This is a genomic window from Pseudonocardia phyllosphaerae (genome assembly GCF_046546475.1).
GTDB classification, from domain to species: domain Bacteria; phylum Actinomycetota; class Actinomycetes; order Mycobacteriales; family Pseudonocardiaceae; genus Pseudonocardia; species Pseudonocardia phyllosphaerae.
In genome coordinates this window covers 57,672-114,248 of the sequence record NZ_JBKGXS010000007.1, presented here as the reverse complement: position 1 = coordinate 114,248, position 56,577 = coordinate 57,672, and the positions used below count along the sequence as shown (strand labels likewise).

The 56,577-nt window shown below is 73.2% G+C and carries 53 protein-coding genes (2 of these 53 running past the window's edge); 19 read left to right on the top strand and 34 right to left on the bottom strand.

The window, feature by feature from the left end; translation table 11 throughout:
- Nucleotides 1–861 carry the 3' portion of an acyl-CoA dehydrogenase family protein gene (locus ACLE50_RS15565; protein ID WP_410944265.1) on the top strand. It extends 312 nt beyond the left edge of the window, so the window shows 861 of its 1,173 coding nt (coding positions 313–1,173); the start codon falls outside the window, past its left edge; the stop codon is at nt 859–861.
- 22 nt (nt 862–883) lie between these two features.
- Here ACLE50_RS15565 and ACLE50_RS15560 read toward each other — a convergent pair whose 3' ends face one another.
- Together ACLE50_RS15560 and ACLE50_RS15555 are read right to left on the bottom strand one after the other, a co-directional pair.
- On the bottom strand, nt 884–2,077 hold the full coding sequence (locus ACLE50_RS15560; RefSeq protein ID WP_410944264.1) for a fatty acid desaturase family protein: 1,194 nt from the start codon (nt 2,075–2,077) through the stop codon (nt 884–886).
- Between the two features lie 39 nt (nt 2,078–2,116).
- Nucleotides 2,117–3,184 (bottom strand): ferredoxin reductase, encoded by a 1,068-nt coding sequence (locus tag ACLE50_RS15555; RefSeq protein ID WP_410944263.1) that lies wholly within the window; start codon nt 3,182–3,184, stop codon nt 2,117–2,119.
- Nucleotides 3,185–3,271: 87 nt separating this feature from the next.
- Between ACLE50_RS15555 and ACLE50_RS15550 the strand changes: the two genes are divergently transcribed.
- On the top strand, nt 3,272–4,090 hold the full coding sequence (locus ACLE50_RS15550) for a MerR family transcriptional regulator (RefSeq protein ID WP_410944262.1): 819 nt from the start codon (nt 3,272–3,274) through the stop codon (nt 4,088–4,090).
- Between the two features lie 265 nt (nt 4,091–4,355).
- Here ACLE50_RS15550 and dapA read toward each other — a convergent pair whose 3' ends face one another.
- The 8 genes from dapA to ACLE50_RS15510 form a co-directional block, all read right to left on the bottom strand.
- A complete protein-coding gene (gene dapA / locus ACLE50_RS15545; RefSeq protein ID WP_410944261.1) occupies nt 4,356–5,234 on the bottom strand; it encodes a 4-hydroxy-tetrahydrodipicolinate synthase in 879 nt (292 codons plus the stop codon).
- 57 nt (nt 5,235–5,291) lie between these two features.
- Nucleotides 5,292–6,071, bottom strand: a complete 780-nt coding sequence (locus ACLE50_RS15540) for a hypothetical protein (protein WP_410944260.1) — start codon at nt 6,069–6,071, stop codon at nt 5,292–5,294.
- A 111-nt stretch (nt 6,072–6,182) separates the two neighbouring features.
- Nucleotides 6,183–6,704, bottom strand: a complete 522-nt coding sequence (locus ACLE50_RS15535; RefSeq protein WP_410944259.1) for a GNAT family N-acetyltransferase — start codon at nt 6,702–6,704, stop codon at nt 6,183–6,185.
- Nucleotides 6,701–7,111 (bottom strand): nucleoside-diphosphate kinase, encoded by a 411-nt coding sequence (gene ndk, locus ACLE50_RS15530; protein ID WP_410944258.1) that lies wholly within the window; start codon nt 7,109–7,111, stop codon nt 6,701–6,703. The genes ACLE50_RS15535 and ndk overlap by 4 nt, the downstream gene beginning before the upstream one ends.
- Before the next feature lie 44 nt (nt 7,112–7,155).
- The gene (locus tag ACLE50_RS15525) at nt 7,156–7,560 is read right to left on the bottom strand and encodes a DUF4233 domain-containing protein (protein WP_410944257.1); all 405 of its coding nucleotides are present in this window, start codon (nt 7,558–7,560) and stop codon (nt 7,156–7,158) included.
- Nucleotides 7,557–9,233, bottom strand: coding sequence for a bifunctional folylpolyglutamate synthase/dihydrofolate synthase (locus ACLE50_RS15520; RefSeq protein WP_410944256.1), 1,677 nt, complete (start codon nt 9,231–9,233; stop codon nt 7,557–7,559). The genes ACLE50_RS15525 and ACLE50_RS15520 overlap by 4 nt, the downstream gene beginning before the upstream one ends.
- Before the next feature lie 3 nt (nt 9,234–9,236).
- Nucleotides 9,237–11,873: a valine--tRNA ligase gene (locus tag ACLE50_RS15515; RefSeq protein WP_410944255.1), complete on the bottom strand. Its 2,637-nt coding sequence runs from the start codon at nt 11,871–11,873 to the stop codon at nt 9,237–9,239.
- Between the two features lie 49 nt (nt 11,874–11,922).
- Complete coding sequence (locus ACLE50_RS15510; RefSeq protein WP_410944254.1) at nt 11,923–13,272, bottom strand: acetamidase/formamidase family protein; 1,350 nt, start codon at nt 13,270–13,272, stop codon at nt 11,923–11,925.
- Between the two features lie 156 nt (nt 13,273–13,428).
- Between ACLE50_RS15510 and ACLE50_RS15505 the strand changes: the two genes are divergently transcribed.
- Nucleotides 13,429–14,196, top strand: a complete 768-nt coding sequence (locus ACLE50_RS15505; RefSeq protein ID WP_410944253.1) for an alpha/beta fold hydrolase — start codon at nt 13,429–13,431, stop codon at nt 14,194–14,196.
- Nucleotides 14,197–14,199: 3 nt separating this feature from the next.
- Here ACLE50_RS15505 and ACLE50_RS15500 read toward each other — a convergent pair whose 3' ends face one another.
- A complete protein-coding gene (locus tag ACLE50_RS15500; protein ID WP_410944252.1) occupies nt 14,200–14,685 on the bottom strand; it encodes a hypothetical protein in 486 nt (161 codons plus the stop codon).
- The gene (locus ACLE50_RS15495; RefSeq protein ID WP_410944251.1) at nt 14,682–15,887 is read right to left on the bottom strand and encodes an MFS transporter; all 1,206 of its coding nucleotides are present in this window, start codon (nt 15,885–15,887) and stop codon (nt 14,682–14,684) included. The genes ACLE50_RS15500 and ACLE50_RS15495 overlap by 4 nt, the downstream gene beginning before the upstream one ends.
- 119 nt (nt 15,888–16,006) lie before the next feature.
- Here ACLE50_RS15495 and ACLE50_RS15490 point away from each other — a divergent pair, with 119 nt between their 5' ends.
- Together ACLE50_RS15490 and ACLE50_RS15485 are read left to right on the top strand one after the other, a co-directional pair.
- Nucleotides 16,007–16,435, top strand: coding sequence for a PPOX class F420-dependent oxidoreductase (locus ACLE50_RS15490; protein ID WP_410944250.1), 429 nt, complete (start codon nt 16,007–16,009; stop codon nt 16,433–16,435).
- Nucleotides 16,436–16,517: 82 nt separating this feature from the next.
- Nucleotides 16,518–17,516 carry a family 43 glycosylhydrolase gene (locus ACLE50_RS15485; RefSeq protein ID WP_410944249.1) on the top strand — a complete coding sequence of 333 codons (999 nt, stop codon included), beginning with the start codon at nt 16,518–16,520 and terminating at the stop codon, nt 17,514–17,516.
- Between the two features lie 4 nt (nt 17,517–17,520).
- Here the strand turns inward: ACLE50_RS15485 and ACLE50_RS15480 are convergent, their stop codons facing one another.
- The 10 genes from ACLE50_RS15480 to ACLE50_RS15435 all read right to left on the bottom strand — a co-directional run bounded on the left by ACLE50_RS15480 (nt 17,521) and on the right by ACLE50_RS15435 (nt 26,891).
- Nucleotides 17,521–19,065, bottom strand: coding sequence for an alkaline phosphatase D family protein (locus ACLE50_RS15480; RefSeq protein ID WP_410944248.1), 1,545 nt, complete (start codon nt 19,063–19,065; stop codon nt 17,521–17,523).
- Nucleotides 19,066–19,257: 192 nt separating this feature from the next.
- Nucleotides 19,258–19,521 carry a DUF6457 domain-containing protein gene (locus ACLE50_RS15475; protein WP_410944247.1) on the bottom strand — a complete coding sequence of 88 codons (264 nt, stop codon included), beginning with the start codon at nt 19,519–19,521 and terminating at the stop codon, nt 19,258–19,260.
- The gene (locus tag ACLE50_RS15470; RefSeq protein WP_410944246.1) at nt 19,521–19,667 is read right to left on the bottom strand and encodes an MFS transporter small subunit; all 147 of its coding nucleotides are present in this window, start codon (nt 19,665–19,667) and stop codon (nt 19,521–19,523) included. Before ACLE50_RS15470 ends, ACLE50_RS15475 begins: the two co-directional genes overlap by 1 nt.
- The gene (locus ACLE50_RS15465) at nt 19,664–21,058 is read right to left on the bottom strand and encodes an OFA family MFS transporter (RefSeq protein ID WP_410944245.1); all 1,395 of its coding nucleotides are present in this window, start codon (nt 21,056–21,058) and stop codon (nt 19,664–19,666) included. Before ACLE50_RS15465 ends, ACLE50_RS15470 begins: the two co-directional genes overlap by 4 nt.
- A gap of 214 nt (nt 21,059–21,272) precedes the next feature.
- Nucleotides 21,273–22,565: an ATP-dependent Clp protease ATP-binding subunit ClpX gene (clpX, locus tag ACLE50_RS15460; protein WP_410944244.1), complete on the bottom strand. Its 1,293-nt coding sequence runs from the start codon at nt 22,563–22,565 to the stop codon at nt 21,273–21,275.
- Nucleotides 22,566–22,772: 207 nt separating this feature from the next.
- On the bottom strand, nt 22,773–23,432 hold the full coding sequence (locus ACLE50_RS15455; RefSeq protein ID WP_410944464.1) for an ATP-dependent Clp protease proteolytic subunit: 660 nt from the start codon (nt 23,430–23,432) through the stop codon (nt 22,773–22,775).
- A 32-nt stretch (nt 23,433–23,464) separates the two neighbouring features.
- On the bottom strand, nt 23,465–24,067 hold the full coding sequence (locus ACLE50_RS15450; protein ID WP_410944463.1) for an ATP-dependent Clp protease proteolytic subunit: 603 nt from the start codon (nt 24,065–24,067) through the stop codon (nt 23,465–23,467).
- Between the two features lie 299 nt (nt 24,068–24,366).
- Nucleotides 24,367–25,845, bottom strand: a complete 1,479-nt coding sequence (tig, locus tag ACLE50_RS15445) for a trigger factor (RefSeq protein WP_410944243.1) — start codon at nt 25,843–25,845, stop codon at nt 24,367–24,369.
- Between the two features lie 272 nt (nt 25,846–26,117).
- The gene (locus ACLE50_RS15440) at nt 26,118–26,543 is read right to left on the bottom strand and encodes a hypothetical protein (protein WP_410944242.1); all 426 of its coding nucleotides are present in this window, start codon (nt 26,541–26,543) and stop codon (nt 26,118–26,120) included.
- Between the two features lie 162 nt (nt 26,544–26,705).
- Nucleotides 26,706–26,891 (bottom strand): CsbD family protein, encoded by a 186-nt coding sequence (locus ACLE50_RS15435; protein WP_410944241.1) that lies wholly within the window; start codon nt 26,889–26,891, stop codon nt 26,706–26,708.
- Nucleotides 26,892–27,052: 161 nt separating this feature from the next.
- On the opposite strand from ACLE50_RS15435, the gene ACLE50_RS15430 reads away from it, so the two are divergent.
- The 3 genes from ACLE50_RS15430 to ACLE50_RS15420 are packed head-to-tail and all read left to right on the top strand — an operon-like array spanning nt 27,053 to nt 28,742.
- Nucleotides 27,053–27,772, top strand: a complete 720-nt coding sequence (locus ACLE50_RS15430) for an RNA polymerase sigma factor (RefSeq protein ID WP_410944240.1) — start codon at nt 27,053–27,055, stop codon at nt 27,770–27,772.
- Nucleotides 27,763–28,359: an Asp23/Gls24 family envelope stress response protein gene (locus ACLE50_RS15425; protein WP_410944239.1), complete on the top strand. Its 597-nt coding sequence runs from the start codon at nt 27,763–27,765 to the stop codon at nt 28,357–28,359. Before ACLE50_RS15430 ends, ACLE50_RS15425 begins: the two co-directional genes overlap by 10 nt.
- Entirely contained in the window at nt 28,356–28,742 is a 387-nt protein-coding gene (locus ACLE50_RS15420; RefSeq protein ID WP_410944238.1) for an Asp23/Gls24 family envelope stress response protein, read from the top strand. The genes ACLE50_RS15425 and ACLE50_RS15420 overlap by 4 nt, the downstream gene beginning before the upstream one ends.
- A gap of 69 nt (nt 28,743–28,811) precedes the next feature.
- Here the strand turns inward: ACLE50_RS15420 and ACLE50_RS15415 are convergent, their stop codons facing one another.
- Nucleotides 28,812–29,642 carry a (2Fe-2S)-binding protein gene (locus ACLE50_RS15415; RefSeq protein ID WP_410944237.1) on the bottom strand — a complete coding sequence of 277 codons (831 nt, stop codon included), beginning with the start codon at nt 29,640–29,642 and terminating at the stop codon, nt 28,812–28,814.
- A gap of 532 nt (nt 29,643–30,174) precedes the next feature.
- Here ACLE50_RS15415 and gltB point away from each other — a divergent pair.
- Nucleotides 30,175–34,719, top strand: coding sequence for a glutamate synthase large subunit (gene gltB / locus ACLE50_RS15410; protein ID WP_410944462.1), 4,545 nt, complete (start codon nt 30,175–30,177; stop codon nt 34,717–34,719).
- Nucleotides 34,712–36,163, top strand: a complete 1,452-nt coding sequence (locus tag ACLE50_RS15405; RefSeq protein WP_410944236.1) for a glutamate synthase subunit beta — start codon at nt 34,712–34,714, stop codon at nt 36,161–36,163. Before gltB ends, ACLE50_RS15405 begins: the two co-directional genes overlap by 8 nt.
- Nucleotides 36,164–36,541: 378 nt before the next feature.
- On the opposite strand, the gene ACLE50_RS15400 is transcribed toward ACLE50_RS15405, so the two are convergent.
- Complete coding sequence (locus ACLE50_RS15400) at nt 36,542–37,213, bottom strand: VTT domain-containing protein (protein WP_410944235.1); 672 nt, start codon at nt 37,211–37,213, stop codon at nt 36,542–36,544.
- A gap of 250 nt (nt 37,214–37,463) precedes the next feature.
- On the opposite strand from ACLE50_RS15400, the gene ACLE50_RS15395 reads away from it, so the two are divergent.
- On the top strand, nt 37,464–38,357 hold the full coding sequence (locus ACLE50_RS15395) for a DUF2188 domain-containing protein (RefSeq protein WP_410944234.1): 894 nt from the start codon (nt 37,464–37,466) through the stop codon (nt 38,355–38,357).
- A 78-nt stretch (nt 38,358–38,435) separates the two neighbouring features.
- Here ACLE50_RS15395 and ACLE50_RS15390 read toward each other — a convergent pair whose 3' ends face one another.
- Nucleotides 38,436–39,611, bottom strand: coding sequence for an NYN domain-containing protein (locus ACLE50_RS15390; protein WP_410944233.1), 1,176 nt, complete (start codon nt 39,609–39,611; stop codon nt 38,436–38,438).
- Between the two features lie 56 nt (nt 39,612–39,667).
- Here ACLE50_RS15390 and ACLE50_RS15385 point away from each other — a divergent pair, with 56 nt between their 5' ends.
- Both ACLE50_RS15385 and ACLE50_RS15380 read left to right on the top strand, forming a co-directional pair.
- Nucleotides 39,668–40,273, top strand: a complete 606-nt coding sequence (locus ACLE50_RS15385; RefSeq protein ID WP_410944232.1) for a maleylpyruvate isomerase N-terminal domain-containing protein — start codon at nt 39,668–39,670, stop codon at nt 40,271–40,273.
- Nucleotides 40,274–40,283: 10 nt separating this feature from the next.
- Entirely contained in the window at nt 40,284–40,952 is a 669-nt protein-coding gene (locus ACLE50_RS15380; protein ID WP_410944231.1) for a response regulator, read from the top strand.
- A 2-nt stretch (nt 40,953–40,954) separates the two neighbouring features.
- On the opposite strand, the gene ACLE50_RS15375 is transcribed toward ACLE50_RS15380, so the two are convergent.
- Entirely contained in the window at nt 40,955–42,598 is a 1,644-nt protein-coding gene (locus ACLE50_RS15375) for a sensor histidine kinase (RefSeq protein WP_410944230.1), read from the bottom strand.
- A 158-nt stretch (nt 42,599–42,756) separates the two neighbouring features.
- Here ACLE50_RS15375 and ACLE50_RS15370 point away from each other — a divergent pair, with 158 nt between their 5' ends.
- Both ACLE50_RS15370 and ACLE50_RS15365 read left to right on the top strand, forming a co-directional pair.
- Complete coding sequence (locus tag ACLE50_RS15370) at nt 42,757–42,954, top strand: hypothetical protein (protein ID WP_410944229.1); 198 nt, start codon at nt 42,757–42,759, stop codon at nt 42,952–42,954.
- 86 nt (nt 42,955–43,040) lie between these two features.
- Complete coding sequence (locus ACLE50_RS15365; protein WP_410944228.1) at nt 43,041–44,096, top strand: hypothetical protein; 1,056 nt, start codon at nt 43,041–43,043, stop codon at nt 44,094–44,096.
- Nucleotides 44,097–44,106: 10 nt separating this feature from the next.
- On the opposite strand, the gene ACLE50_RS15360 is transcribed toward ACLE50_RS15365, so the two are convergent.
- On the bottom strand, nt 44,107–44,547 hold the full coding sequence (locus ACLE50_RS15360; RefSeq protein WP_410944227.1) for an STAS domain-containing protein: 441 nt from the start codon (nt 44,545–44,547) through the stop codon (nt 44,107–44,109).
- A 213-nt stretch (nt 44,548–44,760) separates the two neighbouring features.
- On the opposite strand from ACLE50_RS15360, the gene ACLE50_RS15355 reads away from it, so the two are divergent.
- Genes ACLE50_RS15355 through ACLE50_RS15345 form a run of 3 tightly spaced genes read left to right on the top strand, consistent with a single transcriptional unit; the run spans nt 44,761 to nt 47,371 of the window.
- Nucleotides 44,761–45,723: a pirin family protein gene (locus ACLE50_RS15355; RefSeq protein WP_410944226.1), complete on the top strand. Its 963-nt coding sequence runs from the start codon at nt 44,761–44,763 to the stop codon at nt 45,721–45,723.
- Between the two features lie 45 nt (nt 45,724–45,768).
- Entirely contained in the window at nt 45,769–46,545 is a 777-nt protein-coding gene (locus ACLE50_RS15350; protein ID WP_410944225.1) for an SGNH/GDSL hydrolase family protein, read from the top strand.
- Between the two features lie 31 nt (nt 46,546–46,576).
- Nucleotides 46,577–47,371 carry an alpha/beta fold hydrolase gene (locus ACLE50_RS15345; protein WP_410944224.1) on the top strand — a complete coding sequence of 265 codons (795 nt, stop codon included), beginning with the start codon at nt 46,577–46,579 and terminating at the stop codon, nt 47,369–47,371.
- A gap of 68 nt (nt 47,372–47,439) precedes the next feature.
- On the opposite strand, the gene ACLE50_RS15340 is transcribed toward ACLE50_RS15345, so the two are convergent.
- Nucleotides 47,440–49,524, bottom strand: a complete 2,085-nt coding sequence (locus ACLE50_RS15340) for a glycosyltransferase family 39 protein (protein WP_410944223.1) — start codon at nt 49,522–49,524, stop codon at nt 47,440–47,442.
- A gap of 114 nt (nt 49,525–49,638) precedes the next feature.
- Here ACLE50_RS15340 and ACLE50_RS15335 point away from each other — a divergent pair, with 114 nt between their 5' ends.
- A complete protein-coding gene (locus ACLE50_RS15335) occupies nt 49,639–50,247 on the top strand; it encodes a phosphoribosylanthranilate isomerase (protein ID WP_410944222.1) in 609 nt (202 codons plus the stop codon).
- Between the two features lie 266 nt (nt 50,248–50,513).
- On the opposite strand, the gene ACLE50_RS15330 is transcribed toward ACLE50_RS15335, so the two are convergent.
- The 6 genes from ACLE50_RS15330 to clpB all read right to left on the bottom strand — a co-directional run.
- Nucleotides 50,514–50,777: a type II toxin-antitoxin system Phd/YefM family antitoxin gene (locus ACLE50_RS15330; protein WP_410944221.1), complete on the bottom strand. Its 264-nt coding sequence runs from the start codon at nt 50,775–50,777 to the stop codon at nt 50,514–50,516.
- 109 nt (nt 50,778–50,886) lie between these two features.
- Nucleotides 50,887–51,081, bottom strand: coding sequence for a hypothetical protein (locus ACLE50_RS15325; protein WP_410944220.1), 195 nt, complete (start codon nt 51,079–51,081; stop codon nt 50,887–50,889).
- Entirely contained in the window at nt 51,078–52,496 is a 1,419-nt protein-coding gene (locus tag ACLE50_RS15320; protein ID WP_410944219.1) for a glucose-6-phosphate dehydrogenase, read from the bottom strand. Before ACLE50_RS15320 ends, ACLE50_RS15325 begins: the two co-directional genes overlap by 4 nt.
- Before the next feature lie 38 nt (nt 52,497–52,534).
- On the bottom strand, nt 52,535–52,873 hold the full coding sequence (locus ACLE50_RS15315; RefSeq protein WP_410944218.1) for a hypothetical protein: 339 nt from the start codon (nt 52,871–52,873) through the stop codon (nt 52,535–52,537).
- 16 nt (nt 52,874–52,889) lie between these two features.
- Nucleotides 52,890–54,128, bottom strand: a complete 1,239-nt coding sequence (locus ACLE50_RS15310; RefSeq protein ID WP_410944217.1) for a PucR family transcriptional regulator — start codon at nt 54,126–54,128, stop codon at nt 52,890–52,892.
- 25 nt (nt 54,129–54,153) lie between these two features.
- Nucleotides 54,154–56,577, bottom strand: the 3' portion of a protein-coding gene (gene clpB / locus ACLE50_RS15305) for an ATP-dependent chaperone ClpB (RefSeq protein ID WP_410944216.1). It continues 210 nt past the right edge of the window; the window shows 2,424 of its 2,634 coding nt (coding positions 211–2,634); its start codon lies beyond the right edge, outside the window; its stop codon occupies nt 54,154–54,156.

The following is a 56,577-nucleotide window of genomic DNA, read 5'->3' as shown; positions in this document are numbered from 1 at the left end:
CTCGGGCTGATCGCCGACCGCAAGCTCGTCGGCAACGCGATCTCCGAGCGCGGCGGCGTCGTGCGCAACTCCTCGACCACCGTGCTGCGCCGCGACGGCGGGAGGCTCCTGCTCGACGGCGAGAAGTTCTACTGCACCGGCACCCTCTACGCCGACCTGGTCGACGTCGTCGCACTCGACCCGGACGGCAACCGGGTCACCGTGCTGGTGGAGACCACCGCCCCTGGCGTCGAGCGAGTCGACGACTGGCGCGGGTTCGGCCAGAAGCTCACCGCCAGCGGCACCACCCGGTTCACCGGCGTCGAGGTCGACCCGGCGCAGGTGCTCCCGGCCCCGACCGACGTGCACGTACCGGTCCGGCAGGCGTTCCTGCAGCTCGTGCAGCTGGCCTGCATGGCGGGCATCGCCCGGCGCGCCGCCGACGACGTCGCAGGCTACGTCCGCGACCGCACCCGCAACTGGCCCTACGGCAACGCCGACCTCCCCAAGGACGACCCGCTGGTCCAGCAGGTCGTCGGGAAGGTCGACGCGCTCGCCTTCACCGCCGCGGCCACCGTCGACGCCGCGGCCGCGTCGCTGGAACGGGCGCTGAGCGAGCCGGAGCACGCCGACACCGCCGAGCTGGACGTGTACCGCGCCCAGTCGACGGTGCCGAAGCTCGTGCTCGACGCGACCTCGGAGCTGTTCGAGGTCGGCGGTGCCTCCACCGTGGACACCGGCCGGGCCCTGGACCGGCACTGGCGCAACGCCCGCACGCTCGCCGTGCACAACCCGATCGTCTACAAGGAGCAGGTGATCGGGAACTACGTGCTCAACGGCGTCGTGCCGGTGCTGTCGCTGTCCTCGGGTGTGTCCGGCTGAGGGTGTGTCCGGCTGAGCCGGTTCAGCGCTTCCCGTTGGGCAGCGCCAGCCGGTTGATCGTGCCCAGGACCTGCATGTACTGCTTCCACAGCGGTCCGGAGGTGTACTCCAGCCCGTACTCGGCGCACAGCGCGCGCACCTCGGGGGCGACCTCGGCGTAGCGGTTGCTGGGCAGGTCCGGGAACAGGTGGTGCTCGATCTGGAAGCTCAGCTGTCCGGTCATCAGGTGGAAGAACCGGCCGCCGTCGAGGTTGGCCGAGCCCAGCAGCTGGCGGACGTACCACTCGCCGCGGCTCTCGTCCTCCAGCTGCTCCTCGGTGAACTGCACCGCGCCGGTCGGGAAGTGCCCGCAGAAGATCACCGCGTGCGACCAGACGTTGCGGACCAGGTTCGCCGTCAGGTTCCCGGCCAGCACCGGCAGGAAGAACGGCCCGGCCAGCGCCGGGAACGCGACGTAGTCCTTGAGCGCCTGCCGGCCGGTCTTGCGGGCGATCGACTTGAGCTGCTGCCAGGCCCGCTTCCAGGACTTCCGCCCGGTGACCAGCCGCTCGACCTCCAGGTCGTGCAGCGCGACGCCGTACTCGAAGAACAGGCTCAGCAGCAGGTTGTAGAGCGGGTTGCCCAGGTAGTACGGGTTCCACCGCTGCTCCTCGGACAGGCGCAGGATGCCGTAGCCGACGTCGCGGTCCTTGCCGACGACGTTGGTGTAGGTGTGGTGCATGTAGTTGTGCGAGTGCTTCCACTCCGCGGAGGAGGAGACGTTGTCCCACTCCCACGTCGAGGAGTGGATCTTCGGGTCACGCATCCAGTCCCACTGGCCGTGCATGACGTTGTGCCCGATCTCCATGTTCTCCAGGATCTTGGCGATCGAGAGCATGGCGGTGCCGGCGATCCAGGCCGGGGGAAGCGCACCGGCGAACAGCAGCGCGCGGCCGCCGATCTCCAGGTAGCGCTGCTTGCGCACGACGTCGCGGATGTAGGCGGCGTCGGACTCGCCGCGCTCGGCGAGCACCCGGTCGCGGATGACGTCGAGCCGGCGGCCCAGCTCCTCGATCTGCTCGGCGGTGAGGTTCGTCGTCGCGGCGACGTCCTCACGACGGCTCGAGGGCACCAGCTCCAGTGCGGGGCGCTGCGGGTGCTGCTCGCGGCCGGTCTCCTCCGGGCCGGGCTCGTCGGCCGGGCCGGTGGTGGTGCGGGTGTCCAGAGTTGCGGTCATGGTGACCTCCTCGGATCAGTGGTTCGCGGGAAGGACGGTTCAGGGGGTGTCGATGCGCGCCGGGCCGCAGGCGGAGTTGATGCAGGTCTGCACCATGTCGCCGGGCTCGCCGTGCAGCTCGCCGGTGCGCAGGTCACGGACCTGGCCCTCGCGCAGCGGCAGGACGCAGCCGAAGCAGATGCCCATCCGGCAGCCGCTCGGCAGCAGCTTCCCGGCGGCCTCGCCGGCGTCGAGCAGGCTCTGACCGGGCTCGACCTCGACGGTGTCCTCGCCCAGCTCGACGGTGCCGCCGGTCCCCTCGACCGCGCCGAAGCCGGGCGGGGCGAACCGCTCGGCGACGACGTCGTCGCCCCAGCACCCGGTCAGCGCGTCGAGCAGGCCCTCGGGGCCGCAGGCGTAGACGGCGCGGTCAGCGCGGTCGGGCACCGTCTCGTCGAGGGTGCCCGGGTCGAGGCGGCCGGTGACCGCGCTGTGCCGGAACACCACCCGCAGCGACGGGTGCCGCGCGGCCAGGGCGGCCAGCTCGGCGCCGAAGATCGTGTCCTCCGGTGTGCGGGCGCTGTGCACGAGCACGGCGTCGGGCATCGTCCCGGCGCGGTCGAGGGTGCGCAGCATGCTCATCACCGGGGTGATGCCGCTGCCCGCGGTGACGAACAGCAGCTTCTCCGGCAGCGGGTCGGGGAGCGTGAACTCCCCCGCCGCCCGGTCCAGCTCGACGATCGTGCCGATCGGCAGGTCGCGGACCAGCTTGGTGGAGACGACGCCGTCCGGGACCTCCTGGACGGTGATCGTCAGGTGGCCGGAGTCCTCGGGCGAGGAGAGCGAGTAGGAGCGGCGGTAGCGGACGCCGTCGACCTCGATGCCGACGCCGACGTACTGGCCGGCGCGGTGCCCGGCCCACTGGCGGCCGGGCTCGATGGTGACCGAGACGGCGCGCGGGGTCTCGCGGCGGCGGGCGACGACGCGGCCGCGCAGCGAGGTGGTCGACCACAGCGGGTCGAACAGGGTGAGGAAGTCCTCGGGCAGCAGCGGCGTGGTCAGGGCGCCGGCCGCGGCCAGGAGCCGCCGGCGCCGCGAGGGGTGCGCCGTGGAAGCGGATCGGAACATGACATCGACTCTGGCGAACTTGATGTCACATTGCAAGTCCGACTTACAGGTGGACCGTGTCACATGCTCGTTTGTTAGGGTCGTGTCATGGACGACGAGGCCGACCTCGAGGGCTGGCAGACCATCGACGAGCTGGCTCGCGCCAGTGGCGTGACGGTGCGCAACATCCGTGCGTACCAGTCCCGCGGTCTGCTGCCTCCGCCGCAGGTCAGAGCACGTACCGGCTACTACGGCCCGGGCCATGCGGCCCGCCTGGAGCTGATCAAGGACCTGCAGGACGAGGGCGTCAAGCTCGACACCGTCAAGAAGCTGCTGGACACCACCGGCGGATCGACGGAGCAGGTCGTGCAGTTCATCCGGACGGTGCGCGAGCTGTTCGCGCCGGAGGACCGGCAGATCGTCACGCTCGCCGAGCTGGCCCAGCGTTACGAGGCGACCGACCCGGGGCTGGCCAAGCGCGGCGTGAAGATGGGGCTGCTGCGCGAGCTGGGCGAGGACACCTACGAGGAGATCAGCCCGCGCCTGATGTCGGCCGCGGCCGAGCTGACCGGCCTGGGCATCCCGATCTCGCGGTCGCTGGACGTCGTCGAGCAGCTTCGCAAGCACGCCGACGCCGTCGCCAAGCTCTACGTCGACCTGTTCCTCGGCGAGATCTGGCAGCCGTTCGACGCCGAGGGCCGTCCCGAGGAGGACTGGCCGCGGGTCTACGACACGATCGACCGCATGCGCCGGATCTCCGGCGAGGTCATGATCGCGACGCTGGAGCTGGCGGTGTCCGAACGCGTGGACGTCACCTTCGGCCGCGACATCGTCCGCAACGTGCGCACGAGCAGCGCGGTCGACGCCGGGGACACCGCCACAGCTCGGGAGCCCGGCGACACGACCCCGTCCGACGCCGGGAGCTGACTGAGCGCTCCCGGCCGTCTCCCTGTGCGGTGCTGCTACAGCGCGCGGTGCGACTGCGGCGGGGAAGGCGGCGGTGGGCCATCTGCGACCCGGCGGTGGGGCACCTGCGAACCACGTCAACAGGTGACGTAGTTCCGGAACGCCTCACCCGCTGAGGCGTTCCGCAGGAGTGTTCGCCCGGAGGCGGCTCCGAGCCGGGCACCGGTGACCGGAAGCGCGCAGCCGGAACCGGGCCCGGGCAGGGACGGCCCAGGCGCGCCCGCTCTCAGCCCAGCAGCCCCGCGGCCCGCAGCGCGGCGCGGACGTCCTCGTGGTGCCACTCGTCCAGCGGCACCAGCGGCAGCCGGATCCCACCGGGCATCAGGCCCAGCTCGGCCAGCGCCCACTTCACCGGGATCGGGTTGGGCTCGGAGAACAGCGCGGCGTGCAGACCGGCGAGGTCGGCGTCGAGCGCGGCGGCGGTCTCGGCGTCGCCGGCGACCGCGGCCTTGCACATCCGCGACATCATCTCGGGCGCGACGTTCGCGGTGACCGAGATGTCGCCGTGGAAGCCGGCCAGCATGGAGGCGCGGGCGGTGCCGTCGTCGCCGGAGTAGAGCGCGAAGTCCTCCAGGCCGAGCGCGACGAGCTCGCGCACCCGGTCCAGGTCGCCCTTGGCCTCCTTGAGCCCGACGATGTTCGGGAGCTCGGCCAGCCGCGCGACCGTCGACGGCAGCATGTCGCAGGCCGTCCGGCCGGGGACGTTGTACAGGTACTGCGGGATGTCGACGGTCTCGGCGATCCGCTTGAAGTGCTGGTACAGGCCCTCCTGCGGGGGCTTGTTGTAGTACGGCGTCACCAGCAGCGCACCGTCGGCGCCTGCCGCGCGGGCGGCGCGGGTGAGGTGGATGGCCTCGTCGGTGGAGTTGGCGCCGGTACCGGCGATGACCGGGACGCGCCCGTTCGCCACCTGGATCGTCCGGCGCATGACCTCGGTGTGCTCGAGCACCGACAGCGTCGCCGACTCGCCGGTCGTCCCGACGGACACGATCGCCGACGTCCCGCCGTCGATCTGCCGCTCGACGAGCTCGCCGAGAGCCGAGTGGTCGACCTCGCCGTTCTCGTGCATCGGGGTCACGATCGCGACGATGCTTCCAGTGATCACGCTTGGCCTCCCAGGTCCTGCCGACGTCCGGCAGGGACGGTAGCAAGCCGGTCGTGCTCAGCCGACCGCGATACGGGCGGGCTCCACCGAGCGCCGGATCCGCCGCGCCGCCTGCACCACCACCACCGCCGCGATCAGCACCGCGACGACGGTGACGGTGACCGGGCGCCCGTTCGCGGCCACCCCCACCAGCGCCCAGACGACGGCCGCGGCGAACCCGCCGATCCCCCCGGACGACGAGCCGACCACCGACAGCACGACGGCGGCCAGGATCACCAGCAGCAGGACGGCCGCGGTCTGCGGGAGGACGCCCTCGTCGGGCAGGCCGACCGCGTCCCCGGCGGCCATGAGACCGAGTACGAGCGCGACCGACGACCAGCCGAGGTAGATCGAGACCGGCAGCCGGAACGCGATCCGTTCGGCCCATCCGTCGGCGGGGACGCGGGCCTGCCGGGAGAACGCGACGGCGAGCACGACGACGAGCGCGACCAGCACCAGCTCGGCGAGCAGCACGTGCCGTGCGGAGAACGCGGCGATCCACAGCGAGTTCAGCACCGCCGACGCGGCCAGCCACCAGCCGACGCGGCGCTGCACCTCCCGCGCCCGCTGGGCCGGGAGCAGCCCGAACCCGGCGAGCCCGAGGAACCCCAGGTAGATGAGCCCCCAGATGCCGAACGCCCAGCTCGCGGCGAGCAGCGGGGTGTCGTAGTCGCGCGCCACGTCACCGATCGAGGATCCGCCGAGGGCGGCGACGAGCACCTGCACGAGCGCGAGCACCGCGACGACCACCCCGCGGACGAGGTCCGCGGAGGTCGGGCGCGGGGTCAGGACGGTCATGCCGCTCATGGTGACCCCGCGCCGCGCCCCGTGCCATCGGGACGAGCGTCACGGTCGGGTCCCGATCCCGTGACGGCGCACCCTCGGCGGTGTCGGTGCCACCTACCAGGTTCAGAGGTACCGGACGAACAGGTGGACGTCGCGGTCGTCGTCGGCGGAGAGCCGGACACCACCACCGAGGCGGCCGTACTCGGTGAAGCCGCGGTCGGCGTAGAAGTGCGGCAGCGGGGTGCCGCCGCGGGCGCCGAGCGTGAGCATCGTGAAGCCGAGCTCACGAGCATCGGCGACGGCCGCCTCGAGCAGCGCGCCACCGAGGCCGTTGCCCTGCAGCTCCGGGCGCACCATGAGCCGCTGGACGTCGGCCCGGTGCGCGGCGATCCCGCTGCCCGGGGCCAGGAACACGGTGCCGTCCGGTGCCGCCGGGTCCCCGGCGACGATCATGCGGGTGGTTCCGGCGGCCACGGCGGCGATGGTGGCCGCGGCCAGGTCCCGGATCTCACCGGGGTCCCAGCCGGGCACGAAGTCCACGGCCCCGCCGGCCTCGGTGACCGTGATCCACAGGTCACCGAGGGCCTCGGCGGCGCCGGGTGGCGGATCGACGACCCGGCGCAGGGCCGGACCGCCTGCGGTCACAGGCCCGGGAACCAGAGCTTGATCTCCCGGTCGGCCGACTCCGGGGAGTCCGAGCCGTGCACCAGGTTCGAGCCGGTCTCGAGGGCGAGGTCGCCGCGGACGCTGCCCGGGGCGGCCTTCTCGACCGGGTCGGTCCCACCGGCGACCTGGCGCCACGCGGCGATGGCCCGCGGGCCCTCGACGACGGCGGCCAGCACCGGCCCGGAGGTGATGAACTCGAGCAGGGACTCGAAGAACGGCTTGCCGTCGTGCTCGGCGTAGTGCTGGGCCGCGAGGTCGCGGTCGACGGTGCGGAGGTCGAGGGCGACGAGGTCGAGGCCCTTGCGCTCGATCCGGGCGATGATCTCGCCGACGAGCTTGCGCTGGACCCCGTCGGGCTTGACGAGGACGAGAGTGCGTTCAGTCACGATCGCCAGGGTATCGGGGGTGCGCGCGGCGGTCGCGGCGCCCCTCACCCGTCCTGCTGCGACGGCAGCGTGCCCGCCGCCATCCGCCGGGCCACCTCGCGCCGCATCCACAGCAACACGCCCCAGACCACGACGAACACGATCCCGAGGATGCCCAGTGCGGGTACGAACACGAAGCCGGCGACGACGAGCAGCACCTGCAGCACCACGGCGGCGGTCAGACCCCACGGGCGCCGCTGCAGACCGGACAGCACGATCATCGCCAGGGCGAGTGCGAGGACGACGCCGAAGCCCACCGGCGAGCCGTCGACGACGAGCAGCGCGAGCAGTACCGCGATCGCCTCGATGATCAGCGTCGCGGCGAAGATCCCGCGGGCGCCCTTCATCGGGTCGGTCGGCGGCGGCCGGACGCCCTCGGGGACGCCCGGGATGCTCGGCGGTTCGCTCACGCCGGCTCCAGGCCGAACAGTGCGCGCGCCTCGCCCGCGGTGACGACGGAGCCGGTGACGACGACGCCGACGCCGGACTCCCCGCCCTCCTCGGCGATCTCGGTGCCCTCGTCGATCGCGGCCTGCAGGCTCGGCGAGACGCTGACCCGGTCGGCGCCGAAGACCTCGGTGGCCAGCGCACCCAGCTCGTCGGCGTCCATCGCGCGGCCCGAGGAGTTGGTGGTGACCACGACCTCGTGCAGCACCGGCTCGAGCGCCTGCAGGATCCCGCGGGCGTCCTTGCCGCGCAGCACACCGAGCACGCCGACGAGCCGGGTGAACCGGAACTCCCCGCTCAGCGCGGTGGCCAGCGCCTTCGCCCCGGCCGGGTTGTGTGCGGCGTCGAGCAGGACGGTCGGCACGTCCGAGCCGCCCTTGACCGGCTCGAGCCGGCCCGGCGAGCGGACGGAGGCGAACGCGGCGCGCACGGCGTCGGCGTCGAGCGGCTGGGCGGTGCCGGCCCCGATCAGCGCCTCGGCCGCGGCCAGCGCGACCGCCGCGTTCGACGCCTGGTGCTCGCCGTGCAGGGGCAGGAAGACGTCGTCGTAGCGGCCGGACAGGCCCTGCAGCTCCAGGCGCTGCCCGCCGACGGCCATCTCGCGCTCGACGACGCCGAACTCGGCGCCCTCCCGGGCGACCTGCGCGTCGACCTCGGCACAGCGGTCGACGAGGATCTCGGCGACCTTCTTGTCCTGCGCGGCGAGGACGGCGACCGAGCCCTCCTTGATGATCCCGGCCTTCTCCCGCGCGATCGCCTCGATGTCCTCGCCGAGGTACTCGGCGTGGTCCATCCCGATCGGCAGGACGACGGCGACGTGCGCGTCGGCGACGTTGGTCGCGTCCCAGCTGCCGCCGAGCCCGACCTCGATCACCGCGGCCTCGACCGGGGCGTCGGCGAAGGTGGAGAACGCCATCGCGGTCAGCACCTCGAACTTGCTCAGCGCCGGGCCCTCGCCCCGCTTGGCGTCGACCAGGTCGACGACCGGCTCCACCTCGCGGTAGGCCTCGACGTAGCGCTCCGGGGTGATCGGGCGGTTGTCGAGATTGATCCGCTCGGTGGCCCGCTGCAGGTGCGGGCTGGTGTAGCGGCCGGTGCGCAGACCGACCTCGGTGAGCAGCGCGTCGATCATCCGCGACGTGGAGGTCTTGCCGTTCGTGCCGGTCAGGTGGGCGATCGGGTAGCCACGCTGCGGCTCGCCGAGCGCGTCGCAGAGCGCCTCCATGCGCTCCAGCGACGGCTCCATCACCGACTCCGGCCAACGCCGGTCCAGCGCCGCGTCGACGGCGAGGAACTCGGCGTAGCCGGCGACGCTGGACTGCGCCGGGACGACGTCCGGGGTGTCGCCACCGCGGATCTCGTCCAGCACGGCCGCGATCACGGCCTCCTGGGCGTCCTTCTCCGGGCTGTCGGCGTCGCCTGCGTCCTCGCGGGCGGCGGCGTCGGAACGGTCCTCCTCGTCGTCGCCGGGCTCGTCACCGCCCTCACCGCCCTCGGCGGCACCGGACTCGGTGTCGGTGTCGGTGTCGGACTCGATGTCGGACTCGGAGTCCCGGCCGAAGCCGCCCTCGGCCCAGCGGTCCCCGCCGTAGGTCGGCGAGTCCTCCTCGTCGAACTGGTCGTACTCGCGTGCCACGGGTCAGGCCTCCGGAAGCGCGGCCAGCCGCGCCGTGATGCGGTCGATGTCGGCCAGCGCGGTCGCGTGCCGGGAGCGGATCCCGTCGACGACGTCGGCCGGCGCCTTCTCGGTGAACTTCGGGTTGGTCAGCTTCTTGTCCGCCTGGTCGCGCTCCTTCTCCGCGGCGGCCAGGTCCTTGCCGAGCCGCGCCCGCTCGGCGGCGACGTCGATCGCCCCGGAGGTGTCCAGCTCGACGGTGACCGGGCCGCCCGAGGTCACGACCTCGAACGTCGCGGTGGCGGAGAACTCCTCCCCCGGCTCGTCGAGCCGGTTGAGGAACCGCAGCGCGGTCTCGTGCGCGGACAGGCCGGCGTCGGCGAGGCCGGTCAGCCGCGCGGCGACGGACTTGCGGTCCGGCAGTCCCTGCTCGGTGCGGAACCGGCGGACCTCGGTGATCACCTTCTGCGCGTCGGCGACCCGGGCGGCCGCGGCCGGGTCGGCCGGGGCACCGGCGGTCTCCGCGGTCGGCCAGGCCGCGGTCACGACCGTCTCGCCGCCGGTCAGCGCGGTCCACAGGACCTCGGTGACGAACGGGGTGATCGGGTGCAGCAGCCGCAGCAGCGCGTCCAGGACGTGCCCGAGGACCGCCTTGGTGCCCGGCGCGGTCGCGGGGTCGTCCAGCTGGGTCTTGGCCAGCTCGACGTACCAGTCGGCCAGCTCGTCCCACGCGAAGTGGTAGAGCCCCTCGGTCGCCTTCGCGAACTGGTAGGCCTCGAGCAGCTCGTCGGTCTCCGCGCGGACCTCGGCGAGGCGGCCCAGGATCCAGCGGTCGGCGTCGGTCCGGTCGGCCTCGGCGGGCAGCGGCGCGCTCGCATCGGCCCCCTTGGACAGTGCGAAGCGGGTGATGTTCCAGAGCTTCGTGGTGAAGTTCCGCGACGCCGCGACCCAGTCCTCGGACAGCGACATGTCGGTGCCCGGGTTGGAGCCGCGGGCGATGGTGAACCGCAGCGCGTCGGCGCCGTAGGCGTCCATCAGCTCGAGCGGGTCGATGACGTTGCCCTTGGACTTCGACATCTTCTTGCCGTGCTCGTCGCGGATGAGCCCGTGCAGGTAGACGTCGCGGAACGGGGTCTCGCCCATCGCGTACGTCCCGAACATCATCATCCGGACGACCCAGAAGAACAGGATGTCGTAGCCGGTGACCAGCACCGAGTTCGGGTAGTACTTCGCCAGGTCCGGGGTCTCGTCCGGCCAGCCGAGGGTGGAGAACGGCCACAGGCCCGAGGAGAACCAGGTGTCGAGGACGTCGGTGTCCTGCTGCCAGCCCTCGCCGGTGGGCGCCTCGTCGTCCGGACCGACGCAGACGACCTCGCCCGCCGGGCCGTACCAGACCGGGATGCGGTGGCCCCACCACAGCTGCCGGCTGATCGTCCAGTCGTGCATGTTGTCGACCCAGTCGAAGAACCGCTTCTCCTGCTCGGCCGGGTGCAGCACGGTCGCGCCGGAGCGGACGGCCTCCCCCGCGGCGCGGGCCAGCGGTTCGGTCTTCACGAACCACTGCAGGCTCAGCCGCGGCTCGATCGGGACGCCGGTACGCGAGCAGTGCCCGACCGAGTGCAGGTAGGGGCGCTTCTCGGCGACGATCCGGCCCTCGGCGGCGAGCTCCTCCCGGATCGCGCGGCGCGCCTCGAACCGGTCCATGCCGTCGAACCGGGTGCCCGAGCCGGCGATCGTGCCGGTCTCGTCCATGATCGTCGGCATCGGCAGGTCGTGGCGACGGCCGAGCTCGAAGTCGTTCGGGTCGTGCGCCGGGGTGATCTTGACGGCGCCGGAGCCGAACTCCGGGTCGACGTAGTCGTCGGCGACGACCGGGATCATCCGGCCGGTGATCGGCATCCGGATCTCGGTGCCGACCAGATTCGCGTAGCGCTCGTCGCCGGGGTGGACGGCGATCGCGGTGTCGCCCAGCATCGTCTCGACCCGGGTGGTCGCGACGACGACCGAGGCGTCGCCGTCTCCGTAGCGCATGGAGACGAGCTCGCCCTCGACCTCGGCGTGGTCGACCTCGATGTCCGAGATCGCCGACCGCAGCGCCGGGGACCAGTTGACCAGGCGCTCGGCCCGGTAGATCAGCCCGTCGTCGAACATGCGCTTGAAGACCGTCGAGACGGCGCGGGACAGCCCGTCGTCGAGTGTGAAGCGCTCACGCGACCAGTCGACGCCGTCGCCGAGGCGCTGCATCTGCCCGAGGATCGAGCCGCCGGACTCGGCCTTCCACTCCCAGACCTTCTCGACGAAGGCCTCACGGCCGATCGCGTGCCGGTCCGGCTCGCCTGCGGCGGCCATCCGCCGCTCGACGACCGACTGGGTCGCGATCCCGGCGTGGTCCATGCCGGGCAGCCACAGCGCGTCGTAGCCCTGCATCCGGCGGCGCCGGGTCAGGACGTCGATCAGCGTGTGGTCCATCGCGTGGCCCAGGTGCAGGCTGCCGGTGACGTTCGGCGGCGGGATGACGATGCTGAACGCCGGGGCGTCGGACGCCGGGTCGGCCTGGAAGTAGCCACGGTCGACCCAGCGGCGGTACAGCTCGCCCTCTACCTCGCCCGGGTTCCACTTGGCGGGCAGGTCTGCGGTACGCGCTGGCAGGGTCTCGGTCACATGTCAAGTCTACGAGTCGGCACCGACAGGTTTCCGGGCCCCCGCGGGGTCATCGGGCTCCGAAATGCGCCTTGCTGATCACTCCGTGGACGCCGACGGTCTTGTCGACGACCTGCGACACGACGAAGTCCGCGGTGGCCGAGAGGTATGCGTAGGCGGTGGGCCGGTCCATCCCGCGGTCGGCCTCCAGGAAGTCCAGCGCGTTCACCACCGCGCGGCGCATCGCGACGTCCAGGTCGGTGTTCTGGCCGTGCGCCGCACCGTCCGGATCCGACAGCCCGATCGGGATCCACGACGACGGCGTCTCCCCGAACGGGTAGGAGAACGCCGGTGACGGCGCGGTTCCCTCGCCCTTCCGGCACACGGTCAGCCGGAACGTGCCGCGCAGCGAGCCCTCCAGCGCGGTCAGCGCGACCTCGCCGTCGCCCATCGCCAGGTGCGGGTCGCCGACGTAGAACAGCGCCCCCTCCGAACGGACCGGCAGGTAGAACGCCGAGTCCGGGCCGAGCAGCCGGATGTCGATGTTGCCGCCGCCCAGCGTCGGCGGCACCGAGTTCAGCTCCGGCGCGTTCTCCGCACCGGCCCGCGCGTGCGCGACGCCCATCGTGCCCATGAAGGGACGCAGCGGGAACGCGGCCTGCTGCCCGTTCCCGAACGGCATGACCGCCTGCGGGGCGCCGTCCTGGCCCGGGCGGACCTCGGTGAACACCGAGACGTTGCCGTAGCGCTGCGGGTCCTTCGTCGCGCGGCCGTCGGTGCCGACCGGGGGCATGATCTCGTCGATGGTGATCCCGGCGGGCGGCCCGCCGTTCGCGGCGCGGGCCAGCGCACCCTTGCCGTGCCGGGAGGAGACGACGCCGTAGGGCACCCGCGGGACGACCGAGAGCGTCTCGACCTTGAGCACGTCACCCGGGCGGGCGCCCTCGACGAACACCGGTCCGGTGATCACGTGCGGGCCGTCGGTGTCGAAGTCGCGCGGGGTGCGCCGGTAGTCGCGGGCGATCGCGACGGCGTCGGCGAGGACCTCGTCGCGGGCGACGCCGTGCCGGCCGAAGTAGGCGACCGGGTCGCGGCCCTGGTCCTCGAGGATCCCCTCGTGGGAGACCGCGTCGATCGTGACGGTCTGCCCGGACCGGATCGTCAGCACCGGCTCCGCACCGATCGCGGGCACATAGCCCCAGCGCACGGCCTCGGGCGTCGACTCCAGGTAGTGGTCGCCGGGGATGTCGCCGGCGCGGGGCTGCAGCGGGCCGTCCGGCAGCGGCGTCACGTCCGCCACCGGTGCCACCGTGGTGCCGCAGCCGCTCGCGCCGGTCGCTGCGGACGCCGCGGCGGCGGCCAGCAGGAACTGGCGCCGGCCGAGCCCGTCGCGCAGCCGGGACATGATCGGGTCGCTCATGGGTGCGAACACTCGTCGCCGCCCGTTGCCCGCGGATTGCCGGGACGCTGCGCCGGGTTACGACGACCGTCCCGCCGGATCCCCGCCCGACCGCTCAGTTCCGCGCATGCGGGCGGTCATCCCTCCTGTCGCATCCGTCCGGCCCCGGGAGACCCGATGACCTCCGCCTCGACCACCGTCGCGCTGCACCACGAGATCCACGGCGAGCCCGGGACGTCGCCTCCGCTGCTGCTCGTGCACGGCGGTGCGGGCACGATCGGCACCAACTGGAGCGCGACGATCCCGGAGTTCGCGCGGGACCGCACCGTCGTCGCCGTCGAGCTGCAGGGGCACGGGCACACCCCGCACGCCGACCGCGCGTACACGTTCGCCAACTCCGCCGCCGACCTCGCCCGGCTGGTCGACGAGCTGGGCGTCGGGCCGGTCGACGTCCTGGGGTTCAGCAACGGCGGCCCGACCGTCCTGACGTTCGCGCTGCACCGCCCCGACCTGGTCCGCCGGATCGTGGTGGCCTCCGGTTTCGTGCACCGCGACGGCATGGTCGACGGCTTCTGGGACGGCTTCGACGGCGCCGGCGTCGGCGCGATGCCCGCACCGCTGGCCGCGGCGTACCGGGCGATCAACCCCGACCCCGCGGACCTGCAGCGCATGTTCGATCTCGACGTCACGCTGATGCGGGAGTTCCGGGACTGGGACGACGAGACCCTGGCCGCGCTGCGCGCGCCCGCCCTGTTCGTCGGCGGGGACCACGACATCGTCCGGCCCGGGCACACCGTGCGGATGGCGGAGCTCGTCGGTGACGGGCGGGCGCTCGTGCTGCCCGCCGGGCACGGTGACTACCTGGGCGTGGCCGACGCCGGCCCGCCCGATCCGGCGCTCACGGCCGCCTGCCTGGCCCTGGTCCGCCGCTTCCTCGACGGCTGACGATCACCCCAGCAGCGCACAGAACGCCCTCGGCCACCCGACCACGCCCGCCGCGTCGCCGCGCAGCAGTACGGCCGGATCGAGCCGCCGCACCTGTCCCGACGACGGCTCGAACACCAGCCACGCGCCACCGTCGAGCCCGAGGACCAGCACCCAGTGCCGCGGGATCCGCGCCCCGACCAGCAGCGGAACCGGGTTCCCCGCGGCCACGGCGGCGGTGACCGCCCGGGCGGTGCGAGCCGACCAGCGCCGGATCCGGAACCGTCCGGCGGCCGGGGCGTGCCGGCGCAGCCAGGCCCGCATGCCCCACGGGGTCGTGCCGAGGAACCGCGGCCAGACCCGGTTGGCCTGCCGGTGCGCGGCCCGCTGCGCCGCGGCCGGCACGTCGACCGGCGTCGCACCCTCGGCGAGCGCGGCGGTCACCAGCAGCACCGTCGGGCCGCAGGAGACACCGTCGGCCTGGCGGGCGAGTACCTCTCCGGCCTTCACCGCGCCAGGGTCTCCCGCCGGTCCACCCCTCGCGCGACGAGCGCCAGTCCGATCGCCCCGACGGTGAGTACCGCGCCGATCAGCGGGGGCGACGTCAGCCCCCACCCGGCGGCGATCGCCAGCCCACCGAGTGCGGGCCCGAGCGAGTTGCCGACGTTGAACGCCGAGGTGTTCGTCGCGCTCGCCAGCGTCGGCGCCGCCCCGGCCAGGGAGAACACCCGCGCGTTGAGCGGAGCGGCCGCGACGAACGCGACGAACCCGAGAGCGACGGCGACGACCGGCGCGAACCCGGGAACCGCAGCGGTGAGCCCGAGCAGGGCCAGCAGCAGCGTCGCCCCGATCAGCGCAGCGAACAACGTCCGCCAGAGGTGCCGGTCGGCGAATCGGCCGCCGAGGGTGATCCCCGCCAGCGACCCCAGCCCGAGCGCGACCTGCACGACGGGCACCGCGGCCGCGGGCAGCCCGGCCACCGTGATCAGCAACGGCGTCAGGTAGGCCAGCATCGCGATCATCCCGGCCTGGTAGAGCGCGGTCGTGCCGAGGGCGAGCCACAGCCGTCCGCGCCGGAACACCGCGGTCTCCGACGCCAGGCTCGGTGCCTCCCCGCGACCGCGGCCGCGGGGCACCATCGCGAGCACGCCGACCAGACCGGCCAACCCGAGCAGCGCAATCATCCAGAACGTGGCCCGCCAGCCGAACGACTGCCCGACCAGCGTCCCGAGCGGGATACCGACGACGTTCGAGACGGTCAGCCCGGCCAGCAGCCGGGCGAGCGCACGGGCCCGGTCGGCGGGCCCGACCGAGGACACCGTCACCACAGCGGCGACCGCCCAGAACCCGCCGGTGCCGAACGCGGTCACGACCCGCACCACGAGCAGCAGCGCGTAGCTACCGGCCAGCGCGCCCGCTACGTGCGCAGCGACGACCACCACGAGCATCGTCACCAGCGTCGTGCGGCGGGGCAGACGCAGCGTCAGCACCGCCATCAACGGCGCGCCGACGATCATTCCGACGGCGAAGGCGGAGATCAGGTAGCCGATGTCGGAGACCGAGACCCGCAGGTCGGTGGCCATCTCCGGCAGGATCCCGGTGATCACGAACTCGCTGGTGCCCAGCACGAAGATGCTCAGCGCCAGAACGGTGACGACCCGCGGCACCCGCGTCCGGACGACCGTCGTGACCGGCTCGGTGCCGCACGCCATGGCTGCTCCCGTCTCGCGACGCCCCTTCGCCGGAGCCAACACCACCCCACCCGTCCGATCATCCCGTTTTCTCTCCGATTTCCCGACAGCGTCCTCGGCCCGGCCCTACGCTCGCGGCCATGACCGAACCGAAGCTCTCCCCCGAGGTCGTCGAGTTCCTCAACGCGGGCACCCGCACCGGCATGCTGGGCTGGACCGCACGCGACGGCCGACCGCTCGTCGCCCCGGTCTGGTTCCTGGTCGAGGACGACACGCTCGTCTTCGACACCGGCGCCGACACCGCGAAGGGCCGCGCGATCGCCCGCGACCCACGCGTGGTGCTGACCGCGGACCTGCCGGAGCCGCCGTACGCCTTCGTGCAGGTCCAGGGCGTCGCCGAGATCATCGAGGACCTCGACGAGGTCCGCCGCACCGCCACCGCGGTCGGCGGCCGCTACATGGGTGCCGACCGCGCCGAGGAGTTCGGGAAGCGCAACGGTGTGCCCGGCGAGATCGCCGTCCGGATCCGGCCGACCAAGGTCATCGCCCAGCTGGACATGACCGCCTGACCCGTCCCTCGCCCGGGTGGTCCGGGCACACACCCGGGCGCGTCCGGGAGCGGTTGCGGCACAACACCCGCACCGTGAACGGGTGCCTCGCTCCCGCCGCCTCACCCAGCTGGCCCCGACGGTCGCCGCCGTCGCCGCGCTCGTCCTGACGGCGGGAGCCGCGCAGGCCGCGACCGGCGACCCGGCTCGCCCGTTCGGTGGCCGCGCGGTCGACGGCTACTACGCCGACCCGGCCATCACCGTCGTCGGCAACACCTACTACGTCTACCCGACGACCGACGGCGAGGGTGCCCGCGACGCCTCGTTCACCGCCTGGTCCTCGACCGACCTCGTGCACTGGCGCAAGCACGGCCCCGTGCTGAGTCTGGGCAAGGGCAAGGACGTGACCTGGGCGAGCCGCAACGCCTGGGCGCCGGCGATGGCCGCGGCGAACGGCAAGTTCTACCTCTACTACGCCGCCGACGAGAAGATCGGCGTCGCGGTCGGGGACTCCCCGGTCGGCCCGTTCCGCGACATCGGCAAGCCGCTGGTGACCGCGAACCCGGGCGGCGTCGGCGTGCCGATCGACCCGGCCGTCGTGCGGGCCCCGGACGGCACGCGCTGGCTCTACTGGGGCAACCAGCAGGCCAACGCGGTGCCGCTGAACAAGGACATGGTCTCCTTCGACCGGTCGAAGATCCGGGTGCTGAAGGGCCTGAAGAACTTCAGCGAGGGCCTCGACGTGGTGCTGCGCAAGGGCACCTACCACGTCACCTACTCCATCGGGGACTTCCGCGACCCCGACTACAAGGTCGGCTACGCGACCGCCCCGACGCCGACCGGCCCGTTCACCTACCACGGCGTGCTGCTGTCCCAGGACCCGAAGCAGAAGATCCGCGGTACCGGGCACGGCTCGATGCTGCAGGTGCCCGGCACCGACGAGTGGTACTACGCCTACCACCGGTGGACGGTCCCGAACGGCAACGCCTACCACCGCGAGGTCACCATCGACCGCGCGCGGATCGGCAAGAAGGGGCTGTTCGGCCGGATCGCGCCGACGCTGTCCGGCCCGTCGCCGCGCCCGGTGCCTCCGCTGGCCTAGACGCTCAGGCGCGGCGCAGGGTGGTGCTCCACAGCGAGCCGCCCTCCTGGTCGCGCAGGTTCACCTCCAGCGTGCTGCCGTCCGGGGCGACCTCCAGCTCACCGAAGTGCTGGAACCCCTCGGCCGGCGAGGCGCCCTGCCGCGACGGCCCGCGGACGAACTCGACCTTCGGCCCGAACGTCGGGTCCAGCGGGTTCGGCCCGAACGCTCCGGCGTGCAGCGGCCCGGACACGAACTCCCAGAACGGGTCGAAGTCGGCGATCGCCGCACGGTCCGGCGAGTAGTGGTGCGCGGCGGTGTAGTGCACGTCCGCGGTCACCCAGACCACGTTGCGCACCTTCTTGCGGGCCAGCGCGACGAGTACCCCGGCCAGCTCGGACTCCCGGCCCGACGGTGCGCCCGGCTGCCCGTTCGCGACGGCCTCCCAGGCCGTGTCGCCGTCGGGCACCTGGATGCCGATCGGCATGTCGGACTGCACGATCTTCCAGGTCGCCGTCGACGACGCCAGTGCGTCCACCAGCCAGCGGGCCTGCTTCTCCCCCAGGATCGCCTCGTGCGGGCCGGTGTTGGCGTCGTTGGGCGTGCGGTAGGTCCGCATGTCCAGCACGAACACCTCGACGTGCGGGCCGAACGGCATCCGCCGGTACACCCGGCCGTCGACGGCGAGCGCACGGTCGGTCGGCTGCCACTCGTGGAACGCCTGGAACGCGCGCTTGGCGAGCACGTCGACCCGCTTCTCGGTGTAGTCCTCGGCGACCTCGCCGGTGAGGATCTCGCCCGGGTACCAGTTGTTGATGACCTCGTGGTCGTCCCACTGCACGAACTGGCCGACCGAGGACACGAAGCGGCGCACGTTGTCGTCGCGCAGCGTGTAGGCCTGGGCTCCGCGGTACTCGGCGAGGGTCTCGGCGACCTTCGTCTTCCCCGGCGCGAGCTCGTTGCGGTACACCCGCCCGTCAGGCAGCGTGACCGACTCCTTCAGCGGGTTGTCGGCGTAGATCGTGTCGCCGGAGTGCAGGAACAGGTCCGGGCACCGGTCGGCCATCGCCGAGTAGATCCGCATGCCGCCGGTGGAGCGGTCGATCCCCCAGCCCTGCCCGACGACGTCGCCGGACCAGAGGATGCGGACCCGCTCACCCCGGCCGGGCACGGCCCGGAAGGTGCCGGTCATCGCCTCGCTCGCCGGGCCGCCGTCGAGCGGCTCGGCGTGCACCCGGTAGTGCACGGTGCCGGAGTGGGCGGGGACGCGGAGCTTGCCGGTGAGGTCGGTGTCCGGGGTCAGGACGGGGCCGCGCAGCACGCGGGCGTCGCGGAACCCGGCGTCGCGGGCCACCTCGACGACCATGCGCGACGGCCGGTCGGCGCGGGTCCAGACCAGGCCGGAGCCGGGCCGGACGTCGCCGGCCTGCACTCCGGAGAGCAGCGGGCGGCCGGAGCGGACGAGGGCGGGGGTGCGGGCCGTGGCGAGCCCGGGGACGGTGAGCGCCGCGGCGCCGGCGAGGCCGCCTGCGGTCGCGGTGCGGAGAAAGGCGCGTCGGGACGTGATCACCGCGCCGTTCTAGCCGGTTCGGGTGAACGCGGGATGGACGCCGGGTGGTGCCGGTCCGTGATCTTTCCCGCGGTCACCGAGCAGGTCGTGGTGCCGTTCACGACCGACGGCGCCGGACACGACGACGGCCGGGCAGGACTGCCCGGCCGTCGCGTGCGTGCCCGTGCGGGAGGTGCCCCGAGCGTGAGCTGCTCAGCCCTCCCAGCTCTCGGCCTTCGCCACGATCCGCTCGGAGAGCTCGCCGACGACGTCGTCGGGCTTGTCGGCCTTCCCGGCCGCGAGGCCGAGCAGGTAGGCGGTGACCGGGGCCGCCGGACGGGAGACCCCGTGCGCGACGTCCGAGGTCAGGTCCAGGATCCGCTCGACGGTGCCGACCGCGTCGACGTCGTCGAGTCCCAGTTCGGCGGCGACGGCGGTGACCCACTCCGCCATCGCGTTGCCCTCTGCGCCGGCCATCAGCCGAACAACGCCGGGATCTTGAGGACGAGCTGGTACAGGCCGTAGGCGAACGGGACACCGACCCAGACCCAGGCCAGTACGGCCCCGATCCACTGCACCGGTCCCCAGTTCGCACCCCCGGCCGGGGCTGCTGCGCTGGTCATGCCTGCGCTCCCTTCGTCTCGGACGCCGTGCCGGCGGGTTCGGCCGGCGGCTCGTGGAACCTATCGCTGACCGGCTTGATGAGCTCGTTGCACACGAAGGCGATCACCAGCAGCACGATCATGATCACGAAGGCGATGGTGTAGCGGGCGGGGCCCTCGACCCCGGCCTCGATCCGGGCGTCGGCGATCGCGTTGACGATCAGCGGCCCGAGCACGCCCGCGGTGGACCACGCGGTCAGCAGGCGGCCGTGGATCGCACCGACCTGGTAGGTGCCGAACAGGTCGCGCAGATAGGCGGGCACGGTGGCGAACCCGGCGCCGTAGAAGGACAGGATCAGTACCGAGGCGATCAGGAACACGACCCGGTTCCCGCCCTCGAGCAGCGTGATCAGCAGGTACAGCAGCGCGCCGACGCCGAGGTAGATCCGGTACATGTTCTTGCGGCCCAGCACGTCCGACAGCGACGACCAGGCGATCCGGCCCGCGGAGTTGGCGAGCGAGAGGATCGAGACGAAGCCGACGGCGGCCGCGGCGAGGCTCTCCGCCGGGCTCGATCCGCGGAAGAAGTCCTGGAAGATCGGGTTGGCGCGCTCCAGGATGCCGATGCCCGCGGTGACGTTGAAGCAGAGCACCACCCAGAGCAGCCAGAACTGCGGCGTGCGGATCGCGTTCTTCGCCGAGACCTGGGCGGTGGAGATGAGCCCGCTCTTCTTCGCCGACGCCGGGTCCCAGCCCGGCGGCAGCCAACCGTCGGCCGGCACCCGGATGAGCAGCCAGCCGACGGACATGAAGACCAGGTAGATCAGGCCCATGACCAGGAACGTCGACCCGATCCCGGAGGCCGACGCCTCCGGGCCGGACCCGCCGAACGCCTTCAGCAGCGACGCCGTCAGCGGGGACGCGATCAGCGCGCCGCCACCGAACCCCATGATGGCCAGACCGGTGGCCAGGCCCGGCTTGTCCGGGAACCACTTCATCAGCGTGGACACCGGCGAGATGTAGCCGACGCCCAGGCCGATGCCGCCGACGAAGCCGTAGCCCAGCACCACCAGCCAGTACCAGCCCAGGTAGAGCCCGAGCGCGGAGATGAGGAACCCGGCCACGAAGCAGGAGCTCGCCACCACCATCGCCCAGCGCGGGCCGTTGGTGTCGACCTTCGTGCCGAACAGCGCCGAGGACAGCCCCAGCATGATGATGCCGAGGGTGAACGGCAGCGCGGTCGCGACGCCGGACAGGTCCAGCGCGGTCGCCAGCGGGGTCTTGAACGCGCTCCAGGCGTAGACCTGGCCGATCGCCAGATGGATCGACAACGCCGCGGGCGGGACGAGCCAACGGCTCCACCCCGGTGGCGCGACGATCCGCGCCCTGGTCAGGAAACCGGCCTCCGCCATGCGCTGCACTCCGTCCTCGGGTCCGACGGGGACACGCTAAGCAGTCCCCGACCCTCACAACAAGAAAATCGGGGATTGCGATACGACAACTTCGTGAATCAGACATCGAATCATCCGGATGTATGATCGGGACAGTCGATGACGGTGCGGGCCCGGAACGCGACGACGCCCCCGCGGGAAGCCCGCGGGGGCGTCGTCGAGGTGGTGCGGTGGCTCAGGCGGAGCGGTCGCGCCGCTCCCGGCGCTGCGGCTGGCGCGGGACGATCGTCGGGTTGACGTTGTCCTTCACCGTCTCCGCGGTGACGACGACCTTGGCCACGTCGTCGCGGCTCGGGATGTCGTACATGACCGGGAGGAGGACCTCCTCCATGATCGCCCGTAGGCCGCGGGCGCCGGTGCCGCGCAGGATCGCCTGGTCGGCGACGGCCTCGAGGGCGTCGTGCGAGAAGTCGAGCTCCACGCCGTCCATCTCGAACATCTTGCGGTACTGCTTGACCAGGGCGTTGCGCGGCTCGGTGAGGATCTCGACCAGCGCGTCCTTGCCCAGCGAGGTCACCGAGGCGACGATCGGCAGCCGGCCGATGAACTCCGGGATCAGACCGAACTTGATCAGGTCCTCGGGCAGGGTCTCGGCGAAGCTCTCCGAGGCGTCCATGTCCTTCTTCGAGCGGATGTCGGCGCCGAAGCCGATGCCGGACTTGCCGACCCGCTCGCCGATGATCCGGTCCAGCCCGGCGAAGGCGCCGGCCACGATGAACAGCACGTTCGTCGTGTCGATCTGGATGAACTCCTGGTGCGGGTGCTTGCGGCCGCCCTGCGGCGGGACGCTCGCGGTGGTCCCCTCCAGGATCTTCAGCAGGGCCTGCTGCACGCCCTCGCCGGAGACGTCGCGGGTGATCGACGGGTTCTCCGACTTCCGCGCGATCTTGTCGACCTCGTCGATGTAGATGATGCCGGTCTCGGCGCGCTTCACGTCGTAGTCGGCGGCCTGGATCAGCTTCAGCAGGATGTTCTCGACGTCCTCGCCGACGTAACCGGCCTCGGTGAGCGCGGTCGCGTCCGCGATGGCGAACGGGACGTTCAGCAGCTTCGCGAGGGTCTGCGCGAGGTAGGTCTTGCCGCAGCCGGTCGGGCCGAGCATCAGGATGTTCGACTTGGCGATCTCGACGCCGTCGGCGGCGTCGCTCGCACCCGCCGCGCGGAGCCGCTCCCCGGCCTGGATGCGCTTGTAGTGGTTGTAGACCGCCACCGACAGCGTGCGCTTGGTCGCGGACTGGCCGATCACGTACTGGTCGAGGAAGTCGTGGATCTCGGTCGGCTTCGGGAGCTCGTCGAGCTTCACCTCACCGGCTTCGGCCAGCTCCTCCTCGATGATCTCGTTGCAGAGGTCGATGCACTCGTCGCAGATGTAGACGCCGGGACCGGCGATGAGCTTCTTGACCTGCTTCTGGCTCTTCCCGCAGAAGGAGCACTTCAGCAGGTCTCCGCCGTCGCCGATGCGTGCCATAGGTGTCGATCCCCAGTCCTGGTCCGGCGTTCTCGCGTCGTTGCCGTCGTCCCCCGGAGCTCCGGTGTATGAGACGACGGTACCTGGCCGGACCCGCCCCCGGGGACTCCGAGAAGTCCGATCCGGCGGCGGGTCGGCGGGCGGTCACCCCGGCTCGCGTGCGGCCGGGGCGACCGTGATGTCGGTGTGTGCCGACGAGGGTGCCGGTCAGCGTCCGCCGGTGGCGGAGAGCTTCCGGCTCTGGATGATCTCGTCGACCAGGCCGTACTCCTTGGCCTCCTCGGCCGTGAGGATCTTGTCCCGGTCGATGTCGTCGTGCACCTGCTCCGCCGTGCGGTTCGAGTGCCGGGCGATGATCTCCTCCATCCGGTGCCGGATGCGGGTGATCTCCTTCGCCTGGATCTCGAGGTCGGAGACCTGGCCGTAGGTGCCCTCGGTCGCCGGCTGGTGGATCAGGATGCGGGCGTTCTCGACCGCCATCCGGCGACCCGGGGTGCCCGCGCAGAGCAGCACCGCCGCGGCCGACGCCGCCTGCCCGAGGCAGACGGTCTGGATGTCGGGCCGGATGAACTGCATCGTGTCGTAGATCGCCATCAGCGACGTGAACGACCCGCCGGGCGAGTTGATGTAGACCGAGATCTCCCGGTCCGGGTCGAGCGACTCCAGGACCAGCAGCTGGGCCATGGTGTCGTTCGCCGAGGTGTCGTTGATCTGCTCACCGAGGAAGATGATGCGCTCCTCGAAGAGCTTGTTGTACGGGTTGGACTCCTTGACCCCGTAGCTCGTGCGCTCGACGTAGGAGGGCAGCACGTACCGCGAGCGGGCGGGGTCCGGGGCGAAGCCACCGGGCCCGCGCAGGTCCGCCATCGACTCGGGGTGGCGCGGATCGAAGGTGCTCATCAGGCGCTCCCGTTCTGCGAGCCCGCACCCGGCGCCCGGCCGGCGTGCGTGACGACGTGGTCGACGAAGCCGTAGTCCTTGGCCTCGTCCGCGGAGAACCAGCGGTCGCGGTCGGAGTCGCGCTCGATGGTCTCCACCGACTGCCCGGTGTGCTGGGAGATGAGCTCGGCCATCTCCCGCTTGGTACGCCGGAACTGGTCGGCCTGGATCGTGATGTCGGCTTCGGTACCGCCGACGCCGGCGGACGGCTGGTGCATCATGATCCGCGCGTGCGGCAGCGCGAAGCGCTTGCCGGGGGTGCCCGCGGAGAGCAGGAACTGCCCCATCGACGCGGCCATGCCCATGACCGTGGTCGACACGTCGCACGGGACGAGGTTCATGGTGTCGAAGACGGCCATGCCGTCGGTGACCGAACCACCCGGCGAGTTGATGTAGAGCTCGATGTCCTTCTCGGGGTCCTCCGCCGCGAGCAGCAGCATCTGCGCCGCGATGCGGTTCGAGATCTCCGCGTCGACCTGCTGGCCGAGCACGATGATCCGCTGCTGCAGCAGCCGCTCGTACACCGAGTCGGACAGCGACATCCCGCTGACGGCGGACCGCATCTGCGGCCCGGTACCGCGGCCCGCGAGCGGGCCGGTGTCCTGCTGGCTCACTTCACCCTGCTTTCCGAAGTCTCGCCGCCCGGCGCGATGACCGCGCCGGACACGGAGAAAGTCTTCCTGTGGATCGCTCTCGGTCTCCGGTGTCGGGTCTTGCGAACCCGTCGCGGTCCCTCGTGGGGACCGGTTCGAAGCCGACCCTACGCGGACCGGGCGGCCCGCACAGGGAACGACGCCCCGTGTTCGCCGAGAGCGCACCGCGGACGACGCCGCGATGCGCTCCCGGAACACGAACGTGCAGGTCAGGCCTTGTCGGCCGTGTCCTTCGACTTCTCGTCCGCTGACGCGTCGCCCGCGGTGGTGCCGGTCTCGGCGGAGGCGTCCTCAGCGGACTCCGCGTCGGCCTCGGCGTCGGCATCGGCGTCGGCCTCGGCGACCTCCTCCGCGGCGGCCTCGTCGTCGTCGCCGAGCAGCTCGGAGAGGTCGAGGACCTCACCGCCGGGCAGCGTGACGGTCGCCGCGCGCACGGCCTCGATCAGCGCCTTGGAGCGGCGCACGTCCTGGTAGATCACGCCGAGCTGGCCGGCCTGCTGGATCTGCTGGACGAACTGCTCGGGCGCCATGCCGTACTGCTGGGCCTGGTAGAGGATCCGCTCGGTGAGCTCCTGGTCCCCGACGGTCACCTCGGACTTGTCGGCCAGTGCGTCGAGCACGAGGCGGTAGCGGACGTTCTTCTCCGCCTCCTCGCGCATCTCGGCGTCGAACTGCTCGCGGGTCTTGTCCTGCGAGGAGATCCACTCGTCGAGCTTGGCCTCGTCGTGCTCGAAGGCGTGCAGCGCGTCGTGGCTGCGGCTCTCGACCTCGGCGTCGACGACGCTCTCCGGCAGCGGGACGTCCGCGGCCTCGACCAGCTTGTCGAGGAGACGGTCGCGGGCCTGCCCGGCCTGCTCCATCTTCTTCGACTGGGCCAGCCGCTCGCGGAGGTTCTCCTGCAGCTCGTCGAGGGTGTCGAACTCCGAGGCCAGCTGGGCGAACTCGTCGTCGGCGTCGGGCAGGTGCCGCTCCTTCACCGAGGTCACCTTGACGGTGATCTCGGCGTCCTGGTCGGCGTACTCGCCGGCGACCAGCTTGGAGGTGAAGGTCTTCTCCTCGCCCTCCGACATGCCCTCGAGGGCCTCGTCGATGCCGTCGATCAGGCCGCCCTGGCCGACCTCGTAGGAGAAGCCGGTGGTGGTGGCCTCCTCGAGCTCCTTGCCGTCGACCGACGCGGCCAGGTCGATCTGGACGTAGTCGCCCTTCTTCGCCGGGCGCTCGACGCCGGCCAGCGTGCCGAAGCGGGCACGCAGCTGGTCCAGCTGCTCGGTGACCTCGTCCTCGGTGACCTCGACGTCGTCGACCTCGACGGCCAGGCCGTCGAGCGCGGGCAGCTCGATCTCCGGGCGGACGTCGACCTCGGCGGTGAACGCGAGGCGCTCACCGTCGGCGATCTCGGTGACCTCGATCTCCGGGCGGCCGATCGGCGTGACGTCCTCGGCGGACATCACGGCCTCCTGGTAGCGGGCCGGGATCGCGTCGTTGACGACCTCGTCGAGCACGGGGCCGCGGCCGATCCGGGCCTCGAGGATGCGGGCCGGTGCCTTGCCCGGACGGAAGCCCGGGATCTTCACCTGCTCGGCGATCTTCTTGTACGCGCGGTCGAAGTCGGGCTTGAGCTCGTCGAACGGCACCTCGACATTGATCCGGACGCGCGTCGGGCTGAGGTGCTCGACGGTGCTCTTCACGGTGGAACTCCTTGCCGGTGGGCTTTCTCCATCGGCCGCGCAGCGCGCGGCCCGGTCCGTACACGCCCCCGCCCGCGTCGGGGCACACGGCGCACCGTGTCCGGCGGACCGGGGCCTCCCGGGCGCCGGCGGCTGCGGGAGCGCGCCGGTGCGAGGCCGCCGGTGTCGGCAGGGGCTCGCGCGAGTCTAGGCGAGGGACCCGCCGGGACGGCGGCCCGGTCAGCCGGGCCGCGCCCGCACCGCCACCAGCACCGCGGCCACCGGGCAGTTGATCAGCGCGATTCCGCGGCGCTGGGCGCGTCTCCGTGCTGATCGACTCCGCCGACGTCGGCGACGGTGACCTCGACAGGGGCGGCCGGGGCGCCGAGGACGTCGCGGACGCGGGCGGCCACCTCGTCGGCGATCTCGGCGAACGGCCGCCCGAGGGTCACCACGACCGCGACCTCGACGGGCCCGCCGTCCGGCTCACCGTGCCGGGCGCCTGGGTCCTGGGCACCCGGGTCCTGGACACCGGAGTCCCGGGCACCGCTGTCACCGGTGTCGGCGCCGTCGTACGCGCCGAGGCGCACGCCCTGGATCCGGCGGCCGGGCACGTAGGAGGCGATGACGCCGAACGGGCCGCCGTCGAGCCGCAGCACGGAAGGGTGCGCGAGCACGGCGGCCGCGACGTCCTCGGGGCCGGGGCGGGGCGGCAGCACATCGGGCAGCCTAGCCACATCGGGGAGCCCGGCCGTGGCACCGGCCGTGGTCCCGGGACCGGCCGTGACCACGCCTGCGGCTCCGCGGCCGGGCCACCCGGCGCCGGACACACGAACGGCGGCGCCCCGGCCGAGCCGGGACGCCGCCGTCGCGGTGCGGTGCTACTTGTTCTTGAAGTCCTCGACCGCGTCCTTGAGCTTGTCGCCGACCTGCTTGGCGTTGCCCTTGGCCTGGTCGGACTTGCCCTCGGCCTGCAGGTACTCGTCGTCGGTCACGTTGCCGACGGCCTCCTTGGCCTTGCCCTGCAGCTCCTGGGCCTTGTGGTTGATCTTGTCGTCGTTACCCACGGCGGCTCACCTGCCTTCCGGTCGTGTCGACGGGCGCGGCGGACGCCGCGTCGTTAACGTCGGGGACGTGGTGGCCGGATACCCGCGTCCGCCCGCACCCACACCTTCCGGTGACATCCGAGTGGCACCGGGACGACCCGCGGGGACGGAGAGCGATCGACGTGCAGGCGACCGAGGACGCCGCGCCCGCAGCCCGGTCCGGCACGCCCGGTGACGGGGCCCGGCGGGCCGCGCTGCGCGCCGTCGCCCCGGGGACCGGCGACGCCCCCGGGTCCACCGGGTCCGCCGGGGGCACGGCACCGGCGCGGAGCGCCGGATCGCGCCGCACGCCCGGCCCGCTGGACGAGACCACGCTGGTCGTCCGGGCCCAGGACGGCGACGTCCACGCCTTCGCCGAGCTCGCCCGCCGGCACCAGGACGCGCTGTTCCGGGTGGCCTACCGGGTGCTCGGCCAGCGGGCCGACGCCGAGGACGCACTGCAGGAGGCCCTGATCGACGCGTGGCGGCGGATCGGGACGTTCCGCGGGGACGCCGCGTTCTCCACCTGGATGTACCGGATCGTCACCCACCGCTGCACCGCGCTGCTGCGCCGCCGCAGGCACACCGATCCGCTGCCCTCCGACGACGGCCCCGGGGCGCACCTGCTCGCCGGCACCGGCACCCCGGAGCGCTCGGCCGAGGTCGACGCCGAGATGGCCGCGCTCGCGCAGGCACTGACGACACTGCCCGACGAGCAGCGCACCTGCTGGGTGCTGCGCGAGCTCGAGGGCCTGGGCTACACCGAGATCTCCCAGATCACCGGTGCGACGGAGACGGCGGTGCGCGGCCGGATCCACCGGGCCCGCACCGCGCTGGCGGAGAGGATGCGGGCATGGCGGTAGGACATGCGCAGGTCGATCCGCTGGCCTGCGGGCGCGACGCCGCGGACGTGTGGGAGCACGCCGACTCCGGCACCCTCGACGAGCACGAGCGGAGCTGCCCGCACTGCACGTCCGCGCGCGCCGACCACGACGGGCTCAGCGGGCTGGTCGCCCGGATGGCCGCCGAGCCGGTGCATCCGCCGCCGTCGGTGCTGGAGCAGGTGGTGGGCGCGGTCGTCGCGGACCTGCGCCCGCACGAGCTGCTCACCATCGGCCCCGACGCGTGGCTGGGCCGGCCGGCCGCGGAGTCGGCGTTGCGCCACGTCGTCGACTCGATGGACGGGCTGCGGGCGAGGCGGTGCCGGGTGGAGCAGGAGCGGGGCGCCGAGCCCGCCACGGTCTGGGTGACGGTGTCGGTCGTCGCCCGGTTCGGCGTCGACCTGGCCTCGGTGACCGCCCGCGTCCGCCAGATGATCATCTCGGCGGGAGCGCGGACGCTGGGTGTCCCGGTCGCCGGGGTCGACATCCACGTGGAGGACGTGTGGACCGACCCGGCCCCCGAGCAGCCCACTGAGCAGACCTCCGGGCAGACGGGGGCGGCCCGATGAGCGGTGCGGCGACCGGCCCCGGGACCGGCCGGGTGACGCTGCACGTCTCCGACCTCGCCGTCGCCCGGGTCGCGGCCCGGCGTGCCCGCACGGTCCCCGGGGTGACGGGCCTGCTCGGCGACGTCGCGCAGACCCTGCTCGGCATCGCCGCGGACTGGCTGCCCCGCGAGCCGGTGCCCGAGGAGCTGCGCACCCGTGGCGTCGTCGCCTCGGTGCAGGACGGGACCGCGGAGGTCCGGCTGTGCATCGGCGTCCGGCTCGGGACGCCGTGCGCGGAGACCGCCGCCCGGGTGCAGCGGGAGGTGGCAGGCGAGGTCACGGCCGTCACCGGCCTGGCGGCGCGGGTCCGGGTGACGATCGCGGACATCACCCTGCCGACCTGAGCACTGCCGAGCTGCCCTGCCGAGCCGAGCGGGGCCGCCGAGCCGAGCCCTGCCGTCCCGAGCGGGTGCCTATCCCCCGGAGCCCCGGGTGCCGCGACCGTTGAGCACGCAGTCCCCGCAGGTCCCGCCGCCGGGCACCTTCACGTAGAGGCAGCAGGAGTTCCGCCGGTAGGACCACTCGGTGGCCGGATCGTCGTCGTCGAGCAGCAGGAGGCGGCCGGTCGCCCCGGCCGGCAGCGGCCCGCGCAGCGCCGGGTGCCCGACCAGCGCCGACAGCACCCCGAGGTAGGCCGCGCGGTCGGCCCGGCGTCCGGACTCCAGGACCCGGGCGGCCCCGGCCACCGCGGAGACGGCGTTGCCGCGCAGCACCCGCTGCGACACCGACGCCCGCTGCACGACGGCGGCGTACAGGGGATCGAGCAGCCCGGCGAGCGCGTGCGCCAGCGGCTCGGCCGCCCCGGCCGGGTCGGTGCGCGGGTCCGGGGTGCGGACCGCCGCCGGTGCCCCGGTGCCGGGGGCGCACGGGATCCCCGGTGCCCACGGGTCCTCGGCACCGGGAGCGCGGTGCAGGTCGTCGAGGCCGGGCAGGACACCGTGCAGCGCCACCGTCGCCAGCGGCGCGGACACCAGCCGCGCCGCCATGCCCTGCACCGCTATCGACGCGGCGATCCGCCGGTCGGTGTCCAACGCGACGGCCACCTGGTCGATCCGGGCGCCGAGCCGGTCGGTCCCGTGTCCGGGCGGGCCGTACAGCGCGTCCCACCGCTCCCACTCCGGCCCGGGCGCGGCGGGCAGCGGGGCGAGCGCGAACCACGGTCCGGCCCCGGCGACGTCGTCGAGCACCGCCCGGGTCTCGTCCGGTGGGACCGGACCCGCCGTGCGGGTGGGAGAGGGCTGCATCACGGAGCAGTCTCCCCTCCCCCGGCCCCGCAGGCCCGGCCGGAGCCCGTGTAACACCGGATCGCCGGGCGACGATCCCACAGGCCGAGAGCGGTTTCCCGGCCGATGGTCACCCCTTGCTCACCGTCCGGACACGGAACCGCAACGTCTGCCTGCTGCGATGTCCAGCGATCCACATCACGGGACCCGGGTCCGATCATCAGTAGCGCGCGCGCCTCGCCTCATGCGACTCTGTGCACTCGCCAGACCGCACTCGCCGGGGTGTGCGGTCGAACCGTGCCGCGGGGATGATGGCCGGGTACTTCCCAGCGCCCGGCCGCTCGGCGTGCCCGCACGAATTTTCGGGCCGCCATTCACCCGGTGGCACGGTGCACCTGAACGGCCTACTTCGGACGTCCCATCCGGGCCAGTCGCTGTATCCTGAAACACCTTTTCGGGCCGCAGCGCGCTGCCGGTTCCCGGGTCGTCCGATGCGGGTGGCAGAGGTGCACCGAGACGACAGGAGGAGCAGTTGGCCGCGATCAGTGACCAGATGCGTCGCCCCTCGCCCGGTGGTCTGTACGCCGCCGATCACGAGCACGACGCCTGCGGTGTGGCCATGCTGGCCGACATCACCGGGAAGCGCGACCACTCCATCGTGCAGAAGGCCATCGAGGCCCTGCTGCGACTGGAGCACCGCGGCGCGCGAGGCGCCGAGTTCAACACCGGTGACGGTGCCGGGATCCTGATCCAGGTTCCCGACGAGTTCTACCGCGCGGTCACCGACTTCGAGCTGCCCGCACCGGGCGCCTACGCGGTCGGTATCGCGATGCTGCCGCGCGACGAGACGGCCGCCGCGGCCGACGTCGCGCGGATCGAGGAGCTGGCCGCCGAGGAGGACCTGTACGTCCTCGGGTGGCGTGCGCTCCCCACCGACCCCGACGCCGCGGACCTGGGGCCGACCGCCCTGGCCGCGATGCCGTCGTTCCAGCAGCTGTTCCTGGCCTCGGCGGACCCCGCGGGCGACGAGGAGCTGCTCTCCGGGATCGAGCTCGAGCGCCGGGCCTTCTGCCTGCGCAAGCGCATCGAGCACGGCACCGACACCTACTTCCCGTCGCTGTCCCCGCGGACCATCGTCTACAAGGGCATGCTGGCGGAGCCGCAGGTCGCGACGTTCTACCCAGACCTGGACGACGAGCGCGTCACGTCCGCGCTCGCGATCGTGCACTCGCGGTTCTCCACGAACACGTTCCCCTCGTGGCCGCTGGCGCACCCGTTCCGCTACGTCGCGCACAACGGTGAGATCAACACCATGCGCGGCAACCGGAACTGGATGCGCGCCAGGGAGGCCCTGCTGGAGTCGGCGAACCTGCCCGGCGACCTGCAGCGCCTGACCCCGGTCATCACGCCCGACGCGTCGGACTCCGCCACCTTCGACGAGGTGCTGGAGCTGCTGCACCTGTCCGGGCGCAGCCTGCCGCACTCGGTGCTGATGATGATCCCGGAGGCCTGGGAGCACAACGACGAGATGGACGCCGAGCTGCGGGCGTTCTACGAGTACCACTCCACGCTGATGGAGCCGTGGGACGGACCGGCACTGGTCGCGTTCACCGACGGCACCCAGCTGGGCGCGGTGCTCGACCGCAACGGCCTGCGTCCGGCCCGCTACTGGGTCACCGAGGACGGGCTGGTCGTGCTGGCCTCCGAGGTCGGCGTCCTCGACGTCACCCCGGACAAGATCGTGCGCAAGGGCCGGCTCGAGCCGGGCCGCATGTTCCTGATCGACACCGAGCGCGGCAAGATCGTCGACGACGCCGAGATCAAGGGCGCCCTGTCGGCCGAGCACCCCTACGCCGACTGGCTGCACGCCGGCCTGATCCGGCTGGAGAAGCTGCCGCAGCGTCAGCGCGAGGTCCCGACCCACGAGACGCTGACCCGCCGTCAGCAGGCGCTCGGCTACACCGAGGAGGAGCTCAACCTCATCCTCCGGCCGATGGCCGCCACCGGCGCCGAGCCGATCGGCTCGATGGGCAACGACGCGCCGCTCGCGGTGATCTCGGACCGCTCCCGGCAGCTGTACGACTACTTCCACCAGCTGTTCGCGCAGGTCACGAACCCGCCGCTGGACGCGATCCGCGAGGAGCTCGTCACCTCGCTGTTCAGCCAGCTGGGCCCGGAGCAGAACCTGCTCGACGCGACCCCGGCGCACTGCCGGACCGTGGTCGTGCCGTTCCCGGTGCTGACCAACGACGACCTCGCCAAGATCGTCCACATCAACGACGACGGGGAGTTCCCCGGCTTCGCCTCGCACGTCGTGCGCGGCACGTTCCCGGCCGCCGACGGCGCCGAGGGCATGCTGGCCCGGCTCGAGGAGATCAAGACCGAGGTCTCGCGCGAGATCGAGGCGGGCGCGCGGCTGATCGTGCTGTCCCAGCGCGGGGTGGACGCGGACAACGCGCCGATCCCGTCGCTGCTGCTCACCGGTGCGGTGCACCACCACCTGGTCCGGGAGCGCTCGCGTACCCGGGTCGGCCTGGTCGCCGAGTCCGCCGACGCCCGCGAGACCCACCACGTCGCGCTGCTGCTGGGCTACGGCGCCTCCGCGGTGAACCCGTACCTGGCCATGGCCACGGTCGAGGACCTCGCCGAGCGCGGGGACATCGACGGTGTCGACGGCCCGACCGCGGCGAAGAACCTGGTCAAGGCGCTCGGCAAGGGCGTCCGCAAGACCATGTCGAAGATGGGTGTCTCGACGGTCGCGTCCTACACCGGCGCGCAGATCTTCGAGGCCGTCGGCCTGGCGCAGGACGTGATCGACACCTGCTTCGCGGGCACCACCTCGCGGCTCGGCGGGGTCGGGTTCGACGTGCTGGCCGAGGAGGTCCTCTCCCACCACCGGCGTGCCTTCCCCACCGACGACGTCCGGGCCTCGCACCGGGCGCTCGCCGTGGGCGGCGAGTACCAGTGGCGCCGCGAGGGCGAGCTGCACCTGTTCAACCCGCAGACGGTGTTCAAGCTGCAGCACTCGACCCGCTCGGGCCAGTACGACGTCTTCAAGGAGTACACGAAGGCCGTCGACGACCAGGCGCGGCGCCTGATGACGCTGCGCGGGCTGTTCTCCTTCCGCGAGGGCGTCCGCGAGCCGGTGCCGATCGAGGAGGTCGAGCCGGTCGAGTCGATCGTCACCCGGTTCGCCACCGGTGCGATCTCCTACGGCTCCATCTCCCAGGAGATGCACGAGACGCTGGCGATCGCGATGAACCGGATCGGCGGCCGCTCGAACACCGGTGAGGGCGGCGAGGACCCGGACCGCTTCACCGTCGACCCGAACGGCGACTCCCGCCGCAGCGCGGTCAAGCAGGCCGCGTCGGGCCGGTTCGGCGTCACCTCGGAGTACCTGGTCAACGCCGACGACATCCAGATCAAGATCGCCCAGGGCGCCAAGCCCGGTGAGGGCGGCCAGCTGCCCGGCGGCAAGGTCTACCCGTGGATCGCGACCACCCGGTACTCGACGCCGGGCGTCGGCCTCATCTCGCCGCCGCCGCACCACGACATCTACTCGATCGAGGACATCAAGCAGCTCATCCACGATCTGAAGAACGCCAACCCGCGGGCCCGCATCCACGTGAAGCTGGTGTCCCAGGTCGGCGTCGGGACCGTGGCGGCCGGCGTGTCCAAGGCGCACTCCGACGTCGTGCTCATCTCGGGCCACGACGGCGGCACCGGCGCCTCGCCGCTGTCCTCGATCAAGCACGCGGGCGGTCCCTGGGAGCTCGGCCTGGCCGAGACCCAGCAGACGCTGATGGCCAACGGGCTGCGCGACCGGATCACCGTGCAGGCCGACGGCCAGCTCAAGACCGGCCGGGACGTCGTCATCGCCGCCCTGCTGGGCGCCGAGGAGTACGGCTTCGCGACCGCTCCGCTGGTCGTGTCCGGCTGCATCATGATGCGCGTGTGTCACCTCGACACCTGCCCGGTCGGTGTCGCGACGCAGAACCCGGAGCTGCGGGCGAAGTTCAACGGCAAGGCCGACTACGTCGTCAACTTCATGTACTTCATCGCGCAGGAGGTGCGGGAGTACCTGGCCGAGCTGGGCTTCCGCTCGCTCGACGAGGCCATCGGCCACGCCGACCTGCTCGACGTCGACGAGGCCGCGCAGCACTGGAAGTCCAAGCACCTGGACCTGTCGCCGATCTTCTCGGTCGGGGAGTTCGACGCCGACGAGCCGCGCAAGCGGACCCGCGAGCAGGACCACGGCCTGGACAAGGCGCTGGACAACACCATGATCCAGCTGGCCGAGGGCGCACTGCGCAACGGCGACCAGGTGACCCTGGACCTGCCGGTGCGCAACGTGAACCGCACCGTCGGCACCATGCTCGGCTCGGAGCTGACCAAGGCGCACGGCGGCAAGGGCCTGCCCGACGACACGATCGACATCACGCTCACCGGCTCGGCCGGCCAGAGCTTCGGTGCGTTCGTGCCCAAGGGCATCACGCTGCGGCTGGTCGGCGACACCAACGACTACTTCGGCAAGGGCCTCTCCGGTGGCCGGCTGACGCTGCGGCCGGACCCGTCCGCGCCGTTCGCCGCCGAGGACAACGTCATCGCCGGCAACGTCATCGGCTACGGCGCCACCTCGGGCGAGATGTACGTCCGCGGTGTCGTGGGCGAGCGGTTCTGCGTCCGGAACTCCGGCGCGGTGGCCGTCGTCGAGGGCGTGGGCGACCACGGCCTGGAGTACATGACCGGCGGCCAGGTCGTCATCCTCGGGCGGACCGGGCGCAACCTCGCGGCCGGCATGTCCGGCGGTGTGGCCTACGTGCTGGACCTGGACCCGCTGCGCGTCAACGGCGAGATGGTGGACCTCGACCCGCTGGGCGAGGAGGACCGCGCGATCATCCGTGACCGCGTCGAGCGCCACCACGCCGAGACCGGTTCCACGGTGGCCCACGAGCTGCTGTCGGACTGGGAGACCGCCGTCGAGCGGTTCGTCAAGGTCATGCCGAAGGACTACAAGCGCGTGCTGCTCGCGACGGAGAACGCCGAGCGCGAGGGGCGCGACGTGAACGAGGCCATCATGGAGGCTGCTCATGGGTGACCCGAAGGGCTTCATGACGACCCGCCGGGAGAACCCGACCCGGCGGCCGGTGGACCTGCGCCTGATGGACTGGCGCGAGGTCTACGAGGACTTCCCGCAGAAGACGGTGGAGAAGCAGGCCGGGCGCTGCATGAACTGCGGCATCCCGTTCTGTCACCAGGGCTGTCCGCTCGGGAACCTCATCCCCGAGTGGAACGATCTGGTCTACCGCCGCGACTGGCGCGAGGCGATCGAGCGGCTGCACGCCACGAACAACTTCCCGGAGTTCACCGGGACGCTGTGCCCCGCCCCGTGCGAGGCGGCGTGCGTGCTCGCGATCAACGACGACGCCGTCACCATCAAGCAGGTCGAGATCGAGATCATCGACAAGGCCTGGGACGAGGGCTGGGTCGAGCCGCAGCCGCCCGAGGCGAGGACCGGCAAGCGGGTCGCCGTCGTCGGGTCCGGGCCTGCCGGGCTGGCCGCCGCCCAGCAGCTGACCCGGGTCGGGCACGACGTCGTCGTGTTCGAGCGGGCCGACCGCATCGGCGGGCTGCTGCGCTACGGCATCCCCGAGTTCAAGATGGAGAAGTCGCGCCTGGACCGGCGCCTGGAGCAGATGGTCGCCGAGGGCACCCAGTTCCGGGCCTCGGTCGACGTCGGCAACGACGTCACCGTCGAGCAGCTGCGCGCCGACTACGACGCGATCGTGCTCGCCGGCGGCGCGACGGCGTGGCGGGACCTGCCCGCCGACGGCCGCGACGCCGAGGGCGTCCACCAGGCGATGGAGTTCCTGCCCTGGGCCAACCACGTGCAGCAGGGCGACATGGACGCCCCGCCGCTGTCGGCCGAGGGCAAGGACGTCGTGATCATCGGCGGCGGTGACACCGGCGCCGACTGCCTGGGCACCTCGCACCGTCAGGGTGCGCGCTCGGTGACCCAGCTGGAGATCATGCCGACGCCGCCGGAGAAGCGCACCGAGGGCATGCCCTGGCCGACCTACCCGATGGTCTACCGGGTCTCCTCGGCGCACGAGGAGGGCGGCGAGCGCCTGTTCTCGGTCAACACGACCGAGTTCGTGAAGGACGACGACGGCAAGCTCGCCGGCATCCGGATCGTCGAGGTCGAGCGCGGCGAGAACGGCTTCGAGCCGGTCGAGGGCACCGAGCAGGAGCTCCCCGCCCAGCTCGTGCTGCTCGCGATGGGCTTCGTCGGGCCGGAGAAGGGCCGCCTGCTGGGCGACCTGGAGGTCGACCTCGACGAGCGCGGCAACGTCGCGCGGGACCAGAGCTACATGTCCTCCGCCGACGGCGTGTTCGTCGCCGGGGACATGGGCCGCGGCCAGTCGCTGATCGTGTGGGCCATCTCCGAGGGCCGCTCCGCGGCCGCCGGGGTGGACGAGTGGCTGACCGGCCGCACCGTCCTCCCCCGCCCGATCAACCCGACGGACCGCCAGATCGCCTGATCAGGCCTGCGGAACCACTGCACCGACCAACGGACCTGGCCCTCGGGCCAGGTCCGTTCTCATTGGTCGAATCCGCTCCGCTTCTTCTCCGGCCTCATTGGTCGAATCCCGCTCCGCTTCTTCTCCGTCCGTCGTTCTGCCACACCCGCCCGGCGTACGGTTCGTCCGATTCGGGACCTGTGCCGCCGCCCGGCGTGAGCAGGGCACCGCTCACGGGCCGGAGGCGTCCGGGATGCGGAATCGGCACAACCCGGACCGGTCTCGCGCGTTGAACCACACGACCGGCACCCGCAGAACCGGGAGCCCCTGTGTGTGCCGGGCCCATCGGGACACCGGGATCCGTGGTCGCCACGGTCCCGGTGCCCGGTGGGGAGGAGATCAGGCCGCGTCGTCCCGGGCCGCGCCCCGGGACAGCGCCATCGGCAGCTCCACGACCGGCGCGTCCCGCCGCCGGCGGCTCGTCCACAGCTGGTGCACCTTCCGCCCGACGGCGAACGCCCCCGAGGCCAGCACCGCCATCACACCGCCCGCGAGCACGCAGAGCAGCGGGTTGCCGTCGGTGACCGGGCCCAGCAGCAGGCCCACCCCCAGCAGGTAGAGGCCCCACAGGGCCGCGCTCGTGCCCGTCCCGGCCAGGAACGACCGCATCGGCAGGCCGAGCCGCCCGGACGCGACGCCACCCACCAGCCGTCCGGCGGGGACGAACCGCGCCGCGACGAGCACCGTGACCGGTCGGGCGAACAGGTTGGACCGCACCCAGCGCGCGACGCCGTTGCTGTCCTCGGTCGCCTTGCGCGGAAGCAGCCGGTGCGAGCCGCGGCCCAGACCGTAGAGCAGCAGGTCGCCCAGCACCGCCCCGGTGACCGCGGCCAGGTACAGCCCGATCAGCATCGGCACGTCACGGACGACGGTGGCGGATGCGATGCCGGACAGCAGGATCGTCTCGGTCGGCAGCACCGGCGCCGGTCCGTCCACGGCGATCATCAGCACGAGTGCGGGGAGCAGCCACGCGCTGTGCAACACGCCTGCGGCGATCGCCAGCGGGTCCACGTCGGTTCCTTCCGGTGGGCACGGGGGGCGTCGTTCGGGGTTCGTACACCCTGGCAGACGGAGACGGCGTGTGGAGTGGGGCATCCCCCCGTGCGCAGCCCGGGACACCGCTCGTGTCGATGGCGTGAGCCTGTTGTGACCCGGCTGACCTGCGATGTCCGGTTTACCTCTCGTGATCTTGGGAATTCCCGGCGTGAGACACGGCACCGGCGCCTCCGGTGCGACTCCGGACCCCAGGGAGGGACCCGCGATGGCCGACCGCTACGTCAAGCCGGTCGACGACGGCTGGACCGTCGAGAAGGACAACGCACAGCGACCCAGCGCCCGGACCGCGACCCAGGCCGAGGCGATCAGCCGGGCCACCGAGATCATCGCCAACGACGGCGGCGGCACGCTCGTCGTCTACGGCACCGACGGCTCGGTGCGCGAGCGCCGCGCCGTCGAGCCCGGCACCGAGGACCCCACCGAGACCGCCGTCAAGGCCACCGCCTCGGCGACGGCCACCGGCGCCGAGGAGACCGCCCGCTCGGCGGCGAAGACGGGTGAGAAGCTCGCCGACGAGGTCGCCTCGGACACCGCGGCCACCGGCAAGAGGGTCGCCGGCGAGACCCGCGCCGGGGCCGAGTCGGCCGCGAAGACCGCGAAGTCCGGTGCCGAGGAGATCGCGGAGCAGGCCGAGCGGGCCGGCGACGACGTCGCGGACGCAGGCAAGCAGGCCGCCGCGGCGGCGAAGAAGACCGGTGAGCAGATCGCCGGGACCGCCTCGCGGACCGGACGCCAGGTCGCCGGTGAGGTGTCGGCGTCGGCGGAGCGCTCCGCGCGCCACGTCCGCGCCGTCGCCGACGAGGGCGCCGACACCGCGGTGCGCACCGCGGACCGGGCCGCCCGGGTCGGTGAGCGCGTCGAGGACGAGCTGGACGACACCGGCGCCCGCCTGGCCCGTCAGATCTACGAGGGCGGTGAGCGCGCCGCGACGAAGCTGGAGAACCTCGCGGTCCGCGCCTACCGGCCGATCAACCCGATTCGGTTCGGCAGCCGCGTCGCCGCGGGTGCCGTCGCCACGGCGTTCGGGGTGTCCGGCGCCGTGACCTCGCGGGCCGGGAAGCTGTTCCAGAGCGGCACGCGCCGCGCGACCGGGCGCTGACCGCCCCGTCATCTGCACCGAGGCCGGGTCCGGTCCGCACCGCGCGGGCCCGGCCTTCGTGCGTTCCCGTCCTGTGTTCTAGGCCGCCGGGCTCAGCACGTAGTCGCCGGTCTCGTCGTTCCACTCCATGGCGATCAGGTCCCGGGCGCGCGCGGCCTTGGCGAAGGACAGGAAGCTGCCGTAGCCGTAGCGCTTCTCGGAGAAGTCCGGGACCCGCTTGCGCAGCTGGTCCTTCAGCCCGGACAGCTGGGGCGGGCCACCGGCCGCGGACAGCGCCCGCACGACGTCGACGAGCTGGGCGAATGCGTCCTGCTCGGCCGCCGGGTCCTCGGGGAACGCGACCTCCGGGTCGCCCTGCGCCGAGCCCTGGGTCAGCGTGACCACGCCCTGGTCCTGCAGGTGGCGCAGCAGCTCGCCGAAGCCGCGGAAACCGTGGTCGGACTCGTCGAACGTCGGGTCCTTGCGCAGGATCGCCCGCTTGAGCCGGGACGCGAGCACCGGGCCGTCGGCCTGCCGGGCCAGCCCGGTGAGGGTGGAGACGACCAGCCCGGAGACGTCGCGCTCCTCCGCGCCGGTGGTGGCGGGCTCCTCCGGCTCCACGGCGACACCGTCGGAGAACGTCAGGTCGAACGGGTCGACCGGAGCACGCTCGGGCACCGGCGCCGGGGGCTCGACGACCGGGGCCGCGGGCTTCTCCACCGGGGTGCCTGCCGACGGGGCACTCGGCGCCGGGCGCCGGCCGCGACGGCGCGGCGGGGCCGGCTCGCGGGTCGGCTCGACGCCGGGAAGCCGGTCGTAGAACAGGAACTCGTCGCAGGCCGGCGGCAGCAGCGCCGACGTCGAGGACTGCACCCCGATCCCGATCACCCGCTTGTCCAGCTCGCGCAGCTTGTGCATGAGCGGGGTGAAGTCGGAGTCGCCGGTGCCGATCGCGAACGTGGTGACCCACTCGCGCTCGTAGGCCAGCTCGATGGCGTCGACGGCGAGCTTGATGTCCGCGGCGTTCTTGCGGGAGCCACCGATCCGCTGCGGGATCTCGATCAGCTCGACCTGGGCGCGGGCCATCAGCCGCCGGTCCTCGTCGAACGCCGACCAGTCGCCGTAGGCCCGCCGGACCACGACGCGGCCACGCTCGGCCAGCGCGTCGGCGACCGGCCCGAAGTCGAACGGGACGACGCCGAGGCCGTCCCGGGCTCCGATCGCGAGGTTCTCGTAGTCGAGCAGCAGTGCGATGCGTTCGTCCTCGGAAGCCACGCGCGCAGCCTAAACCCGGTGGTGAGACCGCTGCGCAGCACGGCACGATCGCGTCCGTGTACACCGCATCCGGCCCGGCCGCCGACGCCGTCACCGCCGCGACCGGCGCCGTCGTCGGCGCACTGCGCCCGCACACCGGGCTGGACTGGTCGGTGCCCGCCGGACCGCTGACGTGGTCCTGCCACGAAACCGCCGTGCACGTGGCCGACGACCTGTTCGGCTACGCCACCCAGGTGCTGACCGAGCCGGTCGGCCGCTACGCGCCGTACGAGATCGCGGTTCCGGCGGGCACGACGCCGGACGGGCTGCTCGACGTCGTCGCCGCGGGTGGGGCGGTGCTCGCCGCCGCGGTGCGGACGGCGCCGCCGTCGGCGCGCGGGTGGCACCCCTACGGCACGTCGGATCCGGGCGGGTTCGCCGCGATGGGGGTGGTCGAGCTGCTCGTGCACGCCGACGACCTCGCCCGCGGGCTCGGCGTCGCCTGGTCCCCGGAGCCGGATGCGGTGCGGCCGGTGCTGGCGCGGCTGTGGCCGGGCGTCGATCCCGGGCCCGACCCGGCCGCGACGCTGCTGCACCACACCGGCCGGGCCCCGCTCGGCGGCGTGCCCGCCCCGCAGCGGTGGCGGTGGTGGGCCGAGGTGCCGCGTCACCCGAACGGGTAGCCTGCCGCCGATGACCGTGACGGTGTTCCTGCTCGACGACCACGAGATCGTCCGCCGCGGGCTGGCCCAGCTGCTCGAGCTCGAGGACGACCTGGAGGTCGTCGGGGAGGCCGCGACCGCCGCCGAGGCGACGACGCGGATCGCCACGCTGCGCCCGGACGTCGCGATCCTCGACGTCCGGCTCCCCGACGGGGACGGCGTGCAGGTCTGCCGCGACGTCCGCTCCGCGGTCTCTCCCCCGCCCGCCTGCCTGATGCTCACCTCCTACGCCGACGACGAGGCCCTGTTCGGCGCCGTCGTCGCCGGGGCGTCGGGGTACCTGCTCAAGCAGGTCACCGGGGTCGACCTGGTCGGGGCGGTGCGTACAGTCGCCGCGGGCGGCTCGCTGCTGGACCCGTCGGAGACCGCCGCGGTGCTCGACCGGCTCCGCGAGGGCTCCGGCCCCGGCGCGGCCGACCCGCGCTACGACACGCTCAGCCCGCAGGAGCAGCGGATCCTGGAGCTGATCGCCGACGGGCTGACCAACCGGGCGATCGGCACCACGCTGAACCTGGCGGAGAAGACGGTGAAGAACTACGTCTCCTCGGTGCTGCACAAGCTCGGGTTCTCCCGCCGCACCGAGGCCGCGGTCTACGTGGTCGAGCGCCGCGGCAGGCAGCCCGGCTCCACGTTCGGCTGAGTTCAGCCGATCGGCACCCGCCACACCAGCCGGGTCCCGCCCGACGGCGGCTCCCCCACCGCGAACTCCCCGCCGAGCTCCTCGGCCCGCTCGCCGAGGTTGCGCAGCCCGCTGCGGCGCGGACCGGCGGGCACACCGCGCCCGTCGTCGACGATCTCGACGGTCAGGTCCCCGTCGGCGACCTGCGCGGACACGGTCAGCGTGTGCGCCGCCGCGTGCCGGACGGTGTTCGCCGCGGCCTCGCGGACGACGGCGAGGACGTGGGTGGCGACCGCGGGCGGGACCAGGGTGTCGACCGGCCCGGACGTCGCGACCTCGGTGCTCAGGCCGGACTCCGCCGCGACCTCGGCGACGGCGTCGAGCAGCAGCCTGCGCAGCCCGCCTGCCCCGGCCGCGTGCAGGTCGAAGATCGACGTCCGGATCTCCCGGACGGTGTGGTCGAGCTCGTCGAGGGCCTGCCCGATCCGGTCGGTGACCTCGGGCTCACTGCTGCGGCGCACCGTGCCCTGCAGCTTCAGCCCGACCGCGAACAGCCGCTGGATGACGTGGTCGTGCAGGTCGCGGGCGATCCGGTCGCGGTCGGCCAGCACCGCCAGCTCGCTCTGCGCCCGGTTCTTCTCCCCCAGCTCCAGGGCCAGCGCGGCCTGGTCGGCGAACGACACCAGCAGCGGGGTGTCCGCCGCACGGAACGGCCGCTCGGGCCGGTCCCGGGTCGCGACGAGTACGCCGGTGACCTGGTCACTGATCCGCATCGGGACGGCGACGACCGGCGCCGACGGGCAGCCGTGCACCGGCTCCCGGGTCTCGACGGCGTCGCGCAGCAGCGCCGGATCCAGGTCGGCCAGCGGGCGTGCCCCGCCGACGACGGCGCCGGTGCGGAAGGTGTCGTCGGTGCCCGGCCCGAGTGCGATCAGGCAGCCGTCGATCCCCGCCAGCTCGGTGCAGCGCCGCGCGACGAGCTCCAGCACGCTCGCCTCGTCGTCGCCGGCGAGGACGGCGCCGCGGATCTCCGCCGATGCCTCCAGCCAGTGCTCGCGCACCCGGCTCTGCTCGAACAGGTCGGAGTTCTGCACGGCGATCCCGGCCGCGGCGGCGAGGGCCTGCAGGACCACCTCGTCGTCGGCGGTGAACTCCGAGGCCCCGACCTTCTCGGCGAGGTAGATGTTGCCGTAGACGGCGTCGCGGACCCGGATCGGGACGCCGAGGAAGCTGCGCATCGGAGGATGCCCGGGCGGGAACCCGACCGATGCCGGGTGCTGGGTGAGGTCGGCCAGCCGCAGCGGGCGCGGGTCCTCCACCAGCACACCGAGCAGCCCCTTGCCCTCCGGGGTGCGCGGGATACCCGCCCGGACCTGCGGGTCCATCCCGACCTCGACGAACCGGGAGATCGACCCGTCCTCGGGGTCGAGAACACCCAGCGCGCCGTAGCGGGCGTCGACCAGGTCGACGGCGGCCTGCACGATCCGCTCCAGCGTCGCGCCCAGCTCCAGCCCGGCCCCGACGACGAGCACCGCGTCGAGCAGCTTCTGCATCCGCAGCCGGGCGGTCACGATCTCGCCGAGCCGCTCCTGCATCTCGCCGATCAGCTGGTCCAGACGCAGGCCGGACAGCAGCTGCGACAGCTCACCGGACTCGGGGCCGTCCACCGGTCACCACCACCGTCCTCTTCGGGGCGCCGAACCTCGCACGGCGCCGGGTCCGGCACAAGTTCGCCCCGGTTCTCAGCCGTCGCACAGCCTGCTCTGCGGTTGCTCTGTGCCTCACCCGGCACGCTGAGCACCGGACCCAGGAGGAGGAACGTTCGATGGTGCTGACGGTGCTCACGGGAACGCTCGCCGCCGCGGCGGTGGCGGGCGCGGCGATGGCGGCGCGGGACTCGACGCGCAACCGCGTCGCGTGGCGGGAGCACGCGCGTGAGGTACGGGAGCGCCGCGACGGCGGTACCCGCCGGTGGCCCGGCGACACCGGGCCGCTGACGCTGCCGCAGCGCGCCGTCCGGTGACCGGCCTCGGCAACCCGCCTCGTCCCCGCACACGGCACCGGCGCCGGCGTCGGAGCCGGCGGCGGATCGTCCCGGCGGTCCTGGCCGTGGTCGTGCTGCTGCCTGCGGCGTTCGTGTCGACGATCGCGCTGAGCGGCCCGGCCGGGTCGAGCCCGCTGGAGACGACCGCGGAGTGGGCCCGCGACCACGGGCTGAACTGGCTGGTCACCGACCTGGAGAAGGCCCAGTACGCCGCCGACGCCCCGGCCGAGGGCGGCACCCCCGACGGCGGCATCCCGCACGCCGCCGGGGTGGTCGCCGGCTCCTCCGGTGCGGCGGCCCCGCTGACCCCGGTGGCGACCGGCAGGCCGCTGCCCGGCGAGGGCGTCTGGCAGACCGTCGTCGCCTCCCACGGGCGCCCCGCGGTCCAGGTGACGACGCTACGGGTCGACCCGACCCACACCCGCTACCTGGCCGGGGTGATGCGGCTGGACCCGCGGCTGGTGCGCGGGACGCTGCACCCGGGCGTCGGCGAGCCGCGTGGGCACTGGCGGGCGTCGACGTCGCTGGCCGGTGCGGCCGGGGCCGACGTCGCCGCGGCGTTCAACGGTGGCTTCAAGCTGTCCGATCCCAGCCACAACGGCTACTACGCCGAGGGCCGCACCGTCGCACCGCTGGCCGACGGCAAGGCCAGCCTGGTCCTGCACGCCGACGGCACCGCCGACGTCGGCGCGTGGGGTTCGGAGGTCCGGATGGGCCCGGACGTGGCCAGCGTGCGGCAGAACCTGCTCCCGCTGGTCGACCGCGGTGCGGTGAACCCGCAGTGCGCGGGCGGCGGCGAGGCGGAGTGGGGCAGCACCGTCGGGCAGGCGGCGTTCGTGCACCGGTCCGGGTTCGGCGTCACCGCCGACGGCACCGAGATCTACGTCGGCGGGCCCGCGCTGTCGGTGTGCACGCTCGGCACGATCCTCGCCGACGCCGGGGTGGTGCGCGGCATGGAGCTCGACATCAACCCGGCGTGGGTCAGCGGCGCGTACTTCCACGACCGCCCGGGCCGCGAGCCCCGCGGCTACGCGCTGTTCCCGGGCGAACAGGTCGCGCCCACCCACTACCTGCAGCCCACGGGCCGCGACTGGTACGCCTGGGACCTGCGGCGGAGCTGAGCCCGCAGGGTCAGCTCGGCTTCTCGTCCTCCGGGTCCGGCACCGCGAACAGCGGCGTGACCTCCTGCGGGATCGGATCGACGACGTCGAGGTGCTCGAGCGTGCCGGTGATCTGCAGCAGCCGCCGGACCTGCCGGGCCTCGCCGCAGGCCAGCTGCAGCCCGACGCCGTTGCGCTCGGCCTCGGCGTGCCCCTCCAGCAGCACCGACAGTCCCGCGGAACCGATGAACGACACCCGGGACAGGTCGAGCACGATCTTCGGGGCGGCGGCGATCCAGCCCTGCAGCTGCTCGGCGAGGAACGGTGCGGTCACCGTGTCGACCTCGCCGGAGGCGTGCACCATGACCGGCCCCGACGGATGCGGAACCGCCTCCAGCGCCAGTGCCCCGGTGGCGTCGGAGACCCCGCCCGGATCGGGCATCCCGCCCGGTCCGTCGGTCCGTTCCGTCATCGGATCCGCCTCTCGTCGACGCGTAAGAATGGCACCCCGTGCCGGGAACCGCCGGATGGCAGGGGGGCACACGCCCGGACGCGCCGGCCGGGGTTCTCTCCGAACGCACTGCGCGGCGTCGCCGGGATGCCTGATCGTCCGGAACAGACCGCGGCCGCCGGGGGTTGAGCCCGGTATGTCCGAGGAGCAGCCGGTCGTCAGCCAGGAGTCCCGGTGAGCAACGTCGAGGCCGCACCCCGCGAGATCGTCTGTGCCTCCGGCCAGACGGCGCCGCAGCTGGTCGCGCCGCGGGACGTGCCGCTCGGCGGGCCGCGGGCGATGACGGTGCGCCGGACGCTGCCGCGCCGGGCGCGGTCGATGATCGGCGCCTGGTGCTTCCTCGACCACTTCGGGCCCGACCGGGTCGCCGCGACCGGCGGCATGGCCGTCCCGGGGCACCCGCACACCGGGCTGCAGACGGTGTCGTGGCTGTTCACCGGCGAGATCGAGCACCGCGACACCACCGGCGCGCACGCGCTCGTCCGGCCGGGTGAGCTGAACCTGATGACCGCCGGGTCCGGGATCGCGCACTCGGAGTTCTCGACGCCGGGCACCGACGTGCTGCACGGGGTCCAGCTGTGGGTGGCGCTGCCCGAGGCCGACCGCGGCACGGAGCCCGCGTTCACCCACCACGCTCCCCCGCTGGTCGACGCCGGCGGCGCGGGCCTGCGGGTCCTGCTCGGCTCGCTGGGCGGCGAGACGTCCCCGGTCGCGACGTTCTCCCCGCTGCTCGGCGCCGAGCTGACCGTCCCGGCCGGGACCACGCTGCGGCTCCCGGCCGAGCGCGGCTTCGAGCACGGGGTGCTGGTCGACACCGGCGCCGCGACCGTCGAGGGCACCGCCGCGGCCCGCGGGGAGCTCGTCCTCACCCCGCCCGGCCGCACGAGCCTGGAGATCACCGCGGGCGGCGAGGGCGCGCGCCTGATGCTGCTGGGCGGCGAGCCACTGGGCGAGCGGATCGTGATGTGGTGGAACTTCATCGGCTCCGGTCACGACGAGATCGCCGCGTTCCGCGAGCAGTGGGAGCGCGAACGCGTCGCGGGCACCGGCGGGCGGTTCGGCGACTTCCCGGGCGCGTGGACCTCGACCCTGCCCGCTCCGGCACTGCCGAACGCCCGGCTCACCCCGCGCGGCTGATCACCCGATCACCCCGGCGTCATTGCGGTACGCAACGGGCGGAGAATGGTGGACGTGCGGTACGCGGCGATCGGGGACAGTTTCACCGAAGGAGTCGGCGACGAGGGGCCGGACGGCATCCCCCGCGGCTGGGCGGACCGCGTCGCGGCCGGGCTGGCCGGGGCGTCCGGGGAGCAGGTCTCCTACGTCAACACCGCCGTCCGCGGCCGGCTGCTGGCCGACGTCGTCGGCCGCCAGCTCGACGAGGTGCTCGCCCTCGACCCGCTGCCCGACCTGATCACCCTCAACGGCGGCGGCAACGACATGCTCCGCCCCCGCACCGACGGCGCCCGGCTGGCCGCGCTGACCGAGCAGGCCGTGGCGCGCTGCGCCGACGCCGGCGTCCGCGTCGTGCTGCTCAGCGGCGCCGACCCCTCGGGCGGGCTGCCGTTCGGCTCCGTCGTGCACCGCCGCGCCGAGGAGCTGACGGTCGCAGTCCGCGAGCTGGCCGCGCGGCGTGGCCTGACCATGGTCGACGCGTTCGGCGACGACGAGCTGCGCCGCCCCGGCTACTGGTCCGACGACCGGCTGCACCTCAACCCGGCCGGGCACCTGCGCGTCGCCGGGCTGGTGCTGCGGGCGCTCGGTGTCCGCGCCGCGGAGGCGACCGGGCGGGCCGCCGCCGTCGAGCCGCGGACGCTGTCCACCCAGCTCGCCTATTACCGCCGTCACGTCCTGCCCTGGGTCGGACGACGGCTGCGCGGCCGGTCCTCCGGCGACCACCGGCCGGCCAAGTACCCGTCCTGGACCCCGATCCCGGCCGCCGGAGACCCGGCCCGCTGACCCCGGCCCCACCGGGGGCAGACTCTCGAGCATGCCCGCCACCAGCACCGACGACGGCGCGGAGATCCACCACGACGAGCGCGGCTCCGGTGACCCGGTGCTGCTGCTCCCCGGCCAGGCCAACGACCGGCACTGGTGGGACCCGGTCCGCGTCGACCTCGCCGCCCGGCACCGGACGATCGCCCTCGACCCGCGCGGCACCGGCCGCAGCACGTTCCCCGGCCACGGCGAGTGGACGACCCGCCGGATGGCCGCAGACGCCGTCGCCGTCCTCGACGACCTCGGGATCGCCCGCGCGCACGTGTACGGCACCTCGATGGGCGGCAAGGTCGCACAGTGGCTCGCGATCGACCACCCGGACCGGGTCGGCGCGCTGCTGCTCGGCTGCACCACCGGCGGCGGCCCGGAGGCCCCGGTCGCCGGGCGGGCCGTGCTGTCCCCGCTGGCCGGGCCGGGTGCCGACGCCCGCCGGGCGCTGGCCGAGCTGATGGTCACCCCGGCCTGGCTGGGTGCGCACCCCGGTGGCGCCGACGCCGTCCTGGGGGACGACACAATGGTCACCGCGGCGCGGGCCGGGCACCGGCACGCGTCGACCCGGCACGACGCGTCGGCGGAGCTGCACCGGATCACGGCGCCGACCCTGGTACTGCACGGCACCGACGACGTCTTCTGCCCCACCGGCAACGTCGACCTGCTGCTGCGCGACGTCCCGCGGGCCCAGGTGGAGCTGTTCCCGGGCGCCCGGCACGCGTACTTCCTGGAGCACCACCGGGCTGCCTCGGACGCGGTGCTCGCGTTCCTGGCCGGGCACCCGCTCGACGGCTGACCCCGGCCACCGGGAGACGGCACCGGCCCCGCACCCCGACGGGTGCAGGGCCGGTCTGCCGCGAAGGATCAGCCGGTCAGGTCGTAGACCGTCTGCCCGCCGACGTTCGTCGCGGTGAAGGTGGCCTGCACCCAGGCGGCGATCCGGCCGCTGGTCGAGTCGGACTGCCCGCCGGCGCCACCGTCCGCGCCACCTCCGCCCATGCCGCCGTCGACGTAGTAGTGGATCTCGCCGGCCGCGACCTTCTGCTGGAACTCGGCGAGGGTGATCGCGGAGTCGGTGCCGCTCCAGCCGCCGGTCGACATGACCGCCGTGCCCGAGGCCAGCTCCAGCGACGCCGCCGACTGCGACGACGAGGTGGCTGCCGACCAGGTGCTGCCGGAGGCCTTCAGCAGCGCGGCCAGCTCGGCGCTGGTCGACTGCCCGCCGCCCATGCCTGCACCACCGCCTCGCTGCGCGCCGCCGCCGGACGCGGCCGTGCCGGTCTGCTGGGTGCCGGTCTGCTGCGTGCCGGTGGACACGTCGCCGGGCATCCGGTCGGCGGGCGGGGCACCTCCCGCGCCCGGTCCGCCGCCACCGGGACCGCCCATGCCGCCCGAGGTGCCCGAGCTGCTCGCGGCGAACGAGTTCGACGTCGTCCCCACCGACGGGATGCTGCCGCTGTGCGCGGCCGACGCCGTCGCGACCGCGAGGACCCCGGTGCCGAGCAGGCCCGCGACCAGCGCCGCGACCAGCCCGAGCCGGGCAGCGCGGCGCCCGGGAAGCAGCAGCGCCGCCGCGGCGGCCAGGGCGACCGCCACGGCCGGCCAACACAGCCAGGCGAAGGACTCCGACGAGGCGATCAGCAGGGTGAACGTCCAGGCGCCGGTGACCAGCACCGTGCCCGCCAGGGTGATCCGCGCCCACGCCGCGGTGCGCCGGCGCAGGAGGATCCAGGTGCCCGTGGCGACCGTCCCGGCGATGCCCGGGGCCAGCGCCACCGTGTAGTACGGGTGCATCGTGCCGCTCATGAAGCTGAACACCAGCGCGGTGACCAGCATCCAGCCGCCCCACAGGACGAGCGCGGCGCGGGCCCGGTCGGTGCGCGGGGCGCGGCGGGTGGCCCACAGGCCCGCGACCAGCAGGACCAGCGCGGCGGGGAGCAGCCAGGACACCTCGTAGGCGATCTCCCCGGTGAACAGCCGGGTGATGCCGGCCGAGCCACCGAAGCCGGTGTTGCCGCCACCCCCGCCGCCGCCACCGCCGTTGCCGCTGCCGCCCAGCAGCCGGCCGATGCCGTTGTAGCCCAGCGCCAGCTCCAGCAGCGAGTTCGTGGTGGAGCCGCCGATGTAGGGGCGGCTGCTCGCCGGCCAGATCTCGACGAGCGCGATGAACCAGCCCGCGGACACGACCATCGCGACGAGGGCACCGAGCAGCTGCACGATCCGGGTCCGCAGCCGCGGGGCCCCGGCCAGCAGGTGGACCAGCCCCAGCGCCGGGACGACCAGCAGCGCCTGGCCCATCTTGGTCAGGAACGCGAACCCGATCGCCGACCCGGCCGCGACCAGCCACCAGCTGCCCGACCGGACCGTGGCCGCGTCGACCGCCCGGGCCGTCGCCCAGGCCGCGACGACCAGCAGCAGGGTGAGCAGGGCGTCGGGGTTATCGAAGCGGAACATCAGCACCGCGGCCGGGGTCAGGGCCGGCGCGGCCCCGGCGAGCAGCCCGGCGGCCGGACCGGCCCAGCGGCGCACCGTCGCGTACAGCAGGCCGACGGCGCCGACGCCCATCAGCGCCTGCGGCATCAGCAGGCTCCACGAGCTGAACCCGAAGATCCGCGCGGAGGCGACCATCACCCACAGCGCGGCGGGCGGCTTGTCGACGGTGATCGCGTTTCCGGAGTCCAGCGAGCCGAACAGCCACGCCTTCCAGGACTGCGTCCCGGCCTGCACCGCCGCGGCGTAGAAGTCGTTCGAGTAGCCCGACGCCGACAGGTTCCACAGGTAGAGCAGCGCCGTCCCGGCGAGCAGGGCCAGCAGCGCGGGCCGCACCCAGGCGGGGTCACCGCCGTCGCCGCGGAACAGGCGCCGGGCCCGTCCCGGCGAGCGGGACGGTGGTGGCGGGGACGAGGGCCCGGGTGGCGCCGGGGCGCGGGTCGGGGTCGCGGTGGTCACGGTGTCTCCCAGGTGGTCGGACGATCTCACCGTCCACCCTGGGCGCCGCCGCTCTGCCCACCCTGTCCGTTCCCTGTGGCGTCGCTGTGCAGGCGCCCCCGTACCGTCGGAGCGGTGTTCGTGAAGGTCTGTGGCCTGTCCACCCCCGGTGACGTCCGGGCCGCGCAGGAGGCCGGTGCCGACGCCGTCGGCTTCGTCGTGAGCCCGTCGAGCGCCCGGCACGTCGAGCCCGGGCTCGCCCGCGAGCTGGCCGCGCTGGTCGAGGCGCCGATGATCTCGGTCGTCGTGACGGCCGAGTACTCCGCCGCCGACGCCGCCCGGATCACCGAGCAGGTCGGCGCGGACGTCCTGCAGCTGCACGGCACCCACGACGACGACGCCTGGGCCGCGGCCGCGCGCGGCCCGTTCCGGCTGTGGCGGGCCACGTCGCTGCCCGCCGAACCCGAGCCCCAGGTGGGCAGGCACGGCGAGGAGCTGCTGCTGATCGACTCGCCGCGGGCCGGGTCCGGCGAGACCTGGGACCTGGGCGACCTGCCGCCGCAGCGCCGCCCGGACGGCCACTGGCTGCTCGCCGGGGGTCTGGCCCCGGACAACGTCGGCGCCGCGATCGCGCAGGTGCGCCCCTGGGGCGTCGACGTGTCCAGCGGGGTGGAGGCGAGCCGCGGGGTCAAGGACCACGCGAAGATCGCCGCGTTCGTCGCCGCGGCCCGGGCGGCGGGCTGACGCTGATTCGTCGAACCGAACGCTCAGCCGACGGCGATCGTGACGAGGCCGTCCAGCCCGGCGAAGTCGTCGGGATCGCGGGTGATCACGACTGCTCCCTGTGCGGAGGCGGGCGATGCGCGACTCCCGGCGTGCTCGTTGCACCGGGTCGGCAACCTTGCGTACGCCGTAGCCGAGCTCGGCCCATGACAACGAGGAGACTGCGATGTCATAGCCCCGGTGTGAGAGCGCCTCGGCGACGAGGAGATTCGTGTCGAGGATCGCTTTCACTCGGCGGCTTCCCAGGGATCGGGTGCCTCCACGGCGGCGCGATCGACGGCGATCTCCCGGGCCCAGGCCTCGTCGGCGCCGAGTTCGCGGAGCAACGAGTCGACCTCGTCGCCGGGGACCCACCGTGGCCGACGGTGGGCCGCGACCTCGGCGATCGGCTCGCCGTGATCGGTGATCGTGTAGGTAGCTCCTTCCCTGACCTCGCGCAGCATGCGTGTCGGGTTCTGCCGGAGCTCACCGATGCTGATCGTCCTGGTCATGGAGGACCTCCCGTCTAGACAATGGTCTAGACCGGCCCGTGCGGTCTGTCACCGGCTCGACCCGGCGACCTGCGGCCCCGGCGGCACACACCGCCGAGGCGTCAGGACCTCAGTTCGAGGGCTCGTTCCACTCCCGGTCGCGCTTGTCCTCGTTCTCGGTGCGCTGCCGGGCGATCTCGAGCGCACGCTCGGCGGTCGCCTTGTCCGGGTACGGGCCGAGACGATCCGCGGCGCGGGCGCTGTGCTCGGCCTGCTCCACGGTGCCGTCGTTCAGGTTGTAGTACCAGCCCTGCTCGTCGCTCACGGACGTTCCTCTCCTCGGTCGGGAAGCCACGGTAGATGCCAGCCCGGGTGGCCGTCGAGCAGCGACGCGGCCGCGTCCGGGCCCCACGTCCCCGGCCGGTACGGCTGCACCGGCGGCGGGTAACGGAGCAGGGGTTCGAGGATGCGCCAGCTCTCGGCGATCGCGTCCTCGCGCACGAACAGCCGGTCGTCCCCGGCGAGCGCGTCCTCCAGCAGCCGCTCGTAGGGCGAGCGCGGTGTGCCGAGGTCGTGCTCGAACAGTGAGTCCAGCCGGACCGGTTTCCAGGCGCCGCGACCGTCCAGCCCGGACAGCTGCAGCCGCAGGCCCGGCTGCGGGGAGATCCGCAGGACGACCTGGTTGGCCTCGACCCGGGCGGCGTCGGGCAGGAACCGCAGCCGCGGGGTCTCCCGCAGCACGAGGCGGACCTCGGTGCCGGTGACCGGCATCCGTTTCCCGGCCCGGACGAAGACCGGGACGCCCGCCCAGCGCCAGCTGTCGATGGCCAGGCGCAGCGCCACGAACGTCTCGACGTCGGAGTCCGGCGCGACGCCGGGGATCTCGCGGTAGCCGTCGTACTGGCCGCGCACGACCTGACCGGTGTCGACCGGCGGGATCGCCTTGAGCACCTCCAGCTTGCGGGCCTTCAGCTCGTCGGCGCTCGCCCCGACCGGGGCGTCCATCGCGACCAGGGCCAGCACCTGCAGCAGGTGGTTCTGGACGACGTCGCGGGCGGCGCCGACCGAGTCGTAGAACGAACCCCGGCCCTCGACGCCGAAGTCCTCGGCCATCGTGATCTGCACGGCCTCGACGGTGGTGCGGTCCCAGATCTCGGCGATCGCGGTGTTGGCGAACCGCAGGTACTCGATCTCGATGACCGGTTCCTTGCCGAGGAAGTGGTCGACGAGCAGCAGCCGGTCGTCGGGGACGATCTGGCGCAGCCGGTCCCCCAGCTCGGTCGCGGAGTGCAGGTCGGTCCCGAACGGCTTCTCCAGCGCCACCCGGGCGTCGCCCAGCAGCCCGGCCGCGTCGAGCCGCTCGACGATCGGCGCGAACAGCGTCGGCGGGGTCTCCAGGTAGTACAGCGGGCGGCGGGCACGGCCCAGCTCCGACTCGATCTGCTTGTAGACGTCCGGGTCGTTCGTGACGTCGCCGCCGACGTAGCGCAGCCGCCCCAGCAGCCGTTCCAGCACGGCGCGGTCGGCGTCGGGCCGGGCGCGGCGCACCGACTCCCGTGCCCGTTCCAGCAGGTCGGCGTGGGTGAGGTCGCGGGAGGCGACACCGATGACCGGCCCGTGCAGCACGCCCCGGCTCTCCAGGGCGTACAGCGCGGGCAAGGTCATCTTGTACGCCAGGTCCCCGGTGATCCCGAAGATCACCAGGGCGTCGGCGGCCGGGCTCGGGTGGGAGGTGGACACGGTCCCTCCGGTCGTGACGTGGGGGAACAGACGGCCGGCTACGCGACCAGCGTGGGGTCGTCCGGCTCCACCGCGCAGGCCAGCGTGTCCCCGCGGCTGTCCCGCGCGGTGACGGTGCCGGTCCCGGAGCCGCGCCACTGCACGGTCACGCCCTGCGGGGTCCGCGTGGGCTGGTCGATCGGGCCGGTCTCGGCGCGGTCGGCCGGGGTGATGTGGAAGGTGCGCAGGTCCTCGCGGACGCCGTCGTCGTCGCGCACCTCGTAGGTGAAGATCGCGACGCGCTCGCCGACCTCGGGCCGGTTCGGCGGCCACGGGTCGTCGAGCTCGCCGCCGGCCGGGTTGCCGACGAGGTTGGCGTGGATGGTCTTCTCGGACACGGGTTCTCCCGGGAGGTCAGGGGTGCAGGCCGGTCGGCGGGGTCTGCTCGTGCAGGTTCAGCCGGACGGCCTCGGCGGCGGCGGCGACCTCGGCCAGGTCGGCGGGGTCGCTCAGGGAACGCCCGGACAGCTCGTGCACCCGGCGGAGCCGGTAGCGCACGGTGTTCGGGTGGCAGTGCAGCAGCTGCGCGGCCTTGTCGGCGGAGCCGTCGTGGTCCAGCCAGGCGTGCAGGGTGGTGATCAAGCCGGAGCGGTCCTCCGGCGGCAGGTCGAGCAGCGGGCCGAAGACCGCTGTCGCGAGCCGGCGGGCCTCGTCGGGGTTGCACGCGATCAGCGCGGCCAGCGGGCGGGTGCTGAACGCGCGCACGCCCTTCTGACCGGGCGCCATCGCCAGCAGCGCGGTGCGGGCGAGCTGCAGCGCCCGCGGGGTCTCCCCCAGCGGGCGGTACGGGGCGCTGACCCCGGTACGGGCGGTGGCCAGCGAGCGGAGCGCGTCGAGCACGGAGCGCAGGTGCGCACGGTCGCGCACCGACACCACCCCGGCCTGCAGCGACGGCGTGAGCTGCCACGCCGACACGCAGCCGAGCCGGGCGAGGCGTTCCTCGACGCCGGGCAGGCTCTCCTGCGCCGGCGACGACGTCTCCGCCGCGACGACGACGAGCTCGCCGTCGACGGGCAGGCCGAGCAGCTTCCCGACCTCCCACGGCCGCGCCTCGGTCACCATCTCGCCGGTGAACAGGGACTCGACCAGGGCGGAGCGCCTGCGCTGCTGGGCGAGCAGCATCTCTGCGGTGGTCTCGCGGTAGGCCTCGGTGACCGCGCCGGCGTGCTCGTCGGCCAGCCGCCACAGCCGGGCACCGGCGTCGATGACCGCCGACGCGGCGTCCGGTGACTCCGAGGACCGGGCCAGGGTGCAGAACTCGTCCCACAGCATCGCGAAGCCCAGCGCGTGGGCGCGCAGCATCTCCGGCAGCGGTGCATCGTCGCGGGCGTGCCGCCGACCGGTCTCGGCCGGGACGCCCTTGCTGCGCACGACCGGGTCCGCCGACGGGTCGAGCAGCGCGTCGACCATGTAGCGCAGGGTGCGCTCGATGCCGTCCCGCAGCTCCGCCGGCGGGACGACGTGGTCGAGGCCGGGCCGTTCCCGGACGGCCGCGACCACGTCGTCGACCAGCTCCGGGAGCCGGTCGCGCAGCCGGTCGGCGAGTGCCGACAGCTCCGGTCCGACCGGCTCCCGGTGTGGTTCCGTGCTCATGCGGCTCCTCGGTGGGGCCGCACCGTCACGAGGCCGCCTCGGTGTCGGAGGGGTCCTCGTAGCTCACGGCCAGATGTCCGTCGTCGAGCGAGACGACGACGGTACCGCCGTCGACGGCGTCGCCGCGCAGCAACGCGCGCCCGATCCGCGTCTCCACCTCGCGGGTGATGAAGCGGCGCAGCGGGCGGGCACCGTAGACCGGGTCGAAGCCCTGCTGGGCGATGAACCCGAGCGCCTCCTCGGTGACCCTCAGCGTCATCCGGCGGTCGGCCAGCCGGTCGCGCAGCTCGCCGAACATCAGCCCGACGATGTTCTCGATGTCCGGGCCGGTGAGCGGCTTGAACAGCACGATGTCGTCGATCCGGTTGAGGAACTCCGGGCGGAAGTGCGCCCGCAGCGCGCCCATGACCTCCTCACGGGCGTCCTCCTTGATCTCCCCGTCGCCGGTCATGCCGTCGGTCAGGTACTGCGACCCGATGTTCGAGGTCATGATGATGACGGTGTTGCGGAAGTCGACCGTGCGGCCCTGGGAGTCGGTGAGGCGGCCGTCGTCGAGCACCTGCAGGAGCGTGTTGAACACGTCCGGGTGCGCCTTCTCGACCTCGTCGAAGAGGATCACCGAGTACGGCTTGCGCCGCACGGCCTCGGTGAGCTGGCCGCCCTCGTCGTGCCCGACGTAGCCGGGCGGGGCGCCGACGAGCCGGGAGACGGTGTGCCGCTCCTGGTACTCGCTCATGTCGAGCCGGATGATGTTGTCCTCGGAGTCGAACAGGTTCGACGCCAGCGCCTTGGCCAGCTCGGTCTTGCCGACACCGGTGGGCCCGAGGAACAGGAACGACCCGATGGGCCGCCGCGGGTCCTTGATCTGGGACCGGGCCCGGATCACCGCGTCCGCGACGCGCAGCACCGCCTCGTCCTGGCCGATGACCCGCTCGTGCAGCAGCTCGTCGAGCTTGAGCAGCTTCTGCCGCTCGCCCTCCTGCAGCCGCGAGACCGGGATGCCGGTCCAGCGGGAGACGATCGCGGCGATCTCCTCCTCGGTGACGACCTCACGCAGCAGCCTGCTGCTGCCCTGCTTGGACGCGAGCCGCTCCTCCTCGGCCTCGAGCCTGCGCTCCAGATCGGGCATCCGGCCGTGCCGCAGCTCGGCCGCGCGGTTCAGGTCGTACTCACGCTCGGCCTGCTCGGCCTCGACGCGGACCTGCTCGATCTCGCTGCGCAGGTTCTGCGCCTTGTGCACGGCCTGGCGCTCGGACTCCCACTGCGCGCGCATGGCGTCGGCGTCGGTGCGGACGTCGGTCAGCTCGCGGCGCAGCTCCTCGAGCCGGGTGCCGCTGGCCTTGTCGGTCTCCTTGGCCAGCGCCGCCTCCTCGATCTCGAGACGGGTGAGCCTGCGGGTGTACTCGTCGAGCTCGGCCGGCATCGAGTCGATCTCGGTGCGGAGCATCGCGCAGGCCTCGTCGACGAGGTCGATCGCCTTGTCCGGCAGGAACCGGTCGGTGATGTAGCGGTCGGACAGCACGACCGCGCCGACCAGCGCCGCGTCCTGGATCTTGACGCCGTGGAACACCTCGAGCCGCTCGCGCAGCCCGCGCAGGATCGAGATCGCGTCCTCGACCGTCGGCTGGTCGACGACGACCTGCTGGAAGCGGCGCTCCAGCGCGGCGTCCTTCTCGATGTAGCGGCGGTACTCGTCGGCGGTGGTCGCACCGATCAGGTGCAGCTCACCGCGGGCGAGCATCGGCTTGAGCATGTTGCCGGCGTCCATCGCGCCGTCGGTCGCGCCCGCGCCGACGATGGTGTGCAGCTCGTCGATGAACAGCAGGATGCGGCCCTCGGCCCCGGTGACCTCGGAGAGCACGGCCTTGAGCCGCTCCTCGAACTCGCCGCGGTACTTCGCGCCGGCGACGAGCGCGCTCATGTCCAGGGCGAAGACGGTCTTGTCCTTCAGCCCCTCGGGCACGTCGCCGTGGTAGATCCGCTGGGCGAGGCCCTCGACGATCGCGGTCTTGCCGACGCCGGGGTCACCGGTCAGGACCGGGTTGTTCTTGGTCTTGCGGGACAGGATCTGGATGGTGCGGCGGATCTCGCCGTCACGGCCGATGACCGGGTCGAGCTTGCCCGCTGCGGCGTCGGCGACGAGGTCGCGGCCGTACTTCTCCAGCGCCTCGTAGGTGCCCTCCGGGGTCGCGGAGGTGACCCGCTGGTTCCCGCGGACGTCGGTGAGCGCCTGGAGGAAGTTCTCCTTGGTCAGCCCGGCCTGCTTGAGGAGCCGCCCGGCGGCGCTGCCGCTGCCCTCGTCGAGCATCGGCAGGATCAGGTGCTCGACCGAGACGTAGTCGTCCTTCATGTGCTTGGCCTCGGCGTCCGCGGCGTCGAACAGCCGGGACAGGCGCTGGGTGACCATCGCCTGCCCGGGCTGGACGCCGGGCCCGCTGACCTTCGGCCG

What these genes read in the sequence shown, in the direction of transcription:
- ACLE50_RS15380 (WP_410944231.1), top strand. Translation starts at nt 40,284, where the DNA reads ATGACCGTGACGGTGTTCCTGCTCGACGACCACGAGATCGTCCGCCGC.
- ACLE50_RS15495 (WP_410944251.1), bottom strand. Translation starts at nt 15,887, where the DNA reads ATGGCGTGCGGCACCGAGCCGGTCACGACGGTCGTCCGGACGCGGGTG.
- ACLE50_RS15415 (WP_410944237.1), bottom strand. Translation starts at nt 29,642, where the DNA reads ATGCAGCCCTCTCCCACCCGCACGGCGGGTCCGGTCCCACCGGACGAG.
- clpX (WP_410944244.1), bottom strand. Translation starts at nt 22,565, where the DNA reads ATGGCACGCATCGGCGACGGCGGAGACCTGCTGAAGTGCTCCTTCTGC.
- gltB (WP_410944462.1), top strand. Translation starts at nt 30,175, where the DNA reads ATGCGTCGCCCCTCGCCCGGTGGTCTGTACGCCGCCGATCACGAGCAC.
- ACLE50_RS15370 (WP_410944229.1), top strand. Translation starts at nt 42,757, where the DNA reads ATGGTGCTGACGGTGCTCACGGGAACGCTCGCCGCCGCGGCGGTGGCG.
- ACLE50_RS15425 (WP_410944239.1), top strand. Translation starts at nt 27,763, where the DNA reads ATGGCGGTAGGACATGCGCAGGTCGATCCGCTGGCCTGCGGGCGCGAC.
- ACLE50_RS15560 (WP_410944264.1), bottom strand. Translation starts at nt 2,077, where the DNA reads ATGACCGCAACTCTGGACACCCGCACCACCACCGGCCCGGCCGACGAG.
- ACLE50_RS15360 (WP_410944227.1), bottom strand. Translation starts at nt 44,547, where the DNA reads ATGACGGAACGGACCGACGGACCGGGCGGGATGCCCGATCCGGGCGGG.
- ACLE50_RS15470 (WP_410944246.1), bottom strand. Translation starts at nt 19,667, where the DNA reads ATGACCAGCGCAGCAGCCCCGGCCGGGGGTGCGAACTGGGGACCGGTG.
- ACLE50_RS15420 (WP_410944238.1), top strand. Translation starts at nt 28,356, where the DNA reads ATGAGCGGTGCGGCGACCGGCCCCGGGACCGGCCGGGTGACGCTGCAC.
- ACLE50_RS15405 (WP_410944236.1), top strand. Translation starts at nt 34,712, where the DNA reads ATGGGTGACCCGAAGGGCTTCATGACGACCCGCCGGGAGAACCCGACC.
- ACLE50_RS15510 (WP_410944254.1), bottom strand. Translation starts at nt 13,272, where the DNA reads ATGAGCGACCCGATCATGTCCCGGCTGCGCGACGGGCTCGGCCGGCGC.
- ACLE50_RS15350 (WP_410944225.1), top strand. Translation starts at nt 45,769, where the DNA reads ATGGTGGACGTGCGGTACGCGGCGATCGGGGACAGTTTCACCGAAGGA.
- ACLE50_RS15450 (WP_410944463.1), bottom strand. Translation starts at nt 24,067, where the DNA reads ATGCGGTCCGCCGTCAGCGGGATGTCGCTGTCCGACTCGGTGTACGAG.
- ACLE50_RS15330 (WP_410944221.1), bottom strand. Translation starts at nt 50,777, where the DNA reads ATGACCAGGACGATCAGCATCGGTGAGCTCCGGCAGAACCCGACACGC.
- ACLE50_RS15555 (WP_410944263.1), bottom strand. Translation starts at nt 3,184, where the DNA reads ATGTTCCGATCCGCTTCCACGGCGCACCCCTCGCGGCGCCGGCGGCTC.
- ACLE50_RS15490 (WP_410944250.1), top strand. Translation starts at nt 16,007, where the DNA reads ATGACCGAACCGAAGCTCTCCCCCGAGGTCGTCGAGTTCCTCAACGCG.
- ACLE50_RS15465 (WP_410944245.1), bottom strand. Translation starts at nt 21,058, where the DNA reads ATGGCGGAGGCCGGTTTCCTGACCAGGGCGCGGATCGTCGCGCCACCG.
- ACLE50_RS15395 (WP_410944234.1), top strand. Translation starts at nt 37,464, where the DNA reads ATGGCCGACCGCTACGTCAAGCCGGTCGACGACGGCTGGACCGTCGAG.
- ACLE50_RS15550 (WP_410944262.1), top strand. Translation starts at nt 3,272, where the DNA reads ATGGACGACGAGGCCGACCTCGAGGGCTGGCAGACCATCGACGAGCTG.
- ACLE50_RS15455 (WP_410944464.1), bottom strand. Translation starts at nt 23,432, where the DNA reads ATGGCGGACCTGCGCGGGCCCGGTGGCTTCGCCCCGGACCCCGCCCGC.
- ACLE50_RS15505 (WP_410944253.1), top strand. Translation starts at nt 13,429, where the DNA reads ATGACCTCCGCCTCGACCACCGTCGCGCTGCACCACGAGATCCACGGC.
- ACLE50_RS15310 (WP_410944217.1), bottom strand. Translation starts at nt 54,128, where the DNA reads ATGAGCACGGAACCACACCGGGAGCCGGTCGGACCGGAGCTGTCGGCA.
- ACLE50_RS15540 (WP_410944260.1), bottom strand. Translation starts at nt 6,071, where the DNA reads ATGACCGTCCTGACCCCGCGCCCGACCTCCGCGGACCTCGTCCGCGGG.
- ACLE50_RS15475 (WP_410944247.1), bottom strand. Translation starts at nt 19,521, where the DNA reads ATGGCCGGCGCAGAGGGCAACGCGATGGCGGAGTGGGTCACCGCCGTC.
- ACLE50_RS15345 (WP_410944224.1), top strand. Translation starts at nt 46,577, where the DNA reads ATGCCCGCCACCAGCACCGACGACGGCGCGGAGATCCACCACGACGAG.